51 protein-coding genes and 3 pseudogenes (2 of these 54 only partly in view) are annotated in these 55,944 nt (G+C 70.4%); 25 read left to right on the top strand and 29 right to left on the bottom strand.

The features are described 5' to 3' along the window. The 3 genes and pseudogenes from ACFOWZ_RS38375 to ACFOWZ_RS38365 all read left to right on the top strand — a co-directional run. Nucleotides 1-775: the 3' end of a LuxR C-terminal-related transcriptional regulator gene (locus tag ACFOWZ_RS38375; RefSeq protein ID WP_382378865.1), read on the top strand. 815 nt of this gene lie to the left of the window's left edge; the window shows 775 of its 1,590 coding nt (coding positions 816-1,590); its start codon lies off the left edge, out of view; it ends in the stop codon at nt 773-775. A gap of 189 nt (nt 776-964) precedes the next feature. Further along, a pseudogene (locus ACFOWZ_RS38370) lies at nt 965-1,495 on the top strand (class I SAM-dependent methyltransferase); the annotation flags it as partial. A 250-nt stretch (nt 1,496-1,745) separates the two neighbouring features. Beyond that, nucleotides 1,746-3,995 (top strand): hypothetical protein, encoded by a 2,250-nt coding sequence (locus ACFOWZ_RS38365; RefSeq protein ID WP_382378864.1) that lies wholly within the window; start codon nt 1,746-1,748, stop codon nt 3,993-3,995. 260 nt (nt 3,996-4,255) lie between these two features. Here the strand turns inward: ACFOWZ_RS38365 and ACFOWZ_RS38360 are convergent, their stop codons facing one another. The 5 genes from ACFOWZ_RS38360 to ACFOWZ_RS38340 all read right to left on the bottom strand — a co-directional run bounded on the left by ACFOWZ_RS38360 (nt 4,256) and on the right by ACFOWZ_RS38340 (nt 9,647). Further along, the gene (locus ACFOWZ_RS38360; RefSeq protein WP_382378863.1) at nt 4,256-7,342 is read right to left on the bottom strand and encodes a PA14 domain-containing protein; all 3,087 of its coding nucleotides are present in this window, start codon (nt 7,340-7,342) and stop codon (nt 4,256-4,258) included. A gap of 381 nt (nt 7,343-7,723) precedes the next feature. Continuing rightward, the gene (locus ACFOWZ_RS38355) at nt 7,724-7,990 is read right to left on the bottom strand and encodes a DUF6510 family protein (RefSeq protein ID WP_030467201.1); all 267 of its coding nucleotides are present in this window, start codon (nt 7,988-7,990) and stop codon (nt 7,724-7,726) included. 13 nt (nt 7,991-8,003) lie between these two features. After that, nucleotides 8,004-8,744 carry a ferredoxin reductase gene (locus tag ACFOWZ_RS38350; protein WP_382378862.1) on the bottom strand — a complete coding sequence of 247 codons (741 nt, stop codon included), beginning with the start codon at nt 8,742-8,744 and terminating at the stop codon, nt 8,004-8,006. Then, nucleotides 8,714-9,313, bottom strand: coding sequence for a sulfite oxidase-like oxidoreductase (locus ACFOWZ_RS38345; RefSeq protein ID WP_030467203.1), 600 nt, complete (start codon nt 9,311-9,313; stop codon nt 8,714-8,716). The genes ACFOWZ_RS38350 and ACFOWZ_RS38345 overlap by 31 nt, the downstream gene beginning before the upstream one ends. Before the next feature lie 43 nt (nt 9,314-9,356). Further along, the gene (locus ACFOWZ_RS38340; protein WP_382378860.1) at nt 9,357-9,647 is read right to left on the bottom strand and encodes a hypothetical protein; all 291 of its coding nucleotides are present in this window, start codon (nt 9,645-9,647) and stop codon (nt 9,357-9,359) included. 34 nt (nt 9,648-9,681) lie between these two features. On the opposite strand from ACFOWZ_RS38340, the gene ACFOWZ_RS38335 reads away from it, so the two are divergent. Then, nucleotides 9,682-10,476, top strand: coding sequence for a crotonase/enoyl-CoA hydratase family protein (locus ACFOWZ_RS38335; protein ID WP_382378859.1), 795 nt, complete (start codon nt 9,682-9,684; stop codon nt 10,474-10,476). 20 nt (nt 10,477-10,496) lie between these two features. Here ACFOWZ_RS38335 and ACFOWZ_RS38330 read toward each other — a convergent pair. The 3 genes and pseudogenes from ACFOWZ_RS38330 to ACFOWZ_RS38320 form a co-directional block, all read right to left on the bottom strand. Further along, a pseudogene (locus ACFOWZ_RS38330) lies at nt 10,497-12,620 on the bottom strand (penicillin acylase family protein); the annotation flags it as partial. Between the two features lie 18 nt (nt 12,621-12,638). Further along, complete coding sequence (locus ACFOWZ_RS38325; protein WP_382378858.1) at nt 12,639-14,963, bottom strand: ABC transporter permease; 2,325 nt, start codon at nt 14,961-14,963, stop codon at nt 12,639-12,641. Next, the gene (locus tag ACFOWZ_RS38320) at nt 14,960-15,652 is read right to left on the bottom strand and encodes an ABC transporter ATP-binding protein (RefSeq protein WP_382378857.1); all 693 of its coding nucleotides are present in this window, start codon (nt 15,650-15,652) and stop codon (nt 14,960-14,962) included. The genes ACFOWZ_RS38325 and ACFOWZ_RS38320 overlap by 4 nt, the downstream gene beginning before the upstream one ends. Before the next feature lie 103 nt (nt 15,653-15,755). Between ACFOWZ_RS38320 and ACFOWZ_RS38315 the strand changes: the two genes are divergently transcribed. Then, nucleotides 15,756-16,577: a sensor histidine kinase gene (locus tag ACFOWZ_RS38315; protein ID WP_382378856.1), complete on the top strand. Its 822-nt coding sequence runs from the start codon at nt 15,756-15,758 to the stop codon at nt 16,575-16,577. Further along, nucleotides 16,574-17,233 (top strand): response regulator, encoded by a 660-nt coding sequence (locus ACFOWZ_RS38310; RefSeq protein ID WP_382378855.1) that lies wholly within the window; start codon nt 16,574-16,576, stop codon nt 17,231-17,233. Before ACFOWZ_RS38315 ends, ACFOWZ_RS38310 begins: the two co-directional genes overlap by 4 nt. 1 nt (nt 17,234) lies before the next feature. On the opposite strand, the gene ACFOWZ_RS38305 is transcribed toward ACFOWZ_RS38310, so the two are convergent. From ACFOWZ_RS38305 to ACFOWZ_RS38290, 4 genes are all read right to left on the bottom strand, one after another. Next, nucleotides 17,235-17,948, bottom strand: a complete 714-nt coding sequence (locus ACFOWZ_RS38305; protein ID WP_382378854.1) for a class I SAM-dependent methyltransferase — start codon at nt 17,946-17,948, stop codon at nt 17,235-17,237. A gap of 20 nt (nt 17,949-17,968) precedes the next feature. Beyond that, a complete protein-coding gene (locus ACFOWZ_RS38300) occupies nt 17,969-19,741 on the bottom strand; it encodes a CocE/NonD family hydrolase (RefSeq protein WP_382378853.1) in 1,773 nt (590 codons plus the stop codon). Between the two features lie 124 nt (nt 19,742-19,865). After that, nucleotides 19,866-20,978 carry a fatty acid desaturase family protein gene (locus ACFOWZ_RS38295; RefSeq protein WP_382378852.1) on the bottom strand — a complete coding sequence of 371 codons (1,113 nt, stop codon included), beginning with the start codon at nt 20,976-20,978 and terminating at the stop codon, nt 19,866-19,868. A gap of 73 nt (nt 20,979-21,051) precedes the next feature. Next, nucleotides 21,052-22,107, bottom strand: a complete 1,056-nt coding sequence (locus tag ACFOWZ_RS38290) for a ferredoxin reductase (RefSeq protein WP_382378851.1) — start codon at nt 22,105-22,107, stop codon at nt 21,052-21,054. An 86-nt stretch (nt 22,108-22,193) separates the two neighbouring features. Here ACFOWZ_RS38290 and ACFOWZ_RS38285 point away from each other — a divergent pair, with 86 nt between their 5' ends. Both ACFOWZ_RS38285 and ACFOWZ_RS38280 read left to right on the top strand, forming a co-directional pair. Beyond that, complete coding sequence (locus ACFOWZ_RS38285) at nt 22,194-23,330, top strand: PucR family transcriptional regulator (protein ID WP_382378850.1); 1,137 nt, start codon at nt 22,194-22,196, stop codon at nt 23,328-23,330. A gap of 13 nt (nt 23,331-23,343) precedes the next feature. Further along, a complete protein-coding gene (locus ACFOWZ_RS38280; protein ID WP_382378849.1) occupies nt 23,344-23,694 on the top strand; it encodes a hypothetical protein in 351 nt (116 codons plus the stop codon). Between the two features lie 10 nt (nt 23,695-23,704). Here the strand turns inward: ACFOWZ_RS38280 and ACFOWZ_RS38275 are convergent, their stop codons facing one another. The 4 genes from ACFOWZ_RS38275 to ACFOWZ_RS38260 are packed head-to-tail and all read right to left on the bottom strand — an operon-like array spanning nt 23,705 to nt 26,988. Next, on the bottom strand, nt 23,705-24,361 hold the full coding sequence (locus ACFOWZ_RS38275) for a response regulator (RefSeq protein WP_030467217.1): 657 nt from the start codon (nt 24,359-24,361) through the stop codon (nt 23,705-23,707). Beyond that, nucleotides 24,358-25,488 (bottom strand): sensor histidine kinase, encoded by a 1,131-nt coding sequence (locus ACFOWZ_RS38270; RefSeq protein ID WP_382378848.1) that lies wholly within the window; start codon nt 25,486-25,488, stop codon nt 24,358-24,360. Before ACFOWZ_RS38270 ends, ACFOWZ_RS38275 begins: the two co-directional genes overlap by 4 nt. Continuing rightward, complete coding sequence (locus ACFOWZ_RS38265; RefSeq protein WP_382378847.1) at nt 25,485-26,312, bottom strand: CPBP family intramembrane glutamic endopeptidase; 828 nt, start codon at nt 26,310-26,312, stop codon at nt 25,485-25,487. Before ACFOWZ_RS38265 ends, ACFOWZ_RS38270 begins: the two co-directional genes overlap by 4 nt. Before the next feature lie 19 nt (nt 26,313-26,331). Then, complete coding sequence (locus ACFOWZ_RS38260; RefSeq protein ID WP_382378846.1) at nt 26,332-26,988, bottom strand: hypothetical protein; 657 nt, start codon at nt 26,986-26,988, stop codon at nt 26,332-26,334. A 215-nt stretch (nt 26,989-27,203) separates the two neighbouring features. Between ACFOWZ_RS38260 and ACFOWZ_RS38255 the strand changes: the two genes are divergently transcribed. The 7 genes from ACFOWZ_RS38255 (at nt 27,204) to ACFOWZ_RS38225 (ending at nt 34,275) form a co-directional block, all read left to right on the top strand. After that, the gene (locus ACFOWZ_RS38255) at nt 27,204-28,175 is read left to right on the top strand and encodes a TerC/Alx family metal homeostasis membrane protein (protein ID WP_382378845.1); all 972 of its coding nucleotides are present in this window, start codon (nt 27,204-27,206) and stop codon (nt 28,173-28,175) included. A gap of 140 nt (nt 28,176-28,315) precedes the next feature. Further along, a complete protein-coding gene (locus ACFOWZ_RS38250; RefSeq protein WP_382378844.1) occupies nt 28,316-29,119 on the top strand; it encodes an IclR family transcriptional regulator domain-containing protein in 804 nt (267 codons plus the stop codon). A 77-nt stretch (nt 29,120-29,196) separates the two neighbouring features. Next, a complete protein-coding gene (locus tag ACFOWZ_RS38245) occupies nt 29,197-30,630 on the top strand; it encodes an amidohydrolase family protein (protein ID WP_382378843.1) in 1,434 nt (477 codons plus the stop codon). Continuing rightward, nucleotides 30,630-31,760, top strand: coding sequence for a CaiB/BaiF CoA transferase family protein (locus tag ACFOWZ_RS38240; RefSeq protein ID WP_382378842.1), 1,131 nt, complete (start codon nt 30,630-30,632; stop codon nt 31,758-31,760). The genes ACFOWZ_RS38245 and ACFOWZ_RS38240 overlap by 1 nt, the downstream gene beginning before the upstream one ends. After that, nucleotides 31,757-32,524, top strand: coding sequence for a citryl-CoA lyase (locus ACFOWZ_RS38235; RefSeq protein WP_382378841.1), 768 nt, complete (start codon nt 31,757-31,759; stop codon nt 32,522-32,524). The genes ACFOWZ_RS38240 and ACFOWZ_RS38235 overlap by 4 nt, the downstream gene beginning before the upstream one ends. Nucleotides 32,525-32,527: 3 nt before the next feature. After that, nucleotides 32,528-33,394: a dioxygenase family protein gene (locus ACFOWZ_RS38230; protein WP_382378840.1), complete on the top strand. Its 867-nt coding sequence runs from the start codon at nt 32,528-32,530 to the stop codon at nt 33,392-33,394. After that, the gene (locus tag ACFOWZ_RS38225) at nt 33,379-34,275 is read left to right on the top strand and encodes a quinone oxidoreductase family protein (RefSeq protein ID WP_382378839.1); all 897 of its coding nucleotides are present in this window, start codon (nt 33,379-33,381) and stop codon (nt 34,273-34,275) included. The genes ACFOWZ_RS38230 and ACFOWZ_RS38225 overlap by 16 nt, the downstream gene beginning before the upstream one ends. A gap of 29 nt (nt 34,276-34,304) precedes the next feature. On the opposite strand, the gene ACFOWZ_RS38220 is transcribed toward ACFOWZ_RS38225, so the two are convergent. Then, the gene (locus ACFOWZ_RS38220) at nt 34,305-35,087 is read right to left on the bottom strand and encodes an SDR family NAD(P)-dependent oxidoreductase (protein ID WP_382378838.1); all 783 of its coding nucleotides are present in this window, start codon (nt 35,085-35,087) and stop codon (nt 34,305-34,307) included. 108 nt (nt 35,088-35,195) lie between these two features. Here ACFOWZ_RS38220 and ACFOWZ_RS38215 point away from each other — a divergent pair, with 108 nt between their 5' ends. Next, complete coding sequence (locus tag ACFOWZ_RS38215) at nt 35,196-35,834, top strand: TetR/AcrR family transcriptional regulator (RefSeq protein WP_382378837.1); 639 nt, start codon at nt 35,196-35,198, stop codon at nt 35,832-35,834. Nucleotides 35,835-35,841: 7 nt separating this feature from the next. Then, nucleotides 35,842-36,060, top strand: a pseudogene (locus ACFOWZ_RS38210) (BBE domain-containing protein). Here ACFOWZ_RS38210 and ACFOWZ_RS38205 read toward each other — a convergent pair. Further along, on the bottom strand, nt 36,057-36,959 hold the full coding sequence (locus tag ACFOWZ_RS38205) for a S1 family peptidase (RefSeq protein ID WP_382378836.1): 903 nt from the start codon (nt 36,957-36,959) through the stop codon (nt 36,057-36,059). The pseudogene ACFOWZ_RS38210 and the gene ACFOWZ_RS38205 overlap by 4 nt on opposite strands. 212 nt (nt 36,960-37,171) lie before the next feature. On the opposite strand from ACFOWZ_RS38205, the gene ACFOWZ_RS38200 reads away from it, so the two are divergent. Continuing rightward, nucleotides 37,172-37,726 carry a hypothetical protein gene (locus tag ACFOWZ_RS38200; protein ID WP_382378835.1) on the top strand — a complete coding sequence of 185 codons (555 nt, stop codon included), beginning with the start codon at nt 37,172-37,174 and terminating at the stop codon, nt 37,724-37,726. Between the two features lie 102 nt (nt 37,727-37,828). Here ACFOWZ_RS38200 and ACFOWZ_RS38195 read toward each other — a convergent pair whose 3' ends face one another. From ACFOWZ_RS38195 to ACFOWZ_RS38175, 5 genes are all read right to left on the bottom strand, one after another. Beyond that, nucleotides 37,829-38,485 (bottom strand): response regulator transcription factor, encoded by a 657-nt coding sequence (locus tag ACFOWZ_RS38195; RefSeq protein ID WP_382378834.1) that lies wholly within the window; start codon nt 38,483-38,485, stop codon nt 37,829-37,831. Further along, entirely contained in the window at nt 38,482-40,020 is a 1,539-nt protein-coding gene (locus tag ACFOWZ_RS38190) for a sensor histidine kinase (RefSeq protein ID WP_382378833.1), read from the bottom strand. Before ACFOWZ_RS38190 ends, ACFOWZ_RS38195 begins: the two co-directional genes overlap by 4 nt. Before the next feature lie 32 nt (nt 40,021-40,052). Next, nucleotides 40,053-40,544, bottom strand: a complete 492-nt coding sequence (locus ACFOWZ_RS38185) for an LppU/SCO3897 family protein (RefSeq protein WP_382378832.1) — start codon at nt 40,542-40,544, stop codon at nt 40,053-40,055. An 83-nt stretch (nt 40,545-40,627) separates the two neighbouring features. Beyond that, nucleotides 40,628-41,689: a sensor histidine kinase gene (locus ACFOWZ_RS38180; RefSeq protein WP_382378831.1), complete on the bottom strand. Its 1,062-nt coding sequence runs from the start codon at nt 41,687-41,689 to the stop codon at nt 40,628-40,630. Next, nucleotides 41,686-42,324, bottom strand: a complete 639-nt coding sequence (locus ACFOWZ_RS38175) for a response regulator (RefSeq protein ID WP_030467236.1) — start codon at nt 42,322-42,324, stop codon at nt 41,686-41,688. The genes ACFOWZ_RS38180 and ACFOWZ_RS38175 overlap by 4 nt, the downstream gene beginning before the upstream one ends. A 220-nt stretch (nt 42,325-42,544) precedes the next feature. Between ACFOWZ_RS38175 and ACFOWZ_RS38170 the strand changes: the two genes are divergently transcribed. Next, complete coding sequence (locus ACFOWZ_RS38170) at nt 42,545-43,861, top strand: cation:proton antiporter (RefSeq protein ID WP_382378829.1); 1,317 nt, start codon at nt 42,545-42,547, stop codon at nt 43,859-43,861. Here the strand turns inward: ACFOWZ_RS38170 and ACFOWZ_RS38165 are convergent. Then, the gene (locus ACFOWZ_RS38165) at nt 43,828-44,478 is read right to left on the bottom strand and encodes a fasciclin domain-containing protein (RefSeq protein ID WP_382378828.1); all 651 of its coding nucleotides are present in this window, start codon (nt 44,476-44,478) and stop codon (nt 43,828-43,830) included. The two genes, ACFOWZ_RS38170 and ACFOWZ_RS38165, sit on opposite strands and share 34 nt — an antisense overlap. A gap of 176 nt (nt 44,479-44,654) precedes the next feature. On the opposite strand from ACFOWZ_RS38165, the gene ACFOWZ_RS38160 reads away from it, so the two are divergent. From ACFOWZ_RS38160 to ACFOWZ_RS38150, 3 genes are all read left to right on the top strand, one after another. After that, nucleotides 44,655-46,346, top strand: coding sequence for a cytochrome c biogenesis protein DipZ (locus ACFOWZ_RS38160; RefSeq protein WP_382378827.1), 1,692 nt, complete (start codon nt 44,655-44,657; stop codon nt 46,344-46,346). 63 nt (nt 46,347-46,409) lie between these two features. Continuing rightward, complete coding sequence (locus ACFOWZ_RS38155; RefSeq protein ID WP_382378826.1) at nt 46,410-47,006, top strand: sigma-70 family RNA polymerase sigma factor; 597 nt, start codon at nt 46,410-46,412, stop codon at nt 47,004-47,006. Then, a complete protein-coding gene (locus ACFOWZ_RS38150) occupies nt 47,003-47,719 on the top strand; it encodes an anti-sigma factor (protein WP_382378825.1) in 717 nt (238 codons plus the stop codon). Before ACFOWZ_RS38155 ends, ACFOWZ_RS38150 begins: the two co-directional genes overlap by 4 nt. Here the strand turns inward: ACFOWZ_RS38150 and ACFOWZ_RS38145 are convergent, their stop codons facing one another. The 3 genes from ACFOWZ_RS38145 to ACFOWZ_RS38135 are packed head-to-tail and all read right to left on the bottom strand — an operon-like array spanning nt 47,720 to nt 50,707. Next, nucleotides 47,720-48,160: a GNAT family N-acetyltransferase gene (locus ACFOWZ_RS38145; RefSeq protein WP_382378824.1), complete on the bottom strand. Its 441-nt coding sequence runs from the start codon at nt 48,158-48,160 to the stop codon at nt 47,720-47,722. A gap of 55 nt (nt 48,161-48,215) precedes the next feature. Continuing rightward, complete coding sequence (locus ACFOWZ_RS38140; RefSeq protein WP_382378823.1) at nt 48,216-48,851, bottom strand: response regulator transcription factor; 636 nt, start codon at nt 48,849-48,851, stop codon at nt 48,216-48,218. Further along, a complete protein-coding gene (locus ACFOWZ_RS38135; protein WP_382378822.1) occupies nt 48,839-50,707 on the bottom strand; it encodes a histidine kinase in 1,869 nt (622 codons plus the stop codon). Before ACFOWZ_RS38135 ends, ACFOWZ_RS38140 begins: the two co-directional genes overlap by 13 nt. Nucleotides 50,708-50,841: 134 nt before the next feature. On the opposite strand from ACFOWZ_RS38135, the gene ACFOWZ_RS38130 reads away from it, so the two are divergent. Next, nucleotides 50,842-51,444, top strand: a complete 603-nt coding sequence (locus ACFOWZ_RS38130; protein WP_382378821.1) for a hypothetical protein — start codon at nt 50,842-50,844, stop codon at nt 51,442-51,444. Next, on the top strand, nt 51,441-52,028 hold the full coding sequence (locus tag ACFOWZ_RS38125) for a hypothetical protein (protein ID WP_382378820.1): 588 nt from the start codon (nt 51,441-51,443) through the stop codon (nt 52,026-52,028). The genes ACFOWZ_RS38130 and ACFOWZ_RS38125 overlap by 4 nt, the downstream gene beginning before the upstream one ends. Here the strand turns inward: ACFOWZ_RS38125 and ACFOWZ_RS38120 are convergent. Both ACFOWZ_RS38120 and ACFOWZ_RS38115 read right to left on the bottom strand, forming a co-directional pair. Then, complete coding sequence (locus tag ACFOWZ_RS38120; protein WP_382378819.1) at nt 52,012-54,285, bottom strand: M28 family peptidase; 2,274 nt, start codon at nt 54,283-54,285, stop codon at nt 52,012-52,014. The two genes, ACFOWZ_RS38125 and ACFOWZ_RS38120, sit on opposite strands and share 17 nt — an antisense overlap. A 598-nt stretch (nt 54,286-54,883) precedes the next feature. Beyond that, complete coding sequence (locus tag ACFOWZ_RS38115; protein WP_382378818.1) at nt 54,884-55,507, bottom strand: class I SAM-dependent methyltransferase; 624 nt, start codon at nt 55,505-55,507, stop codon at nt 54,884-54,886. Nucleotides 55,508-55,574: 67 nt separating this feature from the next. Between ACFOWZ_RS38115 and ACFOWZ_RS38110 the strand changes: the two genes are divergently transcribed. Further along, a protein-coding gene (locus ACFOWZ_RS38110; protein ID WP_382378817.1) for an arsenate reductase/protein-tyrosine-phosphatase family protein crosses the window boundary here: on the top strand, nt 55,575-55,944 show its 5' portion. It continues 332 nt past the right edge of the window; 370 of the gene's 702 nt are visible here — the first part of the coding sequence; it begins with the start codon at nt 55,575-55,577; the stop codon falls past the right edge of the window.

The following is a 55,944-nucleotide window of genomic DNA, read 5'->3' as shown; positions in this document are numbered from 1 at the left end:
CTCCAGCTACGAACGCGCCGAGTTGCACCGGTCGGCCGGGCGGTTCGCCGCTGCCGAGGAGGCCTACCAGGAGGCCTCGCTGTGGGGTCGTGATCCCCAGCCGGGGCTGGCGTTGCTGCGGCTCGCCCAGGGCAGGACCGACGCCGCTCAACGCGGTGTGCGCCGGGCGCTCGACGAGGCCGGCGAACCACTCCGCCGCTGCGCGCTGCTGCCGGCGTTCGTCGAGATCTCCTCGGCGTGCCACGACATCACGGCCGCGCGGGCCGCGGCGGACGAGCTGGCGGGACACGCCGCACGGCTCGGCACGCCGTTGCTGAAGGCACGGGCGGGCATCGCCACCGGCACGGTGCTGCTCGCCGCGAACGAACCGGCCGCCGCGCTCGCGGCACTGCGACCGGCGGCAGGCGTCCTGCGTTCGCTGGGCGCGATCCACGAGAACGCCCGCGCACGCGTCCACATCGGACTCGCCTGCCAGGCGCTGGGTGACAGGGACGGCGCCGCGGCCGAGTGGGACGTGGCGCGCTCGGTGTTCCGCGCGCTGGGAGCCGCTCCCGACCTGGGCCGGCTCGACAGCGCGAACACCGGGGTCCTGACGAGCCGCGAACGCGAGGTGCTCGCCCTGGTCGCGGCGGGACGCACCAACCGCGCGATCGCCGCGCACCTGGTGATCAGCGAGAAGACCGTCGCGAGCCACGTCAGCCACATCCTCACCAAGCTCGGTCTGCCGAGCAGGGCGGCCGCCACCGCGTACGCCTACGAGCAGGGCCTCCTCTGAAGTACTGACGACCCGCCGGTCACCACGTCCACAGTTCTCCCGATGTGGCGACCGCTCTCCGGCTCCTAACGTCGGTGGACCCGGCTCGTCAGGAGGACGTCATGCACTACCAACTGGCTTACTCGATCGGTTTCCACCCGTGGGAGGACGCGACCGACCGACCGGCCGTTCGTCGACAAGCTCTCGGAGCTCTTCGACCGCGAGGAGGCGGGGCGCGAACGCCCGTTCGGCCCCGCGCTCGACCTCGGCACCGGCAGCGGCATCTGGGCCGTCGAGATGGCGAAACGCGGATGGCAGGTCACCGGGATCGACCTCGTCGAGAAGGCGCTGCGCCGGGCGCGGGACCGCGTGGCCGAGGCGGGCGTCGACGTGCGGCTCGTGCACGGCGACGTGACCGACCTGCGCTCCGCCGGCGTCGGCTCCGGCTACCGGCTGATCGTGGACTCCGGCACGTTCCACGACTTCGACACCGACCAGCAACGCGCGATGGGCAGGGAGGTGACCGCGGTGGCCGCCGCCGACGCGACGCTGCTGCTCATCGCCTGGCCGCGCCGCAGACGCCCGTTGATCCGCGGTGCCGACCGCGAGGAGATCGAGCAGGCGTTCCCGCAGTGGTCCATCACCGACGTCGCACCGTCGCAGGTCACGCTGCCGAAACTGATGGAAGCCGTGCTGCGGCCCGACGAGCAGTGGTACCGCCTGCGTCGCTCGGGAACGTGAACACCACCGGGACAGCGCACCGGCGAATCCGACCGGCGCAGTGCCCTCCCGCACGCCATTGACCAACGGTGGTTTCCGCATTGCGCCATCGGTGCTGCTCACACCGGCACACGGATGAATTCCCGGCAATTTTCCTGATTACATGTCAAATGGCATCACACAACACGGGTAACGCATTCCGGAATTCAGCGACTCCATTCGGTCCGGGCGGAATGCCCGGAAACGACCTCGTCCCCGGATTGGAGCCGCCATGAACCACCAACGGCACCGGATCAGACCAGCGCTCGCGATGTCGCTGATCCTGCTGGCCGGTCTCGCCGCACCGGCGCTCGCCGCGCCGACACCCGGCACCGACGTCCTGTACACGCTCGACGCCGACTTCGACCGCGGCACCCTCCAGGACGTCAACCACGACGCTCCGGACAACGACCAGCTCCAACTCGACCGGTCGACCGTCTTCTTCCCCTACGTCAACGTCGCGGCCTCGGCTCGCGGCACGATGGTGCGCATCGACGTCAACACGGGTCAGATCGTCGGTGAATGGGCGTCGGCACCGAACGGGCGTGGCCGAAACCCCTCCCGCACGACAGTGGACAAGTTCGGCAGCACCTGGCTGTCCAATCGCGACGAGAACGCCGGTGGACGTGGTTCGGTCACCCGGATCGGCGTGATCCAGGGCGGCACCCGCGTCAACGCCGACGGCACCGCGAATCCGACCGGCGATTACCTGAAAGGCCCGTTCTCGTACAACAAGTGCGTCGACCGGAACCAGGACGGGCTGATCGCCACCAGCCGCGGTCTCGGCGACATCCGGCCGTGGACCAACACGGGCGGAGCCGACGACAACGGCGGTGTCACGACCGCGGCGGACGAGTGCGTCATCAACTACGCCAGGGTCACCGGCAGCAACACCCGCACGGTCGCCGTCGACGCCCAGAACCGGTTGTGGACCGGCGGTCAGGACCTCGACCACGAGCTGCTCGACGCCGACGGCCAGGCCACCGGAACGCAGTTCAACGTCGGCTGCGGCGGGTACGGCGGCCTGATCGACAAGGCGGGGACGCTGTGGTCGGCCCGCAACTTCGGTCTGCTGCGCTACGACCCGGCCACCGCCACGCACGCGTGCCTGGACGCGACGCACGGCGACTACGGGCTCGGCATGGACCCCGTGACCGGCGAGATCTGGCACACCAACTTCTCCGGCAACAGGGTCGCGAAGCTCGCCCCGGACGGCACGGTGCTCGGCGCGTTCGCCCACGGCAGCCAGAACGCGCAGGGCGTCGCGGTCGACAACAGCGGCAACGTGTGGGTCGCGCACTCGCTGAGCGGCGCCACCACGGTCGGCCACCTGCGCACCGACGGCACGTACGTCGGCAACGTGGCGCTGCCGGGAGGCGTCGGCCCGACGGGTGTCGCGATCGACAGCAACGGCAAGGTCTGGGTCACCAACATCAGCACCAACAACGCCCAGCGCATCGACCCGGCGGCCGGTCCGGTCGGTGGCGGCGGGCACCGGGTCGGCCAGGTCGACCTCACCGTCGACCTCGGCGCGGGCGCCGGGCCGTACAACTACAGCGACATGACCGGGTCGGTGCTGGGCGAGATCACCGCGCCGCAGGGCACGTGGTCGGTCGTCCAGGACAGCGGCCACGCCGGCCAGACCTGGGGCACCGTCACCTGGAACACCGAGGCCCAGGGCAGCGTGCCGGCCGGGACGTCGATCACGGTCGAAGCGCGGACCTCCGACACGGAGGCGGGCCTCGCGGGCGAGTCCTTCACCGCCGTGGCCAACGGGGTGACCTTCGCGAAGACCGGTCGCTACATCGAGGTGCGGGCCACCCTCACCGCCAACGCGAGCGGTGCCAGTCCCGTGCTGTCCGACCTGCGGATCAAGACGTCCGAACGCACCGGCGTCTTCTCCTGCCAGGCCACCGCGCTCAACCTCGCCGGGATCATCTCCACGCGCGCCAACCCGCAGGACGTGCCGTGCGTGGACGACCACGAGAACCTCGCGAACGTCCAGCTGAACGCGGGCATCCTGACCGTGCGGGCCAACGCCCTCGACGCGCGGACCGACCAGACACCGGACGACCTGACCGGCACGCCGCCGTCGGTGAACGACCTCGCCACGGCACGGGCGCGGATCGAGCAGACGCGCGTCACCAGCGGCCTGCTGACCATCGAGCTCGGCGTGATCGAGTCGAACGCCTCGGTCGCCTGCGCACCGGGACCGAACGGCCTGGTGCCGCAGTTCGCGGGCTCGTCGTCGATCGCCAGCCTGAAGATCAACGGTGTGACCGTCAACGTCGGCAGCGCCCCGCTGACGATCCCGTTGCTGATCGGGTCGCTGCGGCTCAACAGCACCACGACGACGACCACGAGCGTGGTGCAGCAGGCGGTCGTGGTGGACACACCGCTGACCGACCTGGTGATCGGTGAGGCGAAGGCCAACGTGGAGGCCAAGCCCGGCCACCCCGGTGGCACTCCCTGCCGGGTCTGACCCCGGCCGAGGGCGCGCGACCCTGCCGCGCGCCCCACTCGACTCGCTGAAGTTCGACGGCGGCCGGGAGGTCTTCGACCGCCTCGAGGCGTGGAACCCCGCTCTCGCGGCCACTACCAGCAAAGTTGGCAGTAGTTAGCGTGATCAGTAAACGATTACATTCGCCGCCAAGTACAACCAACTGACGGACACGACACCGTGAGAGCGCGACTACCGGCGCTTTTGCTGCCCAGACTCCTGGTCGACCTGACAAAGCACTACTAGGAGCTGACGCGCACCTCCTTGATCGCACCGTGCCAGAAGTCGGCGTTCTGACCGCCGAACTTCGCCCGTCCCACCGACAACGCACCGGTGCTCACGAGCGCCGGTCCCGCCGGAGCGGTCGCGACCAGCGTTCCGTCCACGTACAGCCGGATCTCGTCACCCCTGCGTTCGCCCTTGAGCTCGTACCAGCGGCCGATCTCCGGCGTGATCTCGTACCGTGCCCGGTTGCCGCCCGGCGTGCTGAACGCGAACGCGCCCTGCCCGTACTGCAGGTAGAAGGGGTTCTCCCGTTCCCTGCCGTCCTGGCTCACGGCCGTGGCGAAGTTGCCGGGGACCTCGTCGAGCCGCACCTTCGCGGACACCGTGTAGTCGCCGGTCGTGTCGATCACCGGGCCGTAGGTGTCCGCGGAGCCGTTGGTGAACTCCAGGGCACCGTCCTTCCATGTGGCACCGGTCGGGCTCAGCGTCAGCGGGTTGCCGCCTCCGCTCGAGTCCTCCGCCGTCGTTCCCCCGTCCTCGTCGAGCTTCCACTCGCCGCGTCCCGCGTACGGGTACGGTTTGCCCGCGTTCTCGCCGGCCTCGATCACCCGCCTGTTGATCTCGCGGACGGGACCCGGATCGACCTTGATCCTCTTGCGGTCGTAGGTCCACATCCCGTTCAGCTCGTTCTCGAGGTCGGTGACCTGCGTGTAGACCGACGCAGACAGCTCGGCACGCGCCTGCCCGAGGTAGAACGTGCGGGTGTTGTCGACGTACTTCGCGGTCAGCGCCGCCTTGTCCGGCACGCCGCTGTAGATCACCGTCGGCGCGCCCGGCCACTGGTGTCCCGGCGTGCGCAGGGTGAACCCGCCGTGCTCGCCGTCCATCACGACCCGCTTGCCGTCCGGGCGTGCCGGGTCGGTGTTGTTGTAGTCGTGGTGGTCGATCACGTCGCCCTTGCCAGAATCGCCCTTGGAGGCACAGCAGTTCACGCCGCTGTGCGCGTTGACGATCCGGCTCGGGTCGGCGGCCTTCACGCTGTCGGTGATCTCGCCGGTGACGGTGCGGTCCCACTCGCCCCAGCCCTCGTTGAACACGATCCACGCGTAGATCGACGGATAGTTGTGGAGCTGCTTCATCAGCTCGCGGTTCTCGTCGAGGAACGCCTGCTGCCCCTCGACGGCACTTCCGTCCTCAACGGACACGAAGTCCTGCCACACCAACAACCCCAGCCGGTCGGCGTGGTAGTACCAGCGGGCGGGCTCGGCCTTGATGTGCTTGCGCACCGAGTTGAAGCCGAGGTCCTTCTGCGCCTTCAGGTCGAACACCAGCGCCTCGTCGCTCGGCGCCGTGTTGAGGCCGTCCGGGTAGAAACCCTGGTCCAGCATCATCAACGAGAAGATCGGCTTCCCGTTGAGCGTCAGCTTGGGCTGCCCGCCGACGTTCGCGATGCCGGTGGACCGCATGCCGAAGTAGCTCTTGACCCGGTCGCCGTTGAGCTTGATCTCCAGCTGGTACAGGTACGGGTCGTCCGGCGTCCACAGGTGCGGGTTGGCGACCGGCAGGGACAGCTCGGCGTTGGCCCGCCCGGTGACCGTGCCGACCTGCTTTCCCCTGGCGTCCTTGGCAATCGCCGTGACGGTCGCGTTCCCGGCCGACCTGACCTCCAGCGCGAGCGAGCTCGTGGCGAGGTCGGGCGTCATCTTGATCTCGTCGATCGCCTTGTCCGGCACCGGTTCCATCCACACGGTCTGCCAGATGCCCGACGACGGCGTGTAGAAGATCCCGCCGGGGTCGCGGGACTGCTTGCCCTTCGGCTGGTGCGGACCGGTCGTGTCGGTGACCGCGACGACGATCTCCTGCTCGCCGTTCTTGATCGCGCCGGTGATGTCCGCGCTGAACGCCGTGTAGCCGCCGGAGTGTTCAGCCACCAGCTTGCCGTTGACCCACACCCTGGCCTCGTGGTCGACCGCTCCGAAGTGGAGCTTCACCCGCTGCCCCGACCAGTCCCGCGGCACGGTGACCGTGCGGCGGTAGAACATGTGGTCCTCGTGCCGTTCCAGTCCGGAGAGCTGCGACTCGATCGGGAACGGCACGATCACGCGCTCGGGCAGCCGCTGCCCGAACACCGGCTGCTGCCCGGCCTTCGCGCCCGCGAACTCCCACGGACCGTTCAGGTTGAGCCACTTCTCGCGTTCCAGCTGCGGCCTCGGGTACTCCGGCAACGGGTTGCGGGTGTCCACTTTCTCGCCCCAGGGCGTCCTGAGCCTCTCCATCGAAGAATTCTCAACGGTGCGCGCGGTCTTCTGCACCTTGGCGCCGTCCACGGCGAGCGTCCCCGCACCGTCGTAGAAGAGCCGGACCCGTTGTCCCTTCAGCACTTCCTCCGCCAGCCGGACGGTGACACGCGTGCGGTTGGGCACGATCGCCGCGATCGGCATCGGCGTCGAGTCCGCCTCGATCCGCAGGTGGTCCTGGAGGTCCGCGGTACCCGTGACGCGCCCGCCGAAGTCCGCCGTGAGCACCCGCCCGTCCGCCGACACGCTCGCGTCGCGCGGTACGACCTGGAAGTCCGCGGGAGGCGTGAACGCGGACTCCGGCACGATCTGCTTGGCGATCGAGGCACTCGACCAGCGCAGGAACATGTTGGCGCCACCGGTGTCCTGGAACATCTCCAGCCGGAAGTCGTACTTGCGGCCCGCGGTGAGCGTCACGGGCGCGCTGGTCTGCTCGCGGTCCCAGTCGCCGACCCAGTGGTCGATCACCGGCTTGCCGTCCACGAACAGCCGGAAACCGTTGTCACCAATGGCGTGGAACGTGTAGTCGCCGGTCCGCGGCACGGTGATGCTGCCGGTCCAGCGCGCGGTCGTGTGTTCGGTGCGGCCGGCCAGGAACCCGAAGACCGACGTCAGGTCCGGGTGGTTCACCTCGGCGTCGAGCACGGTTCCCGCGAGAGTGGCGAAGTCGCGCGCACCCGGCGCCGACGTGCTGAAGTACTCGCCCTTCAGGCCGTGCACGGGCTCGGTGGCATCGGCCGGTGACGTGCCGGGCGCGACACCCAGCGCCATCAGCAGAGCGACGAGTGCGGGGGCGGCTTTTCTCATCGGCGAGATCCCCTTCGTTTTACAACGTTGTAAGAGCGCTCCCATCTATCCAGGCACAGGCTTCTGGGACCGGCTACGGCCGATCGGGGGTAACGGGCACGACAAACCGGACAGGTTTCTCACCGGCCGTGACGGGCTCACCCGAGCACCACGCCGACCAGTCCCACGACCAGCGCCCCCGGCAGCAACGCCAGCGCACCGATCATCTCGTCCCGGCCGGCCAGCTCACCCTTCACCGCACGACCGTCCACACCGCCGCGAAAGCACTCGCGGCCGCCAGCGCGAGCACCACCACGAACGGTGGTGGCGCCGGAGTCCGCGTCAACCACCCATCGGTTCGGCGGCGTGCACGTACGACCGCCGAAAGCACCAGTCCCCGCCCTACGACGGCAGCGGGATCTCCAGGCTCACCGTGCCCCGCAGGTCCAGCCACGCGCGGTCCCGGCCGCGCACCAGCCGCAGCACGACCTCCTCGCAGTGCGGACAGCGCGCCACCAGCCCCGGCGCGTTGCGGTAGACGCGCAACGTCGCCACGGACCCCTGGTACCCGCAGCCAGCGCACCGTCCCGTCGCCGCGGTGAGGTCCACGGCGAAGATCTCCCGCAGGTCGCCCGCGAGCGCGTTGCCGTCGACGTGGTCGTCGCTCATCGGTGGTCTCCTGTCAGCCGAAGCGTTCGGTGCGGATGCGCCGCGGGTCGTGGCCGAGCGCCACGAGGACGTCGGACACCGTCTCGACGAATCCGGTGGGCCCGCACACGAAGCAGTTGGGGGTGAACTCCGCGGGCCAGGCGTACGTGTTGATGGTGGCCACACCCAGCCGGCCCGGCGGCTCCGGAGAACCTTCCGGAGTCCGCCGGGTGTACACCAGCTTCACGTCGAGGCCCGCGTCCTCGCGCGCTCGTCGACGCAGCTCGTCGGCGAAGTACACGTCGTCCGGCGTGCGCACCGAGTACACCAGGCGGAACGGCACGCGGCTGCCCTCGGCTGCCCGTGCGCGGATCATCGCCATCAGCGGCGCGATGCCGGAGCCACCGGCGACCAGCGTCACCGGTGCCTGGTCGGCGGGTCGCCACACGAACCAGCCGCCCACCGGGCCGCGCAGCTCGATCTGGTCGCCCGCGGCCAGCACGTCGCACAGGTACGGCGAGACCTCGCCGTCGGCCACCCGCTGCACGGCCAGTTCGATCCGGTCGCCGTCGGGCGCGGACGAAATCGAGTAGCTGCGCTGCACGGAGTAGCCGTCCTCGGCGGTGAGCCGGAGGTCGACGTGCTGGCCCGGCAGATGTCCCGGCCAGCCCGGCACGTCGAACACGAGCCTGCGCGCGCTTGCGGTGAGATCGGCGGTCTCGGCCAGTTCGGCCACCCGCCAGGTCAGTCGCCCTGATACCGCTGTTCGCGCCATGGATCTCCGTAGTCGTGGTAGCCCGCGCTCTCCCAGAAGCCGGGTTCGTCCTCGAGAAGCAGCTGGATCCCGCGGACCCACTTGGCCGACTTCCAGAAGTACAGGTGCGGCACCAGCAACCTGGCCGGTCCGCCGTGCTCGGGCGTGAGGTCATCGTCGTCGTAGCGGTAAGCCACCCACGCCTGCCCGTCGAGCAGATCCTCCAACGGCAGGTTGGTCGTGTAACCGCCGTAGGACTGCACGAGCGCGTAGTCCGCCGCCGTCTCCACGTCCTCCAGCAGCACGTCCAGCGAGACGCCCTTCCAGCGGGTGCCGAGCTTCGACCACTTGGTGACGCAGTGGATGTCCGTCGTGATCTTCTCCGCGGGCAGCTCCATCAGCTGCTGCCACGACCAGTTGTACCGCTGGCCCACCTCGGTGCTGACGGTGAACTCCCACCGGTCGGTCGTCACGCGCGGGGTCGGCCCGGCGGTGAGCACCGGGAAGTCCTCCGCGAGGTACTGCCCCGGCGGCAGCTGCGCGTCGGGTGACCGGCGCCGCCCGGTGAAGCCGGGAGAGACGATTGCCATGCGTGACAGTAGACGACAGCCGGAGCGCGAACGCCACAGCGGATCATTGCGCGGTGGCGCCCCCGTCGATCGGCAGCGCGGCGCCGGGACCGGAAGGGTCACCGTGCCCGCGTTGTTCACCGCACTGTCCGAACTCGGCCACGGCGGCGGCGACCAGGGCCTGCGCGTCGGCCTCGACCCGGACGTCGGTGGGCACGAACAAGGCTCGGCCGCCGTTGGCGCGCAGCTCGTCGGCGAGGGCGCGCCCGACTTCGGCTCGGCGTGCGATCGCCTCCCCGATGCCGGAGGTTCCGCCGGTCACCAGGACGACCTTGCCCGCCAAGCGTTCGGTCACGCCGACCTTCCTGGCAGCCCTCTACGCTCGGCGCATGGACGTGCGGATCGAGAAGACCGGCACCACCACGGTGATCTGGATGGACCGCCCCGACCGGCGCAACGCCGTCGACGGCCCCATGGCCGCCGAGCTGCGGGAAGCCTTCCTGGCGTTCGAGGCCGACGACTCCCAGCGCGTGGCGGTGCTCGCGGGGGCGGGCGGAACGTTCTGCGCCGGTGCGGACCTGACCTCCGTCGCGGACCCGGCGCGCCGCAACGAGCTCGATCCCGACGGCGGCAGCGCGGCGCCGATGGGGCCGAGCAGGTTGCAGTTGAGCAAGCCGGTGATCGCGGCGGTCAGCGGGTACGCGGTGGCGGGTGGGCTGGAGCTGGCGCTGCTCGCCGACCTGCGGGTCGTGGAGAGCGACGCGGTGTTCGGGGTGTTCTGCCGGCGGTGGGGTGTGCCGTTGATCGACGGTGGCACGGCTCGCCTGCCCAGGATCGTGGGGCTGGGGCGCGCGCTCGACCTGATCCTCACCGGACGGCCGGTGGACGCCGCGGAGGCGCTCGCGATGGGGCTGGCCAACCGGGTCGTCGAGCCCGGCCGGGCGGTGGCCGTCGCGCTGGAGCTGGCGGAGCAGATCGCCGCGTTTCCGTTCGAGTGCGTGCTCACGGATCGGGCGTCGACCTACGCGGGGCTCGACCTGCCGCTGGCGGAGGCGCTGCGGGCCGAAGGGGTGGCGGGAGTGCCGATCGTGCAACGGGAAGGTGCCGCCGGGGCCGCCCGGTTCGCGGGCGGCGCCGGCAGGCACGGGACGTTCGACCAGGTCAGAACCCGGACGGTGAGATGAGGGTCGCGGGCGATCTCCCGTTCGGTGAAGGCGCCGATGAGCCACTGCTTGCGCTCGTAGAGCCGCGCCTGGTCGGTGTGGTGCGGTGACGCGGGATCCGCGGACTGGCCGTAGATCAGCAGCGAGTGCATGCGCGGACCGTTCGCGGTGAGCTCGACGGCCATCACGAAGCTCGACCCGTGCGGGATCTCGGCTGCCCGCCGGGGCGGACTCGGCACGGAGATCACGTTGAAGCAGCCTTCCGGGCCGCGGCATCCGTGGATCGGGATGCCCTCGTACTGCTGCACGGCGTCGAGCGGCACGTCCACCGCGACACCGGCGGCCGCGAAAGCAGTGACGGCGTCAGCGAAGGAGCGCTGGACTCCGGGATCGGCCGCGTTGATGCCGCGCGGGGTGTGCACGGGGTCGGCCGGGTCGTAGGGCACCACCCACTGGCTCACGCCGGGCCGCCCGCTCAGCATGATGAACGTGCGCCAGAAGAACGCACCTCGGCTGTTCGGGCCCGTGTCACCGGTTCCCGACCACCCGGCGAGTGCCGCGCAGGCAGCGCGGACGTCGACCGGACGGCCGTCGCTGCCGGTCAGCGTCGGGTTGGCCTGGCACATCCCCAGAACGTCGGCAAGGCCCTGCTCGGCGGTCAGGTTGCGGTTGCCGAACATCGCTGCCTCCACAGTGGACAACGTGAACCGGTTGGCGCCGATCATGTCCAGGCCCAGGCGGGTGCGCGCGGATCGTTCCGTGCCGACGTCACCGACGATGGACGGATAGCCGGTCAGCGGCGCGGCCGGGTTCGCGAGCCACGGGCTGTCGTTCATGTTGCTCACGTGGTCCTGCCGGACCAGGCTCGGCAACCGGTTCGGGCCCAGCGTTCCGGGCACCACCGCGTCGGCGTCGCGGCCCCAGTCGCAGGACGAACGGCTGCCGTCGAGGATCACCAGACCGACGTCCGGACCGGTGCCGCAGCGGGCCCGCAGGTCGTCGGTGACGTGCGGGACGACCTGGACATCGCTGTAATACGCAGTGCCGGTGGCGTCGGAGGCGAGCGTGTTCATCCACGGCAGGGCCTGGTGGCGGACGAGTGCCGCGTGCAGGTCCGGCACGCTGCGAGCGCGGGCCACGGCGAGCCACTGGTCGACCAGGCGCAGGTTGCCGTGGTTGACGTCGCGCAGCACGTACGCGGTCGTGTCGGTCCACTGCAGCACACCGTCGTCCTCGACCAGCGGCCCGTCGGGAGTGCGGTACAGCGTCCGCGTCCCACCGGGCACCGCGACCTGCTCGGCGATCATGCGACGCACCTGGCCGTCCACGACGTAGCCGGTGGGGTCGCCGGGAACGAGGGTCAGCTTCGACACGGTGAACGTCTTCGCCTCGGACGCGGTGTGGGTCCAGCCCAGCCTGTCGTTGTGCCCGATGCCGACGACCGGCACGCCGTACAGTCCCGCGCCGCTCACGTTCAGCTCGCCGGGGATCGTGAGGTGCTGCTGGTAGAAGCGCCAGTCGTCGTCCCAGTAGAAGTGCGGGTTGCCCAGCACCATCCCGGTTCCGGCCGCGGTCGCCGACCTGCCGAGCGCGATCCCGTTGCTGCCAGGGCGTTCCCTGGACTCACGCGCCGCCGCGGCGACCGGAGCGCCTGGCGGTTGTGCGGACACGATCTGGTCCTGAAGACCTTCACCGCCGGTGAGGCCCGCGACCTGGTGGACGCGCCGCCACACGTCGAGCTCGGTGATCGGCCGCACCCACTTCGCGCCACCGCAGGCATCCGGTGTCCGAGCGAGGTAGCGGTTGAACCCGGCCACGTAGCCGCGCACGAGATCACGTGCCTGCCTCGACTGGTGCACCATCTGCCGTTCGACCACTTTGGACTGGTTGAGCTGCTGGTGGTACAGGTCGCTCGCGAGGTTCTCCTGACCGAACCACCGCGTGCGCTCGGCCGACAGCGTCACGACCAGGTCGGCCATGGTGCACGCGTTGTCCTCGGCGAACGCGTAACCGAGCCCCAGCCCCAGGTTCCGGTAGTCCCCCGCCTTGACGTGCGGGATGCCGTACGACGTCCGCCGGATCACCGTGCCGCTGTCGGCGACGGCGGGCGGGCACGCGGTCAGCACCCCCGCGAACACCAGTGACAACGCCACAAATCGACGCATTCGTTGATCCCCCTGATTTCATTCGTTGTGCAGAACGGTCGCGATCGAGAGGCGCGCCGCTCCCCTGGCCGGCAGAAGTGCGCCGAGCACCGCGATCACGACTCCGGTGAGCGCCAGCAGAGCGAGCGCCGGAGCGCGGTAGACCTCCATGAGGATGTCGACGGCGTCGGCCTGGCCCGCGTGCGCCATGGCCGGCACGACGAGCTGGTGCACCGCGATGCCAAGAGGCACACCGATCAACCCGCCGACCACGCCCAGCGCGCCCATGGACGTCACCAGCAGCACGGTGACCTGGCGCGGTGTCATGCCGATCGACTTGAGCATGCCGAGATCGCGGCGGCGTTCGCGGGCGTTCAGCACCACGGTGTTGAACACGCCGAGCGCCGCCACCGCACCGAGCACCAGCGTCAGCACCACCGCCGCGCTGATGATGATCACGGCCGTCGACGACGTGCCGTCACGCGGCGGCAGGACGCGCAGTCCCGGATCACCGGAGCGCACCGCGGCCGTGTAGGTGTCCCGGTCCGTGCCGGGTGCCATCCGCACCTGGTACGAGCTGGCGCGCGCACCGGGTGCCAGCACGTTCAAAGTGGTCCAGTCGGCGAAGATCTGGTCGGCGTTGTTGGTCAGCACGACCCCGACGATCTTCACCTGCGTCCGGTTCCCCCGCGCCTGCACGGTGATCGTGTCGCCGACGGAAAGCCCGCGCTGGTTCAGGAACCTCGACGGCACCACGACCTGGCCGGGCCCGTCCGGCCAGTGCCCGGTCAGCACACGCGGCCCGAGCGCGGCGGTGTCCCCGCGGTAGAAGAGGATCGTGGCCTCCTGGGTGCCACCGGCGACCTCGGTGTCGAGCTGGGACATCGCCAGCACGGCCGACGTTCCCGGCAACGACCGCAGCATCGACTCGTCCTCGGCGTCGCTCAGCTTCGCCGCCGGCGGCTCGGCACCCGGTTCCGCGAAGACGGGAGCGCCCGGCGGTGGTCCGGCGAGCAGCTCGACGCGGTCGGTGTGGTTGGGCCTGACGGCGTTGTTGTAGGCCGTCATCGACATGGTCACGCCCGCTGCGAGCGTCACTGTCATGACGCCGAGCACGACCGAGGCCAGCGTCAGCGCGCTGCGGCCGGGGCGGGCGAAGGGCAGGCCGAGGCCGAGGCTCACCGAACGCGGCAACCTCGTGCCGCTGAGCCGGCGCTGGATCCGCAGCGCCCGCCCGGTGTGCGGGGTGACGCCGGCGCTGATCGCCCGCGCCGCCGGCAGCCGGCGCGCCCGCAGTGCCGGGACGAGCGCGGCGGATGCCACCAGGACGGGCATGCCGACCGCCGCTGCGATGTTCACCCACGGCGCGAAGCTCAGCTGGTCCACGCCGAAACCCTCGACCGCGTCCTGCACGACCGGTTTCGCGAAGATGTTGCCCACGACCGTGCCGACCGCGCAGCCCGCGACCGCCGGGATCGAGACCATCACCAGGTAGACGGCCATGACCTGGTTCGGCGTGAAGCCGATCGCCTTGAGCATCCCGATGTGCCGCAGGCCCGCGACCACCGCGCCGCTCACCACGTTGGCGACGATGAGGATCGCCACGGCCAGGCCGAGCACACCGAAGATCATCAGGAACGGGATGAAGACGCCGAGTTCGGACGTCGCCTTGTCCTTGACGGTGAGGTGCGAGAGCGTGCCGAGCAACGCGGCCGCCGGAAGCCCTGCCGTGACGGCGGCCCGACCGGCGTCGACCTCGGCCGCCGTGTCCGCATTGCCGAAGCGGTACAACATTTGCAGGGCCGTCGGTTGCAGTGCCGTCACCTGCTCGGGAGTGACCCACGCGTCGGCGGATCCCGTGACGGAGCGGGCGAACCCGACGACGGTCAGCACCGGCCGTCCCGGCAACGAGAGGCGGAAGCCCAGCTCCATCCGGCCGTCGGAGCCGGGTGCGCGGTTCAGGACGATCTCACCGGGGCCGGTCGCCCACCGTCCCTGCCAGACCGACACCCGGTCGACCGGGCCGCCGGGATCCGCGCGCCCCACGACGGTGAGCGTGCCGAGGAACACCTCACCCTCCGAAGTGTCCACAGTGGCCTGACGGAACGGGCCCGCCGACGCCTCGGCCTTCCCGGCGGCGCGGGCGAGGTCGGCCTCGGACACCTTCGCCGGGTCGAACGCGGCGGACAGGTGCGCACCCTGCTGCGTGGCGAACGCCCGGTCGAACGGCGCGGCCGCCGCCTCCAGCAGCCCGAGGGCCATCACCAGCGTCGCGCTCGCTGCGCACACCACGACACCGATCACGATCGTCTGCAGCTTCCGCCGCCGCACCGCGGCCCACGCCGCGTGCCACACCGCGTTCACGCGCGCTCCAGACTGTGCTCACGCGCGATCCGGCCGTCCGCGACCTCGATCAACCGCGTCGCGCACCGGGTGGCGAGCCGTTCGTCGTGCGTGACCAGCAGCAACGTCTGGCCGATCTGGTTGAGGTCGAGCAGCAGGTCCATCACCTGCTCGCCGGACCTGCTGTCCAGCGCGCCGGTCGGTTCGTCGGCGAGCAGCAGCGCCGGGCGGTTCATCAACGCCCTGGCCACGGCGACGCGCTGCCGTTCGCCGCCGCTGAGCTGGGCGGGGTAGACGTTCTTGCGGTTGGGGATGCCGAGCTCTCCGAACAGCTCCAGCGCGCGGGCGCGAGCCTGACTCGCGGGAGTTCCGGTCAGCTGCGCGGCGAGGGCGACGTTGTCCAGCGCCGACAGGTCGTCGAGCAGATTGAAGAACTGGAAGATCATGCCGATGCCCCGCCGGCGGAACAACGCGAGGCCGGTCTCGTCGAGCTTCCCCAGGTCGTTGCCGTGCACCACGACCGAGCCGGACGTCGGCCGGTCGAGGCCCGCGATCATGTTGAGCAGGGTCGACTTCCCGCTGCCCGACGGCCCCATCACCGCGACCGCCTCCCCCGCGCGGATCGTCAGCGACAACCCGTCGAGTGCGATCGAGTCGCTGTACTCCTTGCGCACGTTCGTCATCTCGACGACGGCGTCTGCGTTCTGCATGGCGGCAATCCTGCTCAACGAACGCGGCAGGGGGCGTCAGTCCGGGGAGGTAACCTGCCGGAGGGGGTCATCCCAGGGATGTACGGGCTGCATCCGGGGTGTGATGCGCGCGCCGCCGCACCTCTGGGACAGTGACGGGGTGTGGGAGTTGGTGGTGGCCGTCGTCGCCTGCCTGGCCGCCGCGTTCTTCGCGGTGCGGCTGGCAGCGGCGCGACGCGCGTACACCCGTGCGGTGGAGGAGCGGGGCTGGCTGCTGGAGCGCGAACGGGAAACCGCCGTCCGCACCGCCGTCGACGCCGAACGCGCCAGGATCGCGCGGGAGCTGCACGACATCGTCAGCCACAACGTGAGCGTCATGGTCGTGCAGGCCGGTGCCGCGCGCCGGGTGCTCGACACGCGGGCCGGTGAGGCGACCGACGCGTTGCTGGCCGTGGAAAGCGCGGGCCGCGACACGATGACGGAACTGCGGCACATGCTGGGTCTGCTCGCGCCCTCCGCGGACGGCGACGATCTGCTGTCCCCGCAACCGGGTCTGAGCCGGCTCAGCTCGCTGGTCGACCGCATGTCCTTCGCCGGGCTGCCGGTGGAGGTGCGCATCTCCGGCGAGCCGCGGCCGCTGCCGTCCGGTGTCGACCTGGCGGCGTACCGGATCGTCCAGGAGGCGCTGACGAACGCGCTGAAGCACGGCGACGGGAGGAAGGCTGAGGTGACGGTGCGGTACGCGGACCACCACCTGCGGGTCGAGGTGCTCAACACCGGCCCCAGCACGCTGTCCGGCGACCGCGTGTCCACAGAGGACGGACCAGGCCGCGGCCTGCTGGGTCTGCGCGAGCGAGTGGCCGTGCTCGGCGGCGACCTCGACGCGCGCAGGCGGCTCGGCGGAGGGTTCCGCGTCCGCGCCAAGATCCCGATCGAGCGACCGTGACCGCGCCCCGCGTCGTGATCGCCGACGACCAGGCGTTCGTGCGCATCGGTTTCCGCATGATCCTCTCGTCCGGCGGCATCGAGGTCGTCGGCGAGGCGGCCGACGGCGCCGAGGCGGTGTCGGCGGTGCGCGATCTCCGGCCGGACGTGGTGCTCATGGACATCCGCATGCCCGGCATGGACGGCCTGGAGGCCACCCGCCGCATCGTGCGCGAGCCGGGCGACTCCCGCGTGCTGATGCTGACGACGTTCGACCTCGACCGCTACGTCTACGAGGCGCTCGCCGCGGGCGCCAGCGGCTTCCTGCTCAAGGACGTCACGCCGGAGCACCTCGTCGCCGCAGTGCGCCTGATCGAGACCGGTGACGCCCTGCTCGCACCGTCGATCACCCGCCGTCTCGTCGAACGGTTCGCCTCGGGCGCGCCGGCGGCGCCCGTGGTGCACCGCGACCTCGCCGCGCTGACGCCGCGCGAACGGGAGGTGCTGACGCTGGTCGGGCACGGCCGGTCGAACTCGGAGATCGCCGACGACCTCACGCTCAGCGAGGCGACGGTGAAGACGCACGTGGCCCGCATCTTCGCGAAGCTGGAGCTGCGGGACCGGGCCCAGGCCGTGGTGCTGGCCTACGAGACGGGCCTGGTCACGCCCGGCGCGTGAGTCAGGCGGCCTCGAGCACGAAGAACAGGAAGCTCGGCGCCGTCGACAGCAGGAAGAAGTCGTCCGGGAACATCTCCCGCGCTTCCGGCGCGGGCTGAGGCTCGCTCAGCACCGAGATCCGGAACCCGGCCGCCGTGAACGCGTCGGTCATCGCGTGCAGCGGCCGGTTCCAGAACGTCACGTTGATCGTGTGGTCCCCCACCTGCCACTCCGCGGGCGAGGCGTACGTCTCGAAGTAGTCGGGCCGGTGCCCCGACAGGCGCGCGATCGAGTACTCGGCGGTCGGGTGGTTCACCGAGACGATGAGCCGGCCACCGGGCTTCAGCACGCGCCGGAACTCGGTGAGCGTCGGTCCCCAGTCCTTCAGGTAGTGCAGCACCAGCGACGCGATGACGTCGTCGAAGGTGTCGTCGGCGAACTGCAGCGGGTCGGCCAGGTCGGCGACCCGCAGGTCCGCGCCGGCGCCGAGTCGCCGGCGCGCCAGCTCCAGCATTCCCGGACTCACGTCGATGCCGCTGACGACGGCACCGCGCTCCCGCAACGCCGCGAAGAGCGGGCCGGCTCCGCAGCCCGCGTCGAGAACGCGGCGGCCCGCGACCTCACCGGCCAGGGCGAGGGTCGCGGGCCGTTCGTAGTAGGCGTTCTGCAGGTTCGACTCGTTCTCGGCGTTGTACGCCTCGGCCGCGCGGTCGTATTCGGATTGGACCTGGGTCATGCAATCAATCTGTACACGAATCAGGTGTTGACTGCTCCGCCCACGATCGGCAGCACGACGTTGCTGACGCCGAGCGACACGTTCAGCGAGATGCCGTTCGCGCCGGTGTCCGTGGCGACGTACTGGCCGTGGTTGGTGACGATCACGACGCCGATGCGGTGGCCGGCCGGGATCAGGGCGTCCCGCGCGTGCATCCGCCAGCTGACGTCCGCGGTCGTGGTGGTGGGCAACGGGGTTGAGGCCTCCAGCGAGGAGCGGTTCTTCGCGTCGATCGCGCCGCGGGTCAGCAGGGTCGCGGTGACCGCCTGCACGGAGACGTCCGGCGGGCGGGCGCAGCCGGTGCGGTCGCGCAGGTCGCTGCGGGTGCAGGTCTCGGTGGAGAGCTGGATCGGGCTGCGGTCGGTGAGCACCGCCTGCGTGCTCGGGCCGTAGTCGACGAGCAACGCGGTGAGCGGGGTCGACGGCCGGTTGGAGGCGACGCGGGCGGTGAGACGGACCTCGCCGGACAGCCGGGCGTCCTGCTTGAGCGGCGCCGTCACGTAGACGAGCCGGCGAGAGTCGCTCACCTCGGGGTTCGCCATCATGGCCGACTCGCTGAGGTTCGCGTTGTCTCCCAGGCGTTGCGTGCCACCGGTGCCCGGCGTCGCGGTCAACGAACCCGCGACGCCACCGGACGCGGGACCGAAGTACAGCGTGGTGTCCTGCGTGCCGGGCTGCGGCCAGGCGGCGTGCTGTTCCCAGCTGCCGTCGGGCTTCTGCACGTCCGCCATCGGCTCGCGCATGATGCCGTTGTCGACGCCCTTGAGCCAGTGGTCCATCCACAGGCCCATGACGCGTTGCCACTCGGCCTGGCGGAACGAGATCGGGTCGAGGTGACCGCCGCGGTGCAGCCAGATCTTGCGCGCCACTCCCCTGTCAGCCAGCTCCTTCCACCAGCGGCCGAACTGCGAGGGCTTGACGTTCCAGTCGCCCTGGCCGTGCACGACGAATACCGACGCGGACACGTTCTGCGCCGTCTGACGGTAGTCGCGGGTCTTCCAGAACGAGGTGTAGTCGAACGTCTCGTCGCCGTCCTCGCGTGCCAGCCGGTCGCGCACCGCCTGGCACTTGGTCTTCTGCGCCGCGCTCACGACGTAGTTCGCCAGGTAGGTCGGGTAGTTGTTCGCATGGGTCCCGCGGTAGGCGATGCCCTGGTCGCGGGAGTACTCGTACCAGCTGGAGATCGCCGCGATCGGCACGATCGTCTTGACGCCGGGGATGCCCGCCGCTGCGGCGGCGTTGGGCAGGGTTCCGTTGTAGGACACGCCGAGCATGCCGACGTTGCCGGTGCTCCAGCTCGCGACCGCGGGCCTGCCGTCGGCGTAGAACGCCTCGGCACGGCCGTTGAGCCAGTCGACGACTGCGCGCACGCTCGCGGTGTCCTCGGGACCGCCGGTGGTCGGGCAGCCGGTCGAACGGGAGGTGCCTTGCATCTCCATCTCGACGACGGCGTACCCGCGCGGCACGAAGTACTCGTCGTACCAGCGCTTGAACCCGCGCGGCACCGTCGAGGACGCCAGCTCCGCGCCCAGCCCGTAGTAGGGGCTGGCCTCCATGACGATCGGCACCCGCTCGGCGGTGTCCGGCCGCATGACGTCGGCGGCGATCCGGTCGAGCACGCCGTCCGCGTCACTGTCCGTTGTGGACTCCACGTAGACCGTCTCGGTGATCGCGGCAGGGACGGCGTTCGAGACGGGCGTGATGATCGTCGTGGCCGCCAGCACCGCGGCCACGACGAGGTTGACCCTTCGCATGAGTTCCTCCGTCGGAGGGCCCGATCAAGCAGCAGGGATACAACGGATCGGGCCCTGCGAAGGAATCTCACCGGATCTGGTGGCGAAACCAGTACGGCCGAAAGGTCTGGACAATTACCAGTTGTCAGGCGGCGACGAGCTCCCGCTCGCGGTCCGGCGTCTTGACCTTCTTGTTCGGCAGCGACAGGCGGAAGACCTTGCGCCACGCGGAGAAGACCTGCTTGGGCAGCGGCCCGGTCACGTACTCGAGCTCGTACTTCTCGAACAGCGCCCGCACCTTGACGGCGACCTCGGCGTAGCGGTTGCTCGGCAGGTCCGGGAAGAGGTGGTGCTCGATCTGGTGCGACAGGTTGCCGGTCATGAAGTGCATGGCCTTGCTGCCGCTGATGTTCGCCGAGCCCATCATCTGGCGCAGGTACCACTGGCCGCGCGTCTCGCCCTTGATGGACCGGCGCTCGAAGACCTGCACGCCCTCGGGGAAGTGCCCGCACATGATCACCGAGTGCGACCAGAGGTTGCGGACGATGTTCGCGGTGAACGTCGCCGCGAGCGTGGTGAGGAACGACGGGCCCGACAGCAGCGGGTGGATCACGTAGTCCTTGAGCACCTGCTTGCGGATCTTGCGGCCCACGGCCTTGGCCCGCGCGATGAACTCGGGGTTCTTGCGGCGGCGCTTGTGCAGGTTCTTGCCGAGCTCCAGGTCGTACGCGGCGATGCCGTACTCGAAGAAGCAGGCGTTGATGAAGTTCCACAGCGGCTGGCCGAGGTGGATCGGGTGCCACTTCTGGTCCTCGTCGACGCGCATGATGCCGTAGCCGAGGTCGTTGTCCTTGCCGATCACGTTGGTGTACTTGTGGTGCAGCTCGTTGTGCGAGTGCTTCCACTGCTCGGCGGGCGAGACGTGGTCCCAGTCCCACGTGGTGGAGTGGATCTTCGGGTCGCGCATCCAGTCCCACTGGCCGTGCAGGATGTTGTGGCCGATCTCCATGTTGTCCATGATCTTCGCCACGGACAGGCCGGCGGTGCCGACGATCCAGGCCGGCGGGAAGATCGAGAACAGCAGGATGCCGCGGCTGACCAGCTCGAGCTTGCGCTGCGCCGCGATCACCTTGCGGATGTAGGCGGCGTCCTTCTCACCTCGGCTGGCGATCACCTCGTCGCGGATCGCATCCAGCTCGCGGCCGAGCTCCTCGATCTGCTCGGCGGTGAGGTGGGCGGTGGGGTCGATGGCGGTCATGTAGCTCGCTTTCGGGGGACAAGTGGCTGGGGGTCGGGCCACTTCGCGGGAGGAAGAAGGTCTGTGGTGGTGGCTAGCGTTCGAGTTCGCACGGGCCGGCGGCGGCGGAGACGCAGGTCTGCACCAGCACGCCCGGCTCGGCCTCGGTGATCTCGCCGGTGCGCAGGTCGCGGACGGCACCCGCCTTGAGCGGCGTGCTGCAGCCGAAGCAGATGCCCATGCGGCACCCGGACGGCATGAGCACACCAGCGGCTTCGCCGACGTCCAGCAACGGCGTGGCGCCGTCCGCTTCGACGGTCTTGCCGGTGGTGCCGAACGTGACCTCGCCACCGTCTCCGGCGACGACGATGCTGGGGCGGAAGCGTTCGGTGTGCAGGCGGTCGGCGATGCCGTTGGCCGCCCAGTGCGCCTCGGCGGCGTCGAGCATGCCGGTCGGACCGCAGGCCCAGGTCTCGCGCTCGGCCCAGTCGGGCACCAGCTCGTGGAGCCGCGCGACGTCGAGCATGCCGTCGGTGTCGGTGTGCAGCTCGACCAGACGGAGGCTCTTGTCGGCGACCAGGTCGTGCAGGTCGTTGCGGAAGATGACGTCCTGTTTGCGCGGCGCGGAGTGGACCATCACGACGTCCTCGAGCTGAGCGTCGCGCAGCATGCCCATCGCGGGGGTGATGCCGCTGCCCGCCGTCAGGTAGAGCACCTTCGCGGGCTTGGCCGCGGGCAGCACGAACTCGCCGGTCGCCTGGTCGAGCTGGATCACGGTGCCCGGCTTCGCGTGCCGGACCAGGTGGTTGCTGACCTTGCCGTCCGGGATGGCCTTCACGGTGATCGTGATGCGGCCGTCCTGGCGGTTCGTCGGCGATGTCACCGAGTAGGCACGCCACAGGCGCACGCCGTCGACGTCGACGCCGATCCGGACGTACTGACCGGCCACGTGGCCTCGCCAGCCCTTGCCGGGCCGGATCACGATGGTGGCGGCATCCGGGGTCTCCTGATGCACGGCCTCGATGCGTCCTCGCAGGTCCGCGCCCGCACGAAGCGGGCTGAACAGGTCGAGGTAGTCCGACGGCAGCAGCGGCGTCGTGACCATCTCCAGCAGTTTCCACGCCCTGCTGCGAAGGGCGGTACTCGTCATGACTCCAGCTTGATGCGCCTCAGGGCGTAAAGTCCTGTCCGCAGGACGTGAATTTGGCCAGCCGAATTGTTCGCAGGGAACAAAACGTGAGTCACGCAATGCAGAGGGCCACCGAATTGGCCCTCGATGAGACGACGGTCACCGCGTTGAGGGCGGTGCTGAAGCAGACCGCCGACGAGGTGGTGCAGGCCATCATCGACGAGGTCCCGAGCTATGCCAACGCCCTTTCCGGGCGCATGGGTGGCACGATCCGCCGTGCCGTTCGCACGGCGCTCGGACACTACTTGGATCTCGCCGGAGGCACAGCCACGGGCGGCGACGCCAGTGACGCGGCGTACGAGCTGGGTCGCGGCGAGGTGCGGGACGGCCGGTCGATGGACGCGCTGCTCAGCGCCTACCGCGTCGGCGCGCGCGTGGCGTGGCGTGGGCTGGCCGCGGGTGCCGTTCCGGCGGGGCTGCCCGCGGCGGAGGTGGCGAAGTTCGCCGAGCTGACTTTCGCCTACATCGACGAGCTGTCCGCCGCGAGCGCCGCGGGCCACGCCGACGAGCTGGCCGCACGAGGCCTGGCCCACGAGCGCCACCTGGAGCAGCTGGCCCGTGACCTGCTCGCGGGCGCGGGCGCCGACGTGCTGCTCGCCGCCGCGCATCGAGCCGGGTGGCAGGCGCCGACCACGCTGACCGTGGTCCTGTTGCCCGCGTTCCAGGCGCGGCCCGCGTACCGGGCGCTCGACCCCTCCACGCTGGTGCTGGACGACCTGCCGGACGCGACCGGAGTGCTGCTGGTGCCGGACGCCGATCGCGCCCACCTCCTCAGGCAGCTCACCAACCGCAACGCCGTGGTCGGCCCGGCGCGCCCATGGATGCGTGCGTCTGCCTCGTACGCACGGGCCGTACGCGCGCGTTCGCTCTCTGCCGACATCCGCGACACCGAAGAGCACCTGGCCGAACTGGTGCTCACCGCCGACCCCGACGCCTACGCAGACCTGCGTGCGCGCGCGCTCGCACCGTTGCGCGCCCTGCCAGCCAGCTCCGCGCGACGGCTGGAGGAAACGCTTCGGGCGTGGCTGCTGCACCACGGCAGGCGTGAGGAGGTGGCGGCGGCGTTGTTCGTGCACCCGCAGACCGTCCGCTACCGGATGGGCCAGCTGCGGGACCTGTTCCCTGACCTCACCTCGGCGCACCGAGTGCTCGAACTCACCTTGGCGGTCGGGCTGCGCACGTGAGTACATCAAGACCATGACTCCGAAGATCACCGTCTGCCGCGGGTGTTGCTGCGGCACCGAGCGCAAGCACCCGGAGGTCGACCACGACGACCAGCTCCGGGTGCTGCGCGAGCGGCTCGCGACGGTGCGCGTGGCCGACTGCCTGGACGCGTGCGAGGTGTCGAACGTGGTCGTCGTGCAGCCCAGCCCCGCCGCGCGGGCCGCTGGTGCCAAGCCCGTGTGGGTGGGGTCCGTGCTGGACGACGACGCGGTGCACGGCGTGATCGACTGGATCGACGCGGGAGGTCCCGGGGTCGCCGCACCACCGCCTGCGGTCACCGCGCGGATCGTGGCGACGCCCGCGAAGGGGCAGACCGCGATCTGACCCGCGCGGATCAGGTGACCAGGCCGCGCCGGTAGGCGTAGACGACAGCCTGCACGCGGTCGCGCAGGTCGAGCTTCGTCAGGATCCGGGACACGTACGTCTTCACCGTCTCCTGGCTGATCACCAGCGCCGCGGCGATCTCGCTGTTGGACAGGCCTTCCGCGATGAGCCGCAGCACCTCCAGCTCGCGCGGTGCCAGCTGGGTCTCCGCGGCGTGCTCGGCCGGCCGGATGCGTGCCGCGTACCGGCCGACGAGCTGGCGCGTCACCTCGGGAGCGAGCAACGCGGCACCGCCCGCGACGGTCCGGATGCCGTGCAGCAGCTGCGCGGGCGGGGCGTCCTTGAGCAGGAACCCGCTCGCGCCCGCGCGCAACGCCTCGTAGACGTACTCGTCGAGGTTGAAGGTCGTCACCACGAGCACCTTCACGGGATCGGGAACCCCGGCGCCCGCGAGGAACCTGGTCGCCTCGATGCCGTCGAGCACCGGCATCCGCACGTCCATGACGACCACGTCCGGCTTCAACCGCCCGGCCAGCTCGATCGCCGCGCGCCCGTCCCCGCACTCCCCCACCACCTCGAGGTCGGGCTGCGCGTCGATGATCGTGGCGAAGCCGGTGCGGATGAGGGCCTGGTCGTCGCAGACCAGCACGCGGACCGGTGCGGTCACGACGGGTTCCCCGCGGGGATGCGCGCCCGGACCACGAAACCGCCTTCCCGTTGTCCCGCCGAGAACTCGCCGCCCAGCACGTCGACCCGCTCGCGCAGTCCCGCCAGACCGCGCCCGCTGCCGCCGGACGCCGCGGACGACCTGACGCCCTCCGTGCCGACCTCCACCGTGATCTCTCTTTCGCCGTACCGCACATGCACCTTCGTCTGATTGCCGTGCGCGTACTTGAGCGCGTTCGTCAACGCCTCCTGCACGACCCGGTACGCCACGGCCTCGGCGCTGCCCGCGTCACGCGAGGTCTCGCCCTCCTCCGCGAACTCCACCGGCTGACCGGCCTGCCGGGTCTGCTCGACCAGGCCGCGAAGGTCGCCGACGAACTCGGGGCTGTGGTCGGGGTTCAGCAGGTCCAGCAGGTGCCGCAGGTCGGTGAGGGACCGCCGGCCGGTGTCCGTGATCGCCTGGAGCGTCTGGTCGAGCCGGTCGGGCGCCGCGGTCAGGTACCGCGCCGCCTCCGCCTGCACCACCATCGCCGTCACGTGGTGGGTGACCACGTCGTGCAGCTCGCGGGCGATCGACGTCCGTTCGGCGACGCGGGTGGCCTCCGCGACGTGGCGGCGGCGTTCGGCCTCCGCGCTGCGCGACAACCAGAGCCACGCACCGATACCCCACGCGGCGGCCAGCGCCAGGTAGAACGTGACGAACCCCGCGACACCCTCGGTCGACCCGTCGCGGTCCAGCCCGATCGCCAGCGCCACGTACGCGACCGTCGCCACGATCACGGTGGCGCGGCGGTGGAACTCCAGGTGCAGTCCGGCGCTCACCAACGCGATGGGCAACGCGGTGCCGGCAACCGTGTGATAGCCGCGCAACTGGTCGACGGCAAAGGCAAGCGACACAACCACAAGACAGACCGCGGGCCACCGGCGGCGCACGATCAGCGGCAGGCATTCGAGCGCGATCACCACACCGGCGAGCGCGTCCATCGGCCGAGCCGGCAGGTCACCGAGCTGCGTGCCCTTGCTGTGCAACGCCGGGACGAACGAGGCGAGGACGAGCAGCAGCGCGATCGGAGCGTCCTGGACCGTGACGTCCAACCGGCGCCAGAGGTCCCGGATCGCGCGGTTCACGCGGCGAGCGTAGCGGCCGGCGCGGAACGTCCCCGGCGCGGCACGATCGTGCCCCGGCGCTTCGCGAGCCACAGGAAGACCACCGTCACCACCACACCGGCCAGCAGCGAGTACAGGCTCGCCTCCGGCCCGAACTCCCCGCCGCTGACGAGCGCGGGCCCCGACGTCATGCCGTCCAGCAACCCCTGCGGCGCGTCCTGCCCCGACACGCTGGTGCTGAAGATGCCGCCCTGCGCGAAGTTCCAGCCGAAGTGCACCCCGATCGGCACCCACAGGTTGCGCGTGGCGGCGTACACGGCGGCGAGCATGAAACCGGCCTCGACGGCGATGGCGAGCGCGCTCCACAGCGTCGCGTTCGGGTTGAACACGTGCGCGAGCCCGAACAGCAAACCCGTGAGCGTCAAGGAGATCCACGTGCCGAGGCGTTCCTCGACGATCCGGAACAGCACACCGCGGAACAGCACCTCCTCCGTCACCGCGGCGGCGGCCATGAAGCCGAAGATCGCGATCGCGCCTCCTGCCGAACCCCAGCCGCGCACCTCGTAACCGCCGAGGAAGGCGATGTTCACGACGACCGCCACGAACATCCCGAGTCCGATGAGAACCCCGCGCCCGAGGGCGGCCGGGGCGTTCTTCAGCGCCACCTCCACGGGCTCGCGGCGCTCGGTCCGACGCACGACCCAGGCGTACGCGGCCAGTGTCAGCGCCGCCGTGGCGAGGCCGAGGACGAACGTGAGCGGGGTGCTCCAGCCGGCCGCCTGAACGGCCGCGCTACCGGCCACGGAGACCACCACGACGAGGACCAGCTGCTTCAGGATTCGCATGGCGGAAACGCTAGGGATTTCAGGGTTCCGCAACGTCCCCGCGCGGTGGACATTCACGTGTAGCTCGCTCGGGGGACAGACTCGCTTTCAGCGCCGCGGACAGCCAGGCGTACGGCATGAAGGCCGCGGCCTCCTGCGCCGTCCCGTTGATCGTCGCCACCAGCGACTGGTACCTGGTGTGGGGATCGGGCCGCGTGGCCGCCTCCTCGACCGCCTGCAGGTGGAGCTCCTCGACGTGCAGGACGTCGGCGGCGAGCCTGAGCCGGAACTCGGGGCTGTCCGGCGTCCCGGCGAGCTCCCCCATGAACGTCACGTACCGGCCGGCGATCTCGCGCCCTCGCGGCGAGTCCGACGGCAAACCGGCCAGCTGCGCCGTCTGCGCGTCCTGCAGGATCTCCCCTCCCCTGCCGAACGCGCCCAGCATCTCGGGGCTCATCATCACCTCGGCACCGTCGAGCGAGCAGGTCTGGCGCAGCTGTTCGCGCACGGCGCGGCGGAAGTCGTTGTCCTGGAGCAGGTTCGCCAGCTCGATCCACGCCTCGAGCTGCTCGCCGGCGGGCTCGTCCGGCAGGTTCGGACGGTGGCTGCGCAACAGGTCTGCGAAGGCCGGGCTCGCTCGCAGGTCCTCGCTGATCTCGTTCCAGAAGTCGTCGATCAGCCGGTCGTGGTCGTCCATGCGGCCCACTATCGGGCCTCGAGCAGCTTGAGTGGCAACCCGTTAACCTTCCTTTAAGGTCGCTTTACTTTTCGCGACCCTCTGGGGATACTCCTCCGCGAGGGGAGTACTTCCCAAGAGCCTGCCCGGTCAGTACGGACACCCCGCTGGTGCCCTCGGGAGGCCGCCCCACCAGGGCGAAGGAGACCTCGAACGCACTCGTTCGAGGAGGTCCCGTGCCCGCACAATCCATCGCGTCACCGACGTTGTGGCTGGTCAGCATCGTGGTGCTGCTGGCGCTGCTGGTGGTCGACTTCGTGGTGACCCGCCGCCCGCACGAGGTGTCGGTGAAGGAGGCCACGGGCTGGTCGGTGTTCTACCTCGCCCTGCCGTTCGTGTTCGGGCTGTGGTTGTGGACGGCGTTCGGCGGTGGTCAGGCGCTGGAGTTCGTCACGGGTTTCGTGGTCGAGAAGTCCCTCTCGGTCGACAACCTGTTCGTCTTCATGCTGCTGCTGGCCGCGTTCGCCGTGCCATCGGCCGTGCAGCAACGGGTTCTGCTCTACGGCATCGTCGGCGCGCTGGTGCTGCGCGGTGTCTTCATCGCCGCCGGCGCCGCGATGCTGTCGGCGGGCACCTGGGCGTTCCTCGTCTTCGGCCTGGTCCTGCTCGCGTCGGCCGTGAAGATCCTGCACGCGGCGGTCACCGGCGCGGAGGCGGTCGGGGACACCTCGCAGATGCGGTCGGTGCGGCTGCTGCGGAAGTTGATGCCGGTCACCGACGACTACCGCGGTACCAAGATGTTCGTCCGTGAACACGGGCGGCGCGCGCTCACGCCGTTGGCGGTCGTGGTGGTGGCGATCTTCGCGACCGACGTCGTGTTCGCCATCGACTCGGTGCCCGCGGTGTACGGCATCACCGAGGACCCGTACCTCGTGTTCACCACCAACGCGTTCGCCCTGCTCGGCCTGCGCGCGCTGTACTTCGTGCTGCACTCGGCGCTGGCCAAGCTCGTGCACCTCAACCACGGGCTCGCGATCATCCTCGCGTTCATCGGGGTGAAGCTGGTGCTGCACTGGGCCCACGGGATCTGGCCGGCCGTGCCGGAGATCCCCACGCTGGTCTCGCTGGGCGTCATCGTCGTCGTGCTGGGCGTCGTCACGCTGACCAGCCTGCGTTCGCGCCGCACCGCGGACGCGCGATCGGACTGACCGTGGCCACCGCGCGCCTGATCGGCTTCCTCGTGGACGCGTCCGTGACACTCCTCGTGCTGACGGCGCTGGTCATCGCCTGCGCGGCGCTGGTGTCGAGGTCCTGAGCGAACGGACAACCGTCCGCTACCGTGGGGCGCATGCCTGCACGACCTGACACCGGCCCCGACTTCATCGAGGCGCTCGCCCGCGGTCTCGAGGTGATCCGGGCGTTCCAGCCGTTGCGTCCGGTGATGCCGCTCAGCGAGGTGGCGGCGGCGACGGGGCTGGCGCGGCCGACCGCGCGGCGCATCCTGCTCACGCTGGCCGAGCTCGGGTACGTGCGGCACAGCGAGACCGGGTTCGCGCTCACGCCGAAGGTGCTCGAGCTCGGCGTCGCGTACGTGCGGTCGATGGGGCTCTGGGACGTCGCCCGGCCGCACATGGAGCGGCTGGGCGCGCGGACCAACGAGTCGTGCTCGATCGCGCAGCTCGACGGCTCGGACATCGTCTACGTCGCGCGGGTCGCCGTGCCGAAGATCGTCACGCTGTCCGTGCAGATCGGGACGCGGTTCCCGGCCCTGCCGACGTCGCTGGGAAAAGTGCAGCTCGCGGCCCTGCCTCCGGCCGAGCTGGAGGCCGTGCTCGCCCAGCCGTCGCGGTCGGGGCTGACGCCGAGGTGGCAGCCGGACGCCGCCGAGCGCGACGCGGAGCTGCGGGACGTGCGGGCGCGCGGGTGGGCGTTGACCGACGAGCAGCTCGCGCCGGGGATCCGGTCGATCGCGGCGCCGTTGCGGGACGGGAACGGCACGGTCGTGGCCGCGCTCAACGTCAACTGCCACGCCGCCGAGACGACCGTCGAGCGCATGATCGAGCACCACCTGCCGCTCCTGCTGCAAGCCGCGGGCGACATCAGCGCGGACTTCGCCCGGCTCGACACGGTGCCGCACGTGGTCGTCGCCTGAGCCGGGGTTGACGCGCAGCCGGGGAAGGTTGACGATTCAACGGACACTTGTCCGCATGCCGGTCGAGGAGGCCCCCGATGGTCGGCGAAAGACGTCCAGTTGTCCTCAGGAACGGCACCGTCCTGACGATGGACGGCGCACATCAGGTGCTCAACGATCACGACGTGCTGGTCGTGGACGACCGCATCGCCGCGATCGGGCCGCGGCTGGAGGTGCCGGAAGGCACCGTCGAGATCGACGCTGCGAACGGCATCGTCATGCCGGGCATGATCGACACGCACCGGCACATGTGGCAGACCGCGATGCGCGGCTACGGCGCCGACTGGACGCTCACCCAGTACTTCGTCTGGTACTACCTGGAGTGGGGCAAGGTCTTCCGGCCGCAGGACATCCACGCCGGCAACCTGCTCGGCGCGGCCGAGGCCCTCGACGCCGGTGTCACCACGACCGTCGACTGGTCGCACGGCCTGCAGACCACCGACCACGCCGACGCCGCCGTCGACGCGTTGCAGGCGGTGCCGGGCCGGTTCGTGCTGGCCTACGGCAACATCCAGGACTCCCCCGCCTCCTGGACCGCGAAGCCCGAGTTCCGCGACTTCGTCACCCGCCGCATCACCGGCGACGACATGCTGGGTTTCCAGCTCGCGTTCGACGTCACCGGCGACCCCTCGTTCCCCGAGAAGCCCGCTTTCGAGGTCGCACGCGAGCTCGGGGTCCCCGTCACCACGCACGCGGGCGTGTGGGGCGCGACCAACGACGACGGCATCAGGCTGATGCACGACAACGGGTTCATGACCCCGCAGTCGATCTACGTCCACGCGGCGACGCTGTCCGCGGACTCGTACCACCGCATCGCGGCGACCGGCGGGTCGATCTCCGTGTCGACCGAGAGCGAGCAGAGCGCGGGCCAGGGTTACCCGCCCACGTGGGCGATCCGCGAGCACGGCATCCCGGTGTCGCTGTCGATGGACACCTCGGTGTGGTGGAGCGGCGACCTGTTCTCCGCGATGCGCACGACGCTGGGCGCCGACCGGGCGCGGGAACACATGGCCGCGCACGCTCGCAACGACACCGTCACGCACTCGTCGTTGCGGGCCGAGCACGTCGTCGACTGGGCGACGACGGGCGGCGCGCGTGCGTTGGGCCGTTCGTCCGACCTGGGCAGTCTGGAAGTCGGAAAGAAGGCCGACATCGTGTTGCTGCGCAACGAGAACTCCCCCGCGATGTTCCCCGTGCTGAACCCGTACGGGCACGTCGCCTTCCAGGCGCAACGGTCCGATGTGGACACGGTGATCGTCGACGGGCGGATCGTGAAGCGCGACCACAGACTGGTCGGCGTGGACCTGCAGGCGATCCGTTCCCAGGTCGAGCAGACCGTCGAACACCTGCGGGCACAACTCGGTGAGGAGGCGTGGCAGAAGGGCATGAACCCGGACATCCCCGAGTCGAAGGTGCTCGACAACCCGTACACGTACACGGAGTACCGCGGCGACACGAGGACCTCCGTCTGATGGGCCCACTGGAAGGCCTGCTCGTCGCCGACTTCTCCCGCGTGCTCGCGGGCCCGTACGCGACGATGCTGCTGGCCGACATGGGCGCCTCGGTCGTCAAGGTCGAAGGCCCGTCCGGAGACGAGACGCGCACGTGGATGCCGCCGGTGCGCGACGACGTCTCGACCTACTACCTCGGGATCAACCGCGGCAAGCGGTCCATCGCCCTGGACCTGCGCGACCCGGAAGACGCCGCACTGGGCCGTGAGCTCGCCCGCCGCGCGGACGTCGTGATCGAGAACTTCAAGCCGGGCGGCCTCGCCAAGTACGGGCTCGACCACGCGAGCGTCAGCGCGGAGAACTCGCGGGTGGTCTACGCGTCGATCACCGGGTTCGGTTCGGGCGACGGGAAGCACGTCCCCGGTTACGACCTGATGGTGCAGGCGATCTCCGGCCTGATGAGCCTCACCGGCGACCCGGACGGCCCGCCCTACCGCGCGGGCATCTCGGTGTTCGACGTCATGGCGGGCAACCACGCAGTGATCGGCATCCTCGCCGCGCTGCGCCACCGCGACGCGACGGGGGTGGGCCAGCTCGTGGAGGTGAACCTGCTGTCGTCGGCGTTGACGGGCCTGGTGAACCACAGCTCGGCGTTCGTCGCGGGCGGCGTCGTGCCGTTCCGGATGGGCAACGCGCACCCCAGCGTCTTCCCGTACGAACCGTTGCCCACCGCCGACAACGACCTCATCGTGGCGGCCGCGAACGACGGCCAGTTCCGCAGGCTGTGCGAGGTGCTCGGCCTGGACGGCGTCGCGGACGACCCGCGGTTCGCCCGCAACGCCGACCGCACCCGCAACCGCGAGGAGCTTCGCCCGGTCCTGGTCGAACGCCTGCGCACCCGTGGCGCCGTGGAGTGGTTCGACCTGCTCGTCGCGGCAGGGGTGCCGTGCGGGCCGATCAACACGATCGACGGCGGGTTCGCCATGGCGGAACGGTTCGGGCTCGACCCGGTCGTGGTGGTCGGCGACGTGCCGACGACCCGGCACCCGATCAGGTTCTCGGAGACGCCGGCGGTGTACGAGCTGCCACCGCCGGGGCTGGACGAGCACGGGGCGGAGCTGCGGGCGTGGCTGAAGGAGGAACAGCAGTGACCACGTACGAGACCGCGCTCGGCGCCTCCACCCCCGACACGATCACGTTGCTGGGCCACGACCTCGCCCGCGACGTCATGGGCACCGTCGGGTTCGGCGAGCTGGCGTTCTGGCTCGCCACCCAGCGCCGCCCGAGCCCCGGCGAGACGCGGCTGTTCGAGGCCGTTCTCGCCGCGCTCGCCGACCACGGCTTCACCCCCACCGCGATCGTCAGCCGCCTGACGCTCCTGTCGGCGCCGGATTCCGTGCAGGGCGCGCTCGCGGCCGGTCTGCTGGGCGGCGGTTCCCGGTTCCTCGGCGTCACCGAGGACGCCGGCCGGTTCCTCAACGCCGTCGTCACGGCCAACGCCACGCGCACCGACTGGGACGCCCTCGCGTTGGAAACCCTGACGGCCCAAGGCAAAGCACGCATTCCCGGTCTCGGCCACCACGTGCACAAGAACGGTGACCCGCGCACCGCCCGCCTCTACGAGATCGCCGAGGAGGAAGGCCTCACCGGGCCGCACCTCCAGCTGTTCGCCGCGATCGGGCGCGTTCACCCGCAGGTGCTCGGGAAGACGTTGCCGCTCAACGGCGCCGGCACGTGCGGCGCGGTGCTCGCCGACCTCGGCCTGCCGCTGGAACTCCTGAGGGGCTTCGCGTTGCTGGCCCGCACCGCCGGGCTGATCGGGCAGCTCGCCGAGGAGCTGCGCAACCCCGTCGCCAACGACATCTTCCTGTCCGTGGACTCGAACACCCGGTCCGTAGCTCCGCTGGAGGAGTGAGCAATGCAGCTCGTCACCGAGGACAACATCACGGCTCTGGCACAGCAGCGCTGGGGCACCGCGAAGGACCCGCGGACCGCGCAGCTCATGACAGCGCTCGTCCGTCACCTGCACGACTTCGCCCGCGAGGTGCGGCTCACCGAGGCCGAGTGGATGGCGGCGGTCCAGTGGCTCACCGCGACGGGGCAGATCAGCGATTCCAAGCGCGAGGAGTTCATCCTCGCCTCGGACGTGCTCGGGCTGAGCATGCTGGTCGTGCAGATGAACCACCGGTTCTCACCGGGCGCGACACCGGCCACCGTGCTCGGGCCGTTCCACATCGACGGCTCCCCCGAGCTCGGGTTCGGCGGCGACATGTCCGACGACGTGCCCGGAACTCCGCTGTACATCACCGGAACCGTCCGCTCGCTCGACGGCAGCCCGGTGCCCGGTGCGGTGCTCGACGTCTGGCAGGCCGACGCGGAGGGCGCCTACGAGGCCCAGCTCGACGTCGACGAGGCCCGGCTGCGCGCCAAGTACCGGGCCGAGCAGGACGGTTCCTACTGCGTGCGCACCATCGCGCCGAAGGGCTACTCGATCCCGATGGACGGCCCGGTCGGCGACCTGATCGGGCAGACCGAGATCAGCCACTTCCGCCCAGCACACGTCCACTTCCTGCTGACCGCGGACGGCCACGAGCCGTTGATCACGCACCTGTTCGAGGAGGGCGCCGAGTACCTCGACAGCGACGTCGTGTTCGGCACCAAGCAGGAGCTCGTGGTCCGGTACGACCACCGCGAACCCGGCCCCGCCCCGGACGGCACCACGTGCGCCGTGCCGTGGGTCGAGGCCAGGTACGACTTCGTGCTCCAGCCGTGCAAGCCGCACTGATCACGCGTCCCGGTCAGCCCCCGTCACTCGCTGACCGCGACGAACCCTCTGGCGAGGTCGTCATCGACGTGCTGGCCGCACCGATCACGCCGCTGGACCTGTTGTGCGCCAGCGGAACCTCGTACTTCGGCGTGCCCGCGACGCCCTACGTTCCCGGAGTGCAGGGCGTCGGCACGGTCGGCGGACGCGCGGTGTGGTTCCCGACGACCGCCGGAATGAAGCCGGGCGACGGGAGCATGGCCGCCAAGGCGGTGGCGCGCAACGAAGATCTGGTGTTCCTCCCGGACGGCGTCGACCCGGTGGCCCTCGCCGCGCTGGGCCTGTCCGCGGTCGCCGCGCACATGGCGCTGACGTGGCGCGGCGAACTCGCTGCCGGTGAGACGGTGATCGTGCTCGGGGCCGGCGCGGTGGGCCAGGCCGCGATCCAGCTCGCCCGGCTCGCCGGGGCGGGGCGGGTAGTGGCCGCCGCGCGCTCGGCAGAGGGACGCGAACGGGCGATGCGAGCGGGTGCCGACACGGTGCTGGCGCTGGACGCCGACTTCTCCGGCATCACCGCCGACCTCCTGCTCGACCCGCTCTTCGGCGCACCCGCCGCCGCGGCCGCCCAGGCACTGCGTCCCGGCGGCCGGTGGGTGAACCTCGGCGGCTCGGCGGGCGAAACCTGCCCGATCACCTCGTCCGTCCTGCGCAGTCGTTCCTTGCGGTTGTCCGGCTACACGAACAACGAACTGACCGCGCAGCAGCGGTCCGACGCCATCTCGACCATCGCGCGGTACGCCGTGCAGGGCGCGCTCACCGTCGACCACGAGGCGGTGCCGCTCACCGACGTCGCCGACGCGTGGCACCGTCACACCAACGGCAGGATCGTGCTGGTCCCGTGAGCAGAAACCTGACCGGGCTGGTGATTCGGTCACGCCGCCGTCGTGTCCGGCTGCAGGGCGGGGCCGAGCAGGAGCCCGCCGTCCGCGACGAACTCCGAGCCCGTGACGAATGAAGCGGCGGCCGAGGTGACGTACAGGAGCAGAGCCGTGATGTCGGCCGGGGTCCCCATCCGCGGGACTGCGTACGGCTCCGCCGAGTAGAAGTCCGCGATGGGCGGCTGGCCGGCGATCGACTCGGTGATCAACGCCGTGGAGATGACGCCGGGGTGGATGGAGTTGACCCGGATGCCGTCCCGTCCCAGCTCCAGCGCGGCGGTCCTGGTGAGCCCGCGCAGCGCCCATTTGCTGGCCACGTAGGGCGCGTAGAGCGAGGTGCCGACGTGGGCCATCGTGGACGCGATGTTGACGATCACTCCGCCGCCGTTGCGGCGCAGTGACGGGGTCACGGCCTTGATGCCGAGGAACGTGCCGGTGAGGTTGACGTCGAGAACGCGGTCCCAGACCCGCCGTTCGACGGCCTCGATCGGCACCGCGGGGTTCTGGACGCCGGCGTTGTTGACCAGCACCGCGATCGGCCCGAAACGGCGTTCGGTCTCGGTGACCGCCGCAGCCCAGGCGTCCTCATCGGTGACGTCCAGACGGACGAAGAAAGCCCGCTCGCCGAGTTCGGCGGCGAGTGCCGCGCCCGGCCCGTCGGAGAGCGCGGCGATGACGACGTTCGCCCCCTCCTGGTGGTAGGCCCGGACATGGCTCGCGCCCTGCCCACCGGTGCCGCCGGTGACGAGAACGGTCTGCTGGTCGAAGCGTCCCATGACGCGGTCCTCCCTGAGGGAAATTGGTGAGTCGAGTGACTCGCCTCACCAAGCTAGGCCCGCGACCGATAGTGAGTCAAGTGACTCGCCTCGCGTAGGATGACGTCCATGACGACGGAGCCCTCGACCTACCACCGGCGCGTCGCCGAGCAGAAGCGGGCAGCCATCATCGAGGCCGCCACCCGGCTGTTCCTCGACGCCGGTTACGCCGGCACGTCACTGGCCAAGGTCGCCGAGGCGTCCGGGGTGTCGAAGGCGACCCTGTTCAAGCAGTTCCCGACCAAGGCGGCGCTGTTCGACGCGATCGTGACGGAGTCCTGGAGGGTCAAGGACGAAGACGACCTCCGCCCACCGACGGGTGACCTGCGGGCAGGCCTGACGGCGATCGGCCGCCGGTACGTCGCCCTCCTCGCCCAGCCCGGCATGGCCGCCCTCTTCCGCATCGTCATCGCCGAACTGCCGCGCTTCCCCGAGTTGGGCGAGGCCCACTTCGAGCGCGGCAAGATGCCCTACTTCGACTCGGTGCGCCACTACCTCGACACCGAGAACGCCCTGGGGACAGCCGAGGTGGACGACACGGAGCTGGCAGCGACCCAGTTCCTCGGGATGATCTCCAACTACGTCTTCTGGCCCCGGATGCTGCTCATGAACTGGTCTCCCGACGACGCATCGATGGCACGCGTCGTGGACGAGGCCGTGCTGATGATGGAAGCCAGGTACGGCGGCAGCTCCTCCGCGCGTCCGTGATCAAGTCGTGCCACCACGTGCCGGCAACGCGACACAGGCCGCCCGCGCCACGGGTGAGGTTCGGGACGCGCTCGTCGGCGACACCGGGTACGTCAACTACATCGACCCGCAGCTGCCGAACTGGGCTGAGGCGTACTACGGCGGCAACCTCCCCCGGTTGTAGGAGATCGCCGCCGAGTACGACCCGGACCGCGTGTTCGCGTTCGCGCAGTCCGTTCCGTGCTAGCCGATGGTCGCGCCGACCGCCGCCAGCGCCTTGGTGACGGGCTGGAAGAACGTCACGCCACCGCTGCGGCAGTCACCGCTGCCGCCCGAGGTGAGCCCGATCGCGTCACCGTTGCGGGCGAACATCGGCCCGCCGCTGTCGCCGCCCTCCGCGCACACGGTCGTCTGGATCAGGCCGGTGACGCGGCCCTCCGGGTAGTTGACGGTGGCGTTGAGCCCGGTGACGCGGCCGGAGCGCAGTCCGGTCGTGCTGCCCATGCGCTGCACCTGAGCGCCGACCCTGGCCTCCGCCGCACGCCGGATCCGCACCTTGCCCCCGTTGCCGGTGTCGACCTCGCTGGGCGCGTTGGTGTTGCGGTTGTTGTAGGTGAGCAGCGCGAAGTCGCCGTTGCCGGGGAAGGTCGACTCGACGACCGTGGCCGCGGGCCTTCCGCCTGCGTTCAACGAGAACTGCCTGCCCGCGGCCGTGCAGTGGCCCGCGGTGAGGATGCCGGGACGGCCGTCGCCGGTGACGACGTTGAAGCCGAGCGAGCAGCGGCTGTTGCCGGCGAAGATCGCGTCACCGCCCTCGGCGAACAGGCGGAACGTGCCGTTGGTGCGCTGGAGCTTCACCCCGGCACCCATTGCGTCCACTGTGGACTTCAAGTTGTTCCACTTGTCCCCGGTCACGGTGCTGTCCGCGGTGACCAGGACCTCGTTGGTGTCCGGGTCGACCGCCCACGCCGTGCCGGTGACAGAAGCCTTCTGCCGCAACGTCTCCGTCGCCTGCTCGGGCGCGGTGCGCTGCTGCGGCGCTGCCTGGCTCGCGGTGAAGGTGGTCACGGTGATCGCCACGGCGACGAGACCGATGGCCGCGCCGATCGCCTTGGCCCTGCGGCCGTCGTTGTGGTGCTTGCCCATGTGGTGCCCTCTCGTGAAGTCCGCGAATGCTCAAACAGTGGAATTCGTGGTGCGGCAGCGACAAGTTGCCGATCGTCTCGATCTGACAGACGGTCGGCCCAGGTGTGTCCCCGATCGTTTCGAGGCCTCGAAACCGGTGAACGTCAGGCGATCAAGTCCCCGTACTTCCCCGTCGAGAGGCTCGGTGAGAGCCGGACAGGAAGGAAGCGGACATGCTTGAGAACAAAGTGAAGCGGGGCGTTCTGGTCGCGGCGATGGCGGCAGCGGTGAGCTTCGGAACCGTCGGGATCGCCACCGCCGGCCCGACCACGAGTTCCAGCGCCGGCCCCACCACGACCACGAGTTCCAGCGCCAGTCCGACCGCGAGCACGAGTGCCAGTGCCAGTGCCAATCCCACCGCGAGCTCCAGCCGTCAGGCGAACTGCAACGCCCAGCAGAGGCAGCAGGCGAACCAGGCCGCCGCCAACGCGAGGAACCAGGCGGGACGGACACAACGGGCCGCCAAGCGGGCCGTGAACAACGCCAAGCGGGCCCAGCAGCGGGCCAACAACGCCGCGAGGGCCGCCCAGGCTGCGGCGCAGAAGGCCCAGCAGACCGGCCAGCAGGCCGACAAGAACCAGGCGAACCAGGCCGCCGCGGCGGCGAACAGGGCCAAGCAACAGGCGACCGCGCAGGCCAACCGCGCCGCGCAGGCGAGGAAGGCCGTGGCCGCTCAGAACAAGCGCTCCAACGACGCGGCCGCGGCGGCGCGCAGGTGCGCCGCGTGACGACACTCGCCTGAGACCGCGCCGGGCCGGCAGGCGAGTGCACAGCGGGGAAGGAGCTCAGGCACGGCGGTCCTGAGCTCCTTCCCCGTGTTCGCAACAGCCTCATGCGGTCGGCAGGAGGCCGGCGTCGTGGGCGATGATCGCTGCCTGCACGCGGTTGGCGCAGCCCAGCTTCGCGAGGATGCGGCTCACGTAGGTCTTCACGGTGCCCTCGCCCATGAAGAGCAGGCGCGCGGCTTCCGCGTTCGAGGCGCCGACGCCGACCAGGACGAGCACGTCGCGTTCGCGGTCGTTCAACGTGTCCACGAGCCGCTGCGCCTTCACGTTGCGGCTGTCGGCCGCGGTCAGGTGCGTGGCGATCAGGTCCTTGGTGATGCGCGGCGAGAGGATCGCACCGCCGTGCGCGGCCGCCCGCACCGCGTGGATCAGCTCCTGCGGACCGCTGTCCTTCAACAGGAACCCGGCGGCTCCGGCCCTCAGCGCGCGGGTGATGTACTCCTGTTCCCCGAACGTCGTCAGCATCACGACCTTGACCGCGGGCGCCCGTTCCGCGAGCTGCTCGGCGGCGGTCAGGCCGTCGGTGCCCGGCATGCGGATGTCCACGAGCGCCACGTCGACGTCGTGCTCGCACGCCAGGCGCACGGCCTCGGCGCCGTCGCCCGCCTCTGCGGTCACCCGGATGTCCTCGGCGTGGCGCAGCACCAGCCGGACGCCTTCGCGCAGCAGCTGTTCGTCGTCCGCCAGCATCACGTTGATCACGGTCTCGCTCCCGGCAGCACGAAACGGGACTTCTGGACGAGCAGATCTCTGCGGAAGCAGTAGCGCTCGACCACGGCAGTCCCGTTCTCTTCGGTGTAGGTGTAGGTGCAGTCGACGTTCGGCGGCGGCACGGGCTCCACGCCGCGAGAGGCCATGCGGGCGATCTGGCTGTCCCACCCGACGTTCTCGGCGACCTGTTCACGGGTGCTGCCGAGCGGGAGCGTCTCGAAAACGGGGCGTTGGTCCGCGATGTCGGTGAACATCACCGTGTTGAAGGTGACGACGAGGATCGCGACCGCGCCGATGAGCCCCGTCGCGAGCACGGCCGACATGCCGGCACGGGCGAAGTCGACCTCCGGTGCCTCCGGAGTCTCCGCCGCCGGGGCGAGAGGGGTCGTCGCGGCCAGCGAGAGCTCGGCGGTGATGCGGAACCCCCTTCCCGGCAACGGTCCTGCCGCGAACGTGCCGCCCAGCAACCGGACGCGTTCCTGCACGCCGGCGAGGCCCAGTCCGGTGCCCGGTGCCGCCGCGCCGCCGCGTCCGTCGTCGGACACCGCGACGCGCACGCGGTCGTTCCCGTGCTCCACCACGACTTCCGCCCGCGCGCCCGGAGCGTGACGGCACACGTTGGTGAGCCCCTCGCGCACGATCCGGTGCACCGCCTGCCGCACCGGTCTGGCCACTTCGGACAGATCGGGACCGTTCCAGCTCAGGGTGACGTGCATCCCGCCGTCCTGGGTCTGCCGCACGAGCTGGAAGAGGTCGGCCTTGGTGCCGGTGTGGTCGGCGGGCCTGGTGGCGGCGGGCTCGGGCTGACGCAGGATGCCCAGCGTCGCCCTGAGCTCGTTCATCGCCGTGCGCACGGTGGTCCGGATGAGCCGCGCGGGTTCGCTGACGTGCTGGGTGGCGTCCATCTCCAGGCTGCCCGCGTACAGGGAGATGAGACTCAGCCGGTGACCGAGCAGGTCGTGCATCTCCTGCGCGATGCGGGAGCGTTCCTGCAGCCGTGCGGTCGATCCGGCGTAGCGCGACTGCTCCCGCAGCGCGCTGATCAGCTGTTCGCGTTGCGCGAAAAGGGTGTGCACGACGATCGGGCCGGCGACGGTCACCATCGCGGCGATGCCGAACTCGATGACCACGACCTGCCACTGGAACCCGGACCCGATCAGCCCGATCGTGAACGGCACCAGGCCGGCCGCCGTCAGGACGCCGTCCCGCCACCGGGTCCGCCGCACCCGTGCCGCCACGCTGTAGGACGTGATGGCCAGCGTGACGCCGGTCGCCGGGTACCAGCCGAACAACGCCGCCGCGGCGAGCACGGCCACCACGGGCAGCCGGCGCCGGAGCGCGACGGGCAGGACGGCGGCGCCCGCGACCAGCGCGCCGACGGACGGGACGTTGCACGAGGCGGGTCCCCAGGACACCGTCACGTACAGGGTCGCCGTGAAGGTCACGGCTCCCGCGAACGCGAGCAGAGCCAGCTCACGGCCGAGCGCCACCACCCGCGTGGCCGCCCCGGTCCGAGATCCGCTCATGTCCGGGGATACGTACCGCGCGACCACCTGGTTTAGGCCGGTGTCTTCTGCACCGGCGCGAGGCAGTAGGTCGTGGGCGGTTCGGGGTAGACGATCGACAGCTGGTCGTCGCCGTCGTCCGGGCATCCGGAGGCGTCCCCAGCGATGGGGATCACCTTGGTGACCTTGACGGTCTCCTCGCCCGAGCAGGTCGCTCTGCCCCAGCTGTCCTCGTCGTCGGAGGGTTTGTAACACGCGCCCTCGACGAGGTTGGGGAGCAGGCAGAGCTTGCCGCCGCCGCTCGGGGTGACCTGGACGTACTCGTCGTCCCCCGAGGGGCAGGTCGCGCCGGAGTCGGGCAGCACCCTGCCGACCTTGAACTTCGCGTTGTCGGCCGCGCAGCCCGTGCTCGCGACCTCGGTGCGGTTGGTGACGGTGACGCACTCACCGGCTTTCGCCTGCGGTCCGCCGGCGAACTGCACGAAGACGAATGCCGCGGCGACGGCGACGGCCAGCACCGCGAGGACCAGAACTGGTTTCTTCATACCCGTGACTACGGCCGCGGCCTGCGGTCCAGGCGACGGCGAACGTCTTCGCGATCGAGACGATGAGGGACTTGCGTTCCGCGTCAGCTCGTGAGCGGCAGCCGCAGCTGGAGCCGGAACCCGCCCTCGAACGTCGGCGCCGTCGTGATCGACCCGCCCAGCAGCGCGGCCCGTTCCTGGAGCCCGACGAGGCCGTGCCGCGCGCTCGGCAACGCGAGCGTCGGGCGGGTCGGCGCGGTGTTGGTGATGGTCACCGTGAGATCGCTCCCGTCCTGCGCGATGTCGACCGCCGCCGTGCTGCCGGGGGCGTGCTTGCGGACGTTGGTGAGCGCCTCCTGGATCGTGCGGTAGATCGTGCGCTGGTACGCCGAGTCGATGCCGTCGGGTGCGGCACCCGTCAGCGTGGTCTCGATGCCGCTGCCGGAGAGCAGTCTGTCCACATCGGACAACTTCGGCTGCGGCGTGAGCTCGTTGCCCGCCGTGCCGGACGCGCGCAGCAGGTTCACCATGTGCCGCAGCTCGTCGAGCGTGTCGACGGACAACTTGCGGACGTTCTCGGCCGCCGTCTTCGCGTTCGGGTCCGTGGTCGAGACGCTCAACGCGCCCGCCTGCACGGCGATGAGGCTGACCTGGTGGGACACGACGTCGTGCATCTCGCGGGCGAGCTGGTTGCGCTCCCTCGCCAGCACGGCCTGCGCGTCGAGCTCGCGTTCGTGCTCACGCGCCTCCCGCACCTCGGCGAGCGCGCGCACCAGCCGGGCGAAGAAGATCGGCGCGGTCGCCACCATCACCGCGTAGATCACGACGAGCACGACGTCCGTGCCGGGGACCTCGAGGAGGATGTCCGCGCCGGGGAAGAGGTACCCGCCGGTGGCGAGCAGCCCGCAGCCGGCGAGCAGGTACCGGTTCGAGTGGCGCAGGGCGACGGAGTAGAGCGCGACCACGGGCGGCAGGACGGCACCGATGGCCGCGAGCGCGGGCAGCGTGACCAGGAAGGCCGCCACGGGCCACCGCTCGCGCACGAACAGCGCCGCGACGGCCAGCACCGCCAGCGCGATCATCAGCGGATCGTCGGGCTGGTTGAGCGCCGTCTCGACGGCCGCTGTCGCGATCACCCCGGCGTTGACGAGCAGCGCCCGGTTCACAGCAGGCCCGCCCGCTGGGCCACGAGCGCCGCCTGCACCCGGCTGCCGACCCCGAGCTTGGTGAGGATGGCCGAGACGTGGTCCTTCACCGTGCCGACGCTGATGTGGATGCGACCGGCGATGTCCGAGTTGGACAGCCCCTCGGCGATCAGCACGAGCACCGCCCGCTCCCGCTCGGTGAGCCGATCGACCTGCGAAGCCGCCGGCGACCCCGCACCCGACCCGAGGTACCCGTCCACGACCGTCCGCGTGACCTTCGGCGACAACACAACCCCACCGGCCGCGAGCGTGCGGACGACCTGGGCGAGCTGGTCAGGCGCCGTGTCCTTGAGGATGAACCCGGCCGCCCCCGACCGCAGCGCCGTGGCGATGTACTCGTCCGAGTCGAACGTCGTGAGCATCGCCACGACCGGCGGCTTCTGGAACCCGCGCAGCTGCCGCAGGACCGTGAGGCCGTCGACGTCGGGCATCCGGATGTCGAGCAGCACGACGTCGGGCTGGTGCAGTCCCGCCTCCTTGACCGCCTGCCCGCCCGGCACCGTCGCCACGACCTCGATGTCGCCCGCGGCCTCGAGGATCAGGCGGAATCCCGAGCGCACCAGCTCCTCGTCGTCGACGACGATCACACGAACCATGGGCCCAGTGTCGGCGAGACCCGGGGTGGACGGCCATCCGGGGGTCGGCGGCTCGGTGTCCCCCGACTGGCTGGAGGGGGCCAGCCGGTCGGGGGGCGTCGGCGGGGTTGCGCAGGAGGGTGCGATTTCACGACCAGTTGGCCCGCACCACCCGGTCAAGCCAGCGGGGAAACCCGCCCCTCCGCCTGTCCTGATAGGACACGTGGGTGAAAATGGGCGGATGAACACGCTGCTGCTCGCCGCGGCCTTCGCGATGGTGGTCCGATCACTCGCGGCGAACCGCCTCGACCGGTGGTACCTCGGCGCGCCGATCGTGATGGTGCTGGCCGGTGTCGCGGTCGGGCTGTTCAACGTGAGCGCGATCGCCGAGGGCCTCAACACGGAGGCGTCTCAGCACGCGGCCGAGATCATCCTCGCCGTCCTGCTCTTCGTCGACGCCACCGAGGTGCGCGCGGGACGGTTGTGGGGTGCTTACCCCGGGCTCGTGGCGAGGGTGTTGCTGGTCGCCATGCCGGTGAGCCTCGCACTGGCGGCGCTCACGGGGTGGCTGTTGTTCCCCGATCTGCCGTGGGCCGTTCTCCTGCTGGTCGCCTGCGTGACGGTGCCGACCGACTTCGCTCCGGCGGAACGGGTGGTGCGCGACCCGGCGTTGTCGGTGCGGGTGCGCAGCACGTTGAACGTCGAGAGCGGCTACAACGACGGCATCGTCTCGCCGTTGTTCCTCTTCGCGCTGATTCTGGCCGGCAGCACGTCCGAGACGCGCACGCCGCTCGAGGCACTGGCGACGGTGCTGCCCTTCGCGATCAAGGCGCTCGTGGCCGGTGTCGTGATCGGCGCTCTGCTCGGCTGGCTGATGGACCGGGCGCACCAGGCCGGCTGGGTCAGCGACCAGTCGGCGCGGGTCGCGGTGCTTCTGGCGCCGCTGCTCACCTACACCGCGACCGTCGCCATCGACGGCAACGGGTTCGTCGCGTCCTTCGTCTGCGGCATCGCGTTCCGGTACGTGCACCGGATCCTCAAGGCCCGTCACGTCCACAAAGGACGCGCCGAGGCACGCACCGACTCCCTCAACACCGATCTGCACCTGCTGGAGGACGTCACCGGGCTGCTCACGATGACGATGTGGTTCGTCGTCGGCATCTCGGCGGTCCTCATCTTCTCCCTGGGCGTCTCGTGGCAGGAAGTGCTCTTCTGCGCCGCCGTGCTCACGGTGATCCGGTTCGTGCCGGTCCTGCTCTCGCTGACCGGGTCGAAGTTGTCCGGACGCGAACGCACGCTCATCGGCGCGCTGGGGCCGCGCGGGACGACCACGATCGTGTTCGGGCTGCTGGCGTTCAACAAGCTGCCGGAGGGCACGGCGGCCGACACGATCCTGACGATCACCGTCGTCTGCGTGCTCGGAAGCGTTGCGCTGCACGGCATCGGCGCCGGGCCGGTCGCACAGCTGATGGCAGCGCGGAGAAGGCCGGCTGAACCGCGGACGGTCCAGCCGGCTGATCCCGGTCAGGCCGGCAGCAGCACCGAGTCGATCAGGTAGACGGTCGCGTTCGCGGTGTGCACGCCACCGCAGATCACGTTGGCGTCGTTGACCTTCAGCGCGTTGCCGGACCCGGTCACCTTCACCACGCCGGTCTGCACGGTCTTCTGGTCACCGGCGATCTTGTCCGGTGAGATCTGACCGGGCACCACGTGGTAAGTGAGGATCTTGGTCAGCAACGCGTCGTCGGTCTTGAGCTTCTCGATCGTGGCGGCGTCGATCTTCGCGAACGCCGAGTCGACCGGCGCGAAGACCGTGAACTCCGAGCCGTTCAGCGTCGGCACGAGGTTCACCTTCGGGTTCAGCTTGCCGGACACCGCGCTGACCAGCGTCGTGAGCAGCGGGTTGTTGCTCGCGGCGACGGCGACCGGGTCGGCGGCCATGCCCGCCACCGAACCCGCGCCGGACGGGACCTGCTTGGCGTAGTCGGCGCAGCCGGGGCCCACGAGGTCGCGGGCCGGGTCCGCCATCGCCGACGACGAGGGCGCCGTCGAGGTCGGGGTGGAGCTCGTGCTGGAGCTGCTGCTCGCCATGTCGCCCGAGCCACAGGCAGCGGCGAACAGGGTGAGGGAGGCCGCGCCGATGGCCAGGGCGGTGCTGCGGACGGTCTTGTTCATGACAGGACATCTCCAAGGAGTGGTCGAGCGGTTGCTGCCGGGGATTCGCCACGCCCCGCGGAACGGATTGGCGTGGTTATGAATCCGTTACCAACCGCACTGTCCACAAACGACGATCAACCAGATCTCCCCAGCACAACGGCAATCCGCGCGCGGCCCGGCTCCGAAGCACGGGCATGCTGACCCTCGGTCTCATCGGCCTGATCGGCGGACTGGTCACCGGCATCTCGCCGTGCATCCTGCCCGTCCTGCCCGTCATCTTCTTCTCCGGTGGCGCACAAGGTGCCCGCACGGAACGGAAACGCACCGCCAGGCCGTACCTCGTGATCGCCGGGCTGGTGGTCAGCTTCAGCCTGGTCACGCTCTTCGGCTCGTTGCTGTTGTCCGTGCTGGGCCTGCCGCAGGACGTGTTGCGCTGGGCTGGAATCGTCGTCCTCGCGCTGATCGGCGCGGGCCTGGTCGTGCCGCGGTTCGAGCAGCTGCTGGAGAAGCCGTTCACGTGGATTCCGCAGCGCAGCCCGGATCCGAACAAGGGCGGGTTCGCGCTGGGCCTGGCCCTGGGCGCGGTGTACGTGCCGTGCGCGGGTCCGGTGCTCGCGGCGATCACCGTGGCGGGGTCCACCGGAAAAGTCGGCGCGGACACCGTGGTGCTGACGCTGACGTTCGCGGTGGGCGCGGCGATCCCGTTGCTGATCTTCGCGCTCGCCGGGCAGCGCGTCGCCGAACGGGTGCAGGCGTTCCGCAAGCGCCAGCGGGCTGTCCGCATCACCGCGGGCGTCGTGATGATCGCGTTGGCCGTGGGACTGGTGTTCAACCTGCCGCAGCTCCTGCAACGCGTGATCCCTGACTACACCAGCGACCTCCAGGCCAGGGTGAACAACTCCGAGCAGGTCCGCAAGGCGCTGAACCTCGGCGGACTGGTCAACGACCAGAACAAGGACCTCGACAAGTGCTCCGACGGCGCCGCCGAACTGGAGAGCTGCGGCACCGCGCCGGACATCACCGGAGTCACGCAATGGCTCAACTCCCCCGGCGTGGACCTGAAAGCCGTGCGCGGCAAGGTCGTGCTGATCGACTTCTGGGCCTACTCCTGCATCAACTGCCAGCGCTCCCTGCCGCACGTCACCGCGTGGGACAAGGCCTACCGCGACGCGGGCCTGCAGGTCGTCGGCATTCACTCACCGGAGTACGCGTTCGAGAAGGAACCGGCCAACGTCCAGGCCGCCGCGAAGAACTTCGGCATCACCTACCCGGTCGCACTCGACAACAACCTGGCCACCTGGACCAACTACCGCAACCGCTACTGGCCGGCGCACTACCTCGTCGACGCCCGGGGCACCGTGCGGCACATCAAGTTCGGCGAGGGCGACTACCGCACCACCGAGAAGCTGATCAGGCAGCTGCTCACCGACGCCGACCCCACCCGGAAACTCCCGGAAGCCACCGAACTGGCCGACGACACCCCCGTCGTCGCCGACATCACCAGGGAGACCTACCTCGGGTCCACCAAACGTGTGAACTTCGCCGGCACCGAGACCTACACCACCGGTGAGAAGTCCTTCCGGTTCCCGCAGAACCAGGCCGACGACAGTTTCGCGCTCGACGGCGCCTGGACGCTCACCAGCCAGCACATCTCCCCCACCGCCGAGAACGCGCGGATCCGGCTCGACTACCGCGCCAAGCAGGTGCGGATGGTGTTGTCCGGCAAGGGAACCGTCACCTACGAGCACAACGGGCAGTCGAAAACCCTCCAGGTCGACGGCACCCCGAACTCGTACCAGCTGCTGACGACCGAACGGATCGAGGCGGGCGTGCTCACGGCGACCGTCAGCCCCGGCGTCCAGGCCTACTCCTTCACCTTCGGCTGAACACCGATCCAAGCGGGCGGCCGCTCCGAACACCAGGTGACAACGCCCAGGAGAGGACTTCAGATGCCGAACCGCGAGCGGTCGCTGAGCAGTGCCGACGTCGGACGTCCGGCCGGACCGACGGCCGACGACCTGCTGCCCCTCGTCGCACGCGGCGACGAGAACGCGTTCGAGCGGCTGTACGACGTCGTGTCCGGCTCGGTGTTCGGCCTGATCAGACGGGTCCTGCGGGACCAGGCGCAGTCGGAGGAGGTGTTCCAGGAGGTGATGCTCGAAGTGTGGCGGACCGCGACCAGGTTCGATCCCGGCAGGGGCAGCGCGAACACCTGGATCATGACGCTGACGCACCGGCGGGCCGTCGACCGCGTCCGCTCCGCCCAGGCCGCGTCCCACCGCGAGGAGCACGCGGCACGTCTCGACCCCGCCAGACCGTTCGACGAGGTGAGCGAGCAGGTGTCCGGGCGGTTCGAACAACGTCAGGTGCGCCGGTGCCTGAGCTTCCTCACCGACCTGCAGCGCGAGTCCGTGCTGCTCGCCTACTACCAGGGTTATTCGTATCCCGAGGTCGCGAGCCTGCTGGGCCTTCCGCTCGGCACGGTGAAGACCAGAATGCGCGACGGCCTGATCAGGCTCCGCGACTGCATGGGGGTGACCGGATGAGGACCACTTCCGTCGACCTGCACACGCTCACCGGCGCCTACGCCGTGAACGCCTTGTCCGACACCGAGAGAACGGCGTTCGAGACCCACCTCGCGCGGTGCGAGAGCTGCGCCACGGAGGTCGCCGAGCTCGCGGCCACGGCCACCCGCCTCGGTGCGGCGGTGGACTTCCCGCCGCCGCCCCACCTCCGCGCGCGCGTGCTCGCCGCCGCGGCCGAGACCCGGCAGCTCTCCCCGCACACCCCGCGCCTGCCCCGTGCTCGCGGGTGGGGCCGTGCGGGCGGCTTGCTCGCCGCGGCCTGCCTGGTCGCCGTCGCGTTCGTCGCCGTGCAGGGCACGCAGTCGGACAGAGATCAGCTCGCCCAGCTCTCCAGCCAGTACAGCCGGTTCTCCGATCTTCTGTCCACTCCGGACGCACGGCTCGTGAACGCGAGCGGCCCGAACGGCTCGACCGCCACCGCCGTCGTGTCGGCCAGCCGCAACGAACTCCTGTTCGTGAGCAAGGACATGCCGGCGCCACCCGCCGACCACGTGTACCAGCTGTGGCTGATCGACAGCGACGGTCCCCACTCCGCCGGACTGCTCGCACCCCCGTCGGCACCCCTCGTGGCCACGGGACTGTCGAACGCCCGGAAAGTCGCGATCACCGTTGAGCCGCAAGGAGGTTCGCAGGTTCCCACCGGCGACGCGCTGATGGAGATCCCCCTCGCGTGATCAGAGGCGCTTGGCGAAGTGGTGCGCGGGGATGACGTACCCGGAGGTCAGGTAGAGCCGGTGCGCGTCGTGGCGCTGCACGCCGGAGTCGAGGTGCACCTCCGCGCACCCGAGCCGGCGTGCCTCCTCGTCGACCCACCGCAGCAACGCGCCCGCGTGGCCCTGCTTGCGCGCGGACGGGAGCGTGCTCAGGTCGTCGATGTAGAGGTGCGGCCCGGAGTACAGGTTCGTCATGTGCCGGAACCCGGCCACCGCCACGACCCGGCCGGACGCGTCGAAGGACCCGACGAGCCGGTAGCCCTCCCGCCGCTGCGTGCGGACGATCTCGACGAAGTCCTCCACCGACGTGAGGTGCGGGCGCAGTTCGCGGAGCGCCTCGTAGGCCAGTGCGGTGTCCTCGCCCTGCAGCTCAGCGACGTTGATCGTGTGTTGAGTGGTCACGCCGACGATGTTCGCGGACCAAGTGGCCTCCCAGAAGGCCCATTCCGCCCGTATCTCAAGAGGCCACTTCGGGCGACAGGTGAGCGAGCACGGCCAGCACCCGGCGGTGCCCGTCGACGTCCGAGGGCAGGTCGAGCTTGGTGAACAGGTGCCGCACGTGCGCCTCGACCGTGCGTTCGCTCAGGTGCAGCCGTTTCGCGATGCCGCTGTTCGTCAGGCCCTGGGCCATGAGCGCGAGCACGGCCCGTTCGCGGTCGCTCAACGCGTCGAGCGGCCCCTTGCGTCCGACGAGGCTGGCGACGACGTGCGGGTCGAGCGCCGACCCGCCGCGGGCCACGCGATCGGCGGCGGAGAGGAAGTCGGCCACGTCGAGCACGCGGTCCTTGAGCAGGTACCCGAAGCCGCCCAGGGTGATGAGGTCGGCGGTGTGCGTGGTCTCGACGTGTTGGGACAGCACGAGAACACCGAGCGCGGGGCGACTCTCCTTGAGGGCACGAGCCGCGCGGGCGCCCTCGTCGGTGAACGTCGGTGGCATGCGGACGTCGACGACGACGAGGTCCGCGGTGGCGGCGGCGTTCTCGAGCCCTTCCGCGTCACCCAGAGCGGCCACGACCTCGTGGCCGCCGTCGGTGAACAGGCGCACCAGACCCTCGCGCAGCAGCACCTGGTCCTCGGCGATCACGACCCGCATGGCACCTCCGCCGTCAGCGTCGTCCCCGCACCCGGAGCGCTGTCGATGCGCAGCGTGCCACCGAGTGCCTCCAACCGGTCCACGAGCCCGGACAGGCCGGAGCCGTCACCGAGCGACGCCCCGCCCACGCCGTCGTCCGACACGGTGACGACCAGCGTCCCGTTGCGGCGCGCGGCGGTGAGCTCCACCCGCGTGGCGCCCGCGTGTTTGACCGCGTTGGTCAGACCTTCGCAGCCCACGAAGTACGCGGCGGCCTCGGCGCCGGTACCGAACCGTTCCGGCGGCACGTCGACCGACACCGGCACGGGCGCGCGGCCGGCCAGGTCCTGGAACGCGGGCGCGAGACCGGCGTCGAGCTGGGCGGGCGGAAGTCCGTGGGCCAGGGCACGCAGCTCCGCGATGGCCTCGGCGACCTGGTCGACGGCGGCGTCCAACGTCTGCACGGCGCCCTGCCCGTCGGTGGTGAGCTGGTGCTGCGCGTGCCGCAACGCCAGTCCGATCGCCACCAGCCGTTGCTGGGCGCCGTCGTGCAGATCCCGTTCGATGCGGCGACGCTCGGCGTCGGCCGCGGCGACGATGCGCGCCCTCGACGCCTCCACCTCGGCGAGCTGACGGCGCAGTTCCGCCCGCAGCCGGACGATCTCCACTGCCAGCCCCGCGGTCTCGACGACCTGCCGCAGCACCACCGGGTTGACGTCGACGGTGTAGGTGACCACGCCGAGCCGTTGTCCGTCGCGCTCGACCACCACCCGGCCCTGTCCCTCCACTTCGGACGGAACGTCGTCGATGTGCAGCTCCAGCGCCGGATCGCCCAGCACTTCCCGCAGCACGTCACGCACGTCCTCAGGCGCCGCGCGGCCCGCACGCAGGTCCTCCAGGAACGCCTCGACCCGGTGCACCGCGTCGTAGCGAGCCCTGTTGAACTGCCGGTCGACCACGTCCTGAAGGCGCGCTCGCAACGGCCGGAACGCCAGTGCCGCAACGAGAGTGGCCGCCGCGGTCACCCACGCCGACCCCCTTCCCAGCACCGTGCCGAGCACGACCGCCGTCACCGCGTAGGCCGCCGCGAGCAGCACCGTCAGCGCGGTGTAGCTGACCGTGCGGCTGATCAGGACGTCGATGTCGTAGAGCCGGTACCGCAGGATCGCGACGGACGCGGCGACCGGCAGCGCCATCAACGGCACCGCCGCGAGCAGTCCCGCGAGCGGCGTGACGTACCAGAGCGCGAACGACAGCGGCAGCATCACCGCGGCGAGCACCGCCGCGAACACGAACCACTTCAACTGCTGCCGCAGCACACCGCGCGACCGCCGCAGCCGCACCAGCAACGACACCGCGGAGGCGACCAGCGCCCCGATGTAGAGCGGCATCCCGGCCGTGAACAAGGCCTCGGCCGGCAATCCCGGGACGAGCAACGGGTTGTGCCCGCCGGGCAGGCTCTGGGCGATCGACGGCCCGAACGACCACCCGGCGATCGTCAGCACCGTGCCGAGCCCGCCGAGCCACGCGACCGCGCGCCAGCCCCTGCCGAGCAGCCGACCGTCGGGGAACAGCAGGAACGTCAGCGTCCAGCCGAAGCCGCTGGGGATCCACTGGGTGTAGGTCGCCCAGAACCCGAGCACCCAGCCGTGGAACCCGAGCGCCTGGCACAGGTCCGCACCGACCGCGTTCAGCAGCGCGAACCAGAGGAAGAGCCAGCCGACCGGGCTGCGCCGCACGATCACCGCACCGGCACCGGCCATCACGGTCGTGGACACCGCGTACATCAGCGTGTCGTAGACGGGTTCGCGTCCCCACGAGAGCACCACGGCGGCCACCTCGGCAGCGACCGCGAGCCCGAACAGGACGACGCGCATCGCCCCATGGTCGCAGCCGTCCGCCGTGCCGACCATCCGTGCCAGCACTGCATCGCGATTCGGTGGTCACGCCGATGACCTGGGCCGGCTCCGGAAGCCACGCTGTGAGCCCTCAGACGAGAAAGGTGCAGGTCATGAACTCCTACGCCGTCGCCGGTGGTGCCGCCACCGCCATCGCCGGAACGATCGTCCAGACCGTCGTGCAGCCCGCGACCACCGTGCCGGAAACGATGTGGAGCTACCCGTTGACGCCTCAGGCGTTCATCCCGGTCACGCTCCTCTACGCCGTGTTCCACGTCCTCGTGCTGATCGGCGTGATCGCGTTCGCCCGCAGCGGCGCGGCCGGCACCTCACGCGCCGCGAGGGCGGGCACGTCGCTGGCGATCGCGGGCACCGCGGTGCTGCTGCTCGCCGAACTGGCCTCGATCCCGTTCCACGACGACCCCGTCGCCGACGCCGGACCGTCCCTCGTGGGCGGTGTGTTCGCCCTCTCCGTGCTGCTGACGTCGATCGGGTTCCTGATGTGCGGCGTCACGACGCTGCGTGCCGGGGTGTGGCAGGACTGGCGGAGGTTCGTGCCGCTCGCGACCGGCATCTGGAACGCACTGCTGGTGGTCGTCAGCCTGACCGGCGCACTGGCGGCCGGCGTCGCGGTCTACGGCCTGTGCATGCTGCTGCTCGGCGTGGCGCTGCGGGAACCGCAGAAGCCGCGCACGACCGCCGAGGTCGTGGCGTGAGACCGGGGTCGACCGGCGGGCTGGGCGGCTCGGCACAGGCCGGGCCGTTCAGCAGCGCCGAGCGGGGTCGTCCCCGCCGTGGCGCCGCACCAGCCCTGATCGGCGCCCTCTGCGGCCTGGCCTGGGCCGCGGGCCTCCGCGGCCTCATGGCCATCGTCGCCGGAAGCGAGTCCACCGCCACCTGGCTCGGCACGTTCGCCCAGCTCCTGCTCCCCGGCCTGGTCGTGGGCGCGCTGCTGGGCTGGGCCGCCCGCCCCTGGTTCGTCTTCGCCCCCTTCCTGTTCGCGGCCTCCGTCGTCTCCCCCGCGCTCTTCACGACGGGGATCGGCGGCGGCGCCATCGCACTGCCGGTGTTCGGCATCGCGGGCGGCTACGCGCTGGCCGGGCGAGGACCCCGGTGGACCAGGGCCCTCGCCGGGCTGGTGGCCGTCGCCCCGATCCCGGGCTGGATCTGGGCGACGACGCTGTTCGGTCCGGACTTCGCGGTCACCACACCGCGAGGCGCGTGGATCGCGGTCTACTTCACCGCGTTCGTGGCAGTCCTCGCGGTGGGGTGCGCGAACCCGCTCAAGGGGTCAGGTTGAGAGTCCAGGTGTCGATGTTCCCGACGTCGGCTGCCGCGAGGTCGCGCACGCGGAGCTTCCACGTGCCGTTGGGGGCCTCGCCCGACAGGTTCACGGTGTACGTCTGGTCGATGTTGTCCGCGGAACCGCCGGTCCGGTTGTGCAGCGTGTACGACGAACCGTCCGGTGCGATCAGGGCCACCGTGAGGTCGCCGATGTACGGGTGCACGATCTTCACCGCCACCGTCGCACTCCCGGACGGTGTCGCGGAGCAGCCGGAGATCACGACGTCGCTGTCGACCGCGGCGCCCGCGTCCGGGATCGCGACGTCGTTCGGGTTGGTGCCGTTGCAGCTGCCGCCACCGCCGCCCGTGACCGTCAGGGTGTAGGTGGTGGTGCGGGATCCCGTGCCGGTCGCGGTGACCGTGACCGGGTAGGTGCCGTTGGCGACGGACGCCGTGGTGCTGATCGTCAGCGTCGAGCCCGACCCGGTGGTCACCGACGCCGGGCTGAACGAAGCCGTTGCGCCGGACGGAAGTCCGGACGCCGACAGCTGCACGGTCTGCGGGTCACCGGTCACGGTCTGGGTGCCGACGGTGGCCGTGACGGACGAGCCCTCCGTCACCGAGCCGGACGACGGCGAGACCGACACCGAGAAGTCCGCGCCCGGCGTGCTGCTGACCGCCGACTTCCACAGGGTGTAGGCGATGCCGTCGACCGCGCGGTTGAGGTGGGTGTCGCTGATGTTGGCCGTGGTGTCGCAGGACTGGTGGTAGCACGGGTCGAACGCGCGGCCCGCGGTGCCGCCCCACTTCGTCGCCTGGGCCGAGGTCTTCGTGGCGCTGGCGCCCATCGCGTACCCGGAGGCCGGGATGCCCGCGTTGGTGAAGGACGCGTCGTCGGAACGGTTGCGGCCCTCGGTGTTCTCCTCCGGCTGCAGGCCCAGGGAGTCCCAGTACGCCTTCATGTGCGTGGACTGGGCAGAGCTGATGTTGTTGATGAAGTAGCCGCCGTTGACCGACCCGATCATGTCGAAGTTGTGGTAGGTCTTGATCTTCGTGCGCTCGGTGGACGGGAGCTGCGAGACGTAGAACTCCGAGCCGTTCAGGCCCTGCTCCTCGTCGGTCCACCAGGCGAACCGGACCTTGTTGAGCATCGACGGGTTCGTGCGGGAGAGCACGAGCGCGGTCTCCAGCAGCGCCGCCGAGCCCGAACCGTTGTCGTTGATGCCGGGGCCCGCCGTCACGGAGTCGAGGTGGGCGCCGAACATGTAGACGTTGTTCGCGTTGCCGCCCGGCCACTCCGCGATCACGTTCGGGCCCGCGCCGGTGGAGCAGCCCGAGGTGCACGGCTGCTCGGTCACCGTGAACCCGGCCGCGGTGAGCTTGTCCTTCACGTAGGTCACCGACGCGCGGTAGCCGGCCGTGGTGGACCGCCGGTTGCCGCCGTTCTGCGTGGCGATGGTGTTGAACTGCGTCAGGTGCTGCTTGACCGCCGCGATGTCGATGTCGGGGATCTGCGGGCCGGTGCCGCCGGTGACGGTGAGCGTGTAGGTCGCGGTCTTCGTCGTGGAACCCGCTGCCCTGACCGTGATCGGGTAGGTGCCGTTGGAGATCGACGCCGTGGTGCTGATCGTCAGCGTCGAGCTCGAGCCGGTGGTGACCGACGCCGGGTTGAAGGAAGCCGTTGCGCCGGAAGGAAGACCGGTCGCCGTCAGCTGCACGGTCTGCGCCTGGCCGGCGGTGGTCTGCGTCTGGACCGTCGCGGACGCCGAGGAACCCGCCGCCACCGAACCGGACGTCGGCGACACCGCCACGGAGAAGTCGTTGGCGGGCGTGGAACCGCCGAGGTTCAGCGACCACGTGTCGATCCGGCCGACGTCGTTGGCCGCGTTGTCGTTGACCCGCAGCTTCCACGTGCCGTTCGAGGTCTCGCCCGACAGGTCGACGGTGTAGGTCTGGTCGATGTTGTCCGTGGAGCCGCCGCTGCGGTTGTGCAGCACGTAGGCCGAGCCGTCCGGGGCCACCAGGCTCACCTGGAGGTCGCCGATGTAGGTGTGGACGATCTTCACCGGCACCGTGGCGGTGGCCGACGGCGCCGACGGGCAGTCGGTGATGGTGATCGACGACTCGACGGTGGTGTTGTCACCGATCGCGACGTCACCGTCGTTGGTGCCGGAGCAACCGGCGAGTGGCGCGGCGGCCGCAGGGAGGACCACCGTCGCCGCGACCACCACGGTCGCCAGAGCCGTTGAAAGCAGGGATCTTCCTCTTCGCACTGAGGGCTCCTTCGCAGGGTTTTGCAGGGTCAGGCGAAGGTAACCGCGCCGAACTTCCCGGACACCGGGCCGTTCGGATGGTTGTCGGCGGCGATTTCACTTTTGAGTCTCGGCTTGCGTCACGCCACCGAGCGGATGGCGTCGGACCGCTACGCCGGGAGGAGGCACCATGTCGATCTCACCCGACCCCGGTTTCGCGGAAACGCTGCGCGCCGCCGTCGCGGCGTGACACTCAGCCTCGCGACGCTGAGCTACTGGCAAACGGGCCGCAGCCGCCCGGAACGCCGTGCGTCGCTCGCGGCCGTCGGCCACCTCGAGGAAGTCCTGGACTCTCCCCCGGTGCGTTGTCCGGACTGCTCGGGCCTGCGTTGCGCGGCAGTCGCCGCGAGGACGGCACGATCAGCGCGTGCTGGCCGGTGCCGTCGGTCATCGACGACGTGGTCGGAGACGTCGGCACGCGCTGGGACTCGCATCAGCCGTCGCCGTACCCATGTCAAAGATCAAGAGCCCCCTGGTGGAAACACCAGTCTCAGGTCAGGGTGCGGAAACGGTGTTCCGATTTCCCTGCCGCGAGAGGGGATGCGGCGGCGTTGAGCTTTCAGTTCCGGATCGCGGCGAGTCGTTCCACCGTGCCGAGCTTGAGCCTTTCCTGACGCTGCAAGGTGAATCCCGCCTGCTCGACGAGCGGGAGCGGCCGGCGGGTCATGTAGTCGCCGCACATCCGGGCGGTCAGCTTCTCCAGCAACCACTGTCCGAACTGGACGATCCGGTGGTGGCTGCCGACGTGGTCGAGCAACAGCAGCTTCCCGCCCGGCCGGAGCACGCGGTGCATTTCCGCGATCGCGTCACGTTCGTCGGGAACACCGCACAGGCCCAGCGTGCACACCACCGTGTCGAACGAGGCGTCGGGGAACGGCAACGCCTGCGCGTCCCCCTCCCGCAGCTCGACCACGCGCCCGAGCTCGGCGGCACGCGTGCGGGCGACCGCGAGCATCCCGGGGCTGAGGTCCAGGCCGGTGATCGCGACGTTCGCCGGGTAGTGCGACAGGTTGCGACCGGTGCCGATGGCGACCTCCAGCACGTTCCCGGCGGCCTGCCCGCACACCCACTCCCTGCCGCCGTCGAACAGCCTGCGTTCGAGGAAGCCGATGTCGCGGTCGTAGCGCGGTGCGTAGCGGTCCCACACCTCGCGGAGACGTTCGGTGGTGAGCTTCTTGCCCATGACGTCGATGATGCTCCTCCAGCCCGCCGGATGTGCATCAAACTGATTTGATGTATTGTCTCCAGGCATGGTCGCCCCGGAGTTCGTTCGGATGGCCGCCCATCCGCTGCGGTGGCAGCTGCTGACCGAGCTGGCCGGCAGCGACTACCGGGTGCGCGAGCTGACCGAACGCGTGCGCGAGCCGCAGAACCTGGTCTCCTATCACCTGCGGCTGCTGCGCGACGGCGGGCTGGTGACGTCGCGGCGCAGCTCGTTCGACGGCCGCGACACCTACTACCACCTGGACCTCGACCGGTGCGGCACCTCGCTGACCGGCACCGGGACCGCCCTGCACCCCGCGTTGCGCTTCGAGCCGAGTCCGGCGCCGTCGTCACTGGGCGGAGTCAGCGTGCTGTTCGCCTGCACCGGCAACAGCTCGCGCTCACCGATCGCCGAGG

Origin of the sequence: Lentzea rhizosphaerae (genome assembly GCF_042649515.1) — a bacterium.
GTDB classification, from domain to species: domain Bacteria; phylum Actinomycetota; class Actinomycetes; order Mycobacteriales; family Pseudonocardiaceae; genus Lentzea; species Lentzea aerocolonigenes.
This window is presented reverse-complemented; position numbering and strand designations above follow the sequence as displayed.

Excerpts from the sequence above, each read along its gene's own strand:
- ACFOWZ_RS38365 (WP_382378864.1), top strand. The coding sequence starts at position 1,746 with ATGAACCACCAACGGCACCGGATCAGACCAGCGCTCGCGATGTCGCTG.
- ACFOWZ_RS38360 (WP_382378863.1), bottom strand. The coding sequence starts at position 7,342 with ATGAGAAAAGCCGCCCCCGCACTCGTCGCTCTGCTGATGGCGCTGGGT.
- ACFOWZ_RS38355 (WP_030467201.1), bottom strand. The coding sequence starts at position 7,990 with ATGAGCGACGACCACGTCGACGGCAACGCGCTCGCGGGCGACCTGCGG.
- ACFOWZ_RS38350 (WP_382378862.1), bottom strand. The coding sequence starts at position 8,744 with ATGGCGCGAACAGCGGTATCAGGGCGACTGACCTGGCGGGTGGCCGAA.
- ACFOWZ_RS38345 (WP_030467203.1), bottom strand. The coding sequence starts at position 9,313 with ATGGCAATCGTCTCTCCCGGCTTCACCGGGCGGCGCCGGTCACCCGAC.
- ACFOWZ_RS38335 (WP_382378859.1), top strand. The coding sequence starts at position 9,682 with ATGGACGTGCGGATCGAGAAGACCGGCACCACCACGGTGATCTGGATG.
- ACFOWZ_RS38320 (WP_382378857.1), bottom strand. The coding sequence starts at position 15,652 with ATGCAGAACGCAGACGCCGTCGTCGAGATGACGAACGTGCGCAAGGAG.
- ACFOWZ_RS38315 (WP_382378856.1), top strand. The coding sequence starts at position 15,756 with ATGCGCGCGCCGCCGCACCTCTGGGACAGTGACGGGGTGTGGGAGTTG.
- ACFOWZ_RS38305 (WP_382378854.1), bottom strand. The coding sequence starts at position 17,948 with ATGACCCAGGTCCAATCCGAATACGACCGCGCGGCCGAGGCGTACAAC.
- ACFOWZ_RS38300 (WP_382378853.1), bottom strand. The coding sequence starts at position 19,741 with ATGCGAAGGGTCAACCTCGTCGTGGCCGCGGTGCTGGCGGCCACGACG.
- ACFOWZ_RS38295 (WP_382378852.1), bottom strand. The coding sequence starts at position 20,978 with ATGACCGCCATCGACCCCACCGCCCACCTCACCGCCGAGCAGATCGAG.
- ACFOWZ_RS38290 (WP_382378851.1), bottom strand. The coding sequence starts at position 22,107 with ATGACGAGTACCGCCCTTCGCAGCAGGGCGTGGAAACTGCTGGAGATG.
- ACFOWZ_RS38280 (WP_382378849.1), top strand. The coding sequence starts at position 23,344 with ATGACTCCGAAGATCACCGTCTGCCGCGGGTGTTGCTGCGGCACCGAG.
- ACFOWZ_RS38265 (WP_382378847.1), bottom strand. The coding sequence starts at position 26,312 with ATGCGAATCCTGAAGCAGCTGGTCCTCGTCGTGGTGGTCTCCGTGGCC.
- ACFOWZ_RS38260 (WP_382378846.1), bottom strand. The coding sequence starts at position 26,988 with ATGGACGACCACGACCGGCTGATCGACGACTTCTGGAACGAGATCAGC.
- ACFOWZ_RS38250 (WP_382378844.1), top strand. The coding sequence starts at position 28,316 with ATGCCTGCACGACCTGACACCGGCCCCGACTTCATCGAGGCGCTCGCC.
- ACFOWZ_RS38245 (WP_382378843.1), top strand. The coding sequence starts at position 29,197 with ATGGTCGGCGAAAGACGTCCAGTTGTCCTCAGGAACGGCACCGTCCTG.
- ACFOWZ_RS38240 (WP_382378842.1), top strand. The coding sequence starts at position 30,630 with ATGGGCCCACTGGAAGGCCTGCTCGTCGCCGACTTCTCCCGCGTGCTC.
- ACFOWZ_RS38230 (WP_382378840.1), top strand. The coding sequence starts at position 32,528 with ATGCAGCTCGTCACCGAGGACAACATCACGGCTCTGGCACAGCAGCGC.
- ACFOWZ_RS38220 (WP_382378838.1), bottom strand. The coding sequence starts at position 35,087 with ATGGGACGCTTCGACCAGCAGACCGTTCTCGTCACCGGCGGCACCGGT.
- ACFOWZ_RS38215 (WP_382378837.1), top strand. The coding sequence starts at position 35,196 with ATGACGACGGAGCCCTCGACCTACCACCGGCGCGTCGCCGAGCAGAAG.
- ACFOWZ_RS38205 (WP_382378836.1), bottom strand. The coding sequence starts at position 36,959 with ATGGGCAAGCACCACAACGACGGCCGCAGGGCCAAGGCGATCGGCGCG.
- ACFOWZ_RS38200 (WP_382378835.1), top strand. The coding sequence starts at position 37,172 with ATGCTTGAGAACAAAGTGAAGCGGGGCGTTCTGGTCGCGGCGATGGCG.
- ACFOWZ_RS38190 (WP_382378833.1), bottom strand. The coding sequence starts at position 40,020 with ATGAGCGGATCTCGGACCGGGGCGGCCACGCGGGTGGTGGCGCTCGGC.
- ACFOWZ_RS38185 (WP_382378832.1), bottom strand. The coding sequence starts at position 40,544 with ATGAAGAAACCAGTTCTGGTCCTCGCGGTGCTGGCCGTCGCCGTCGCC.
- ACFOWZ_RS38175 (WP_030467236.1), bottom strand. The coding sequence starts at position 42,324 with ATGGTTCGTGTGATCGTCGTCGACGACGAGGAGCTGGTGCGCTCGGGA.
- ACFOWZ_RS38170 (WP_382378829.1), top strand. The coding sequence starts at position 42,545 with ATGAACACGCTGCTGCTCGCCGCGGCCTTCGCGATGGTGGTCCGATCA.
- ACFOWZ_RS38165 (WP_382378828.1), bottom strand. The coding sequence starts at position 44,478 with ATGAACAAGACCGTCCGCAGCACCGCCCTGGCCATCGGCGCGGCCTCC.
- ACFOWZ_RS38160 (WP_382378827.1), top strand. The coding sequence starts at position 44,655 with ATGCTGACCCTCGGTCTCATCGGCCTGATCGGCGGACTGGTCACCGGC.
- ACFOWZ_RS38155 (WP_382378826.1), top strand. The coding sequence starts at position 46,410 with ATGCCGAACCGCGAGCGGTCGCTGAGCAGTGCCGACGTCGGACGTCCG.
- ACFOWZ_RS38150 (WP_382378825.1), top strand. The coding sequence starts at position 47,003 with ATGAGGACCACTTCCGTCGACCTGCACACGCTCACCGGCGCCTACGCC.
- ACFOWZ_RS38140 (WP_382378823.1), bottom strand. The coding sequence starts at position 48,851 with ATGCGGGTCGTGATCGCCGAGGACCAGGTGCTGCTGCGCGAGGGTCTG.
- ACFOWZ_RS38135 (WP_382378822.1), bottom strand. The coding sequence starts at position 50,707 with ATGCGCGTCGTCCTGTTCGGGCTCGCGGTCGCTGCCGAGGTGGCCGCC.
- ACFOWZ_RS38130 (WP_382378821.1), top strand. The coding sequence starts at position 50,842 with ATGAACTCCTACGCCGTCGCCGGTGGTGCCGCCACCGCCATCGCCGGA.
- ACFOWZ_RS38115 (WP_382378818.1), bottom strand. The coding sequence starts at position 55,507 with ATGGGCAAGAAGCTCACCACCGAACGTCTCCGCGAGGTGTGGGACCGC.